This is a genomic window from Amycolatopsis sp. NPDC000009 (genome assembly GCF_055563465.1).
Window position 1 is genome coordinate 1,074,328 of record NZ_JBVHDI010000001.1, and the last position, 55,344, is coordinate 1,129,671.

Here is a 55,344-nt window from a genome sequence, read left to right on the forward strand (position 1 = left end):
AGCACGACCTGGGGGCCGCGGACGGCGAACAGCGCGAGACCGGCGATCAGCACCAGGACCCCGACGAGCTCGGCCCCGACCCCGATGTCGTTGATCCGCGCCATGAGCCGCACGCCGCCCGCGTTGATCGCGGTGGTGAGGACGATCAGCAGGGTGCCGAGCAGGACCGCGTTGCTGGCGCCGGTCGGGGAGGTGATCGCCGGATCGCCGCCGACGAGCTGGAACCCGCTCCAGACCGACGGGAGGACGACCTGCAGCGCGATCGCGGCGCCGGCGAGGGCCACGACGCAGCCCACCAGCATCATCCAGCCGGCGAGCCACCCCGCGAATCCGGGGGAGAGGTGTTTCGCCCACTGGTAAACCGATCCGGCCAGCGGAAATCGGGCGGCGAGTTCGGCGAAGTTGAGCGCGACGAGCAATTGCCCGGCGATCACCAGCGGCCATGTCCAGAAGAAGAGCGTGTCGCCGAAGGAATAGCCGAAGGCGAACAGCTGGAACACCGTCGTAAGGATGGAAACGAAGGAGAAACCGGCGGCGAAGGCGGAGAAACCGCCCAGTGTACGGCGAAGTTCTTGGCGGTACCCGAAGGCGGAAAGGTCCTCGGAAGGCATTGCGGAGGCTCCTGTCTCAAGGGCCGGATTTCGATCGGCTGACCGAAATTAAGCGCGTGCGGGATCCTTCCGATCTCCGCCGGGTAAGCGCGGTGTTAACAGATACCGGATTCGGTAACCTGGGCCGACCGCCGGACGTAACAAAGATCTTCGCGGAGAAATGGCAGGATCGGATAGATGACGAAAACGACCGGGGTGGGCAGGCCGAGAGCCAGCGGCGCCGCCGCGAGCAAACAGGAGGCACGGTTCGCCGTCTTGGACGCGGCGGGGGAGCTGTTCACCGGCGCCGGGTACGCGGCGACGACCACGCGGGCCATCGCCGAACGCGCCGGACTGCGCCAGGCGTCGCTCTACTACCACTTTCCGTCCAAAGAGGACATTCTCGCGGCGCTGCTGGAGGACACCGTCCGGCCGTCACTGGACGTCGCGGGCGGGCTTTCGGCCCAGCTCGCGCCGGTCGGCACGCGGCTGTGGGCGCTGGCCTACGCGGACATCCACCTGCTCGGCAGCGCGCGGCACAACCTCGGCGCCCTGTACCTGCTTCCGGAGATCTCGTCCCCGCGGCTGGCGCGCTTCCGGGCCGAGCGGGCGGAGCTCAAACACGTCTACGGCTCGCTCGTCGCGGCCGCGGGCGTCCCCGGAGAGTTGCGCGGTATCCGGACCGATCTCGTGTTCGGGCTCGTCGAGAGCATCGCGATCGTCCGGCGCGACCAGCCGGACCTGGACGTCGAGGCGCACGCCGTCGAAGGGGCCGACGGCGTGCTGAGGCTCGCCGGACTCGGGGAACCGGACGCCGAGCTACGCGAGGCGGCGCGAGCGCTGCTGGAGGGCTGAAGCCGGTCAGGCGGCGGTGGCGTGCAGTGCCTTGCTCAGCACCGCCACCGTCAGCTCGACCTGCCACGGCCGCGCGCCCCCGTCACGGAGGACCTGGGCGACCGAGTCCTCGCTCAGGTCCGCGGGCGGCCGCCAGCAGGTGCGGCGCACCAGCTCGGGCAGCAGCAGATTCTCCACCGGGAGCCGCCGGTCCTCCGCGATCGCGGACAGCGCCGCGCGGGCGGCCGAAAGCCGGGCGGCGGCGTCGGGATCCTTGTCCGACCACCGGTTCACCGGCGGCGGTCCGTCGGTCTGCTGCGCGGGGGTCGGCAGTTCGTCGGCGGGAAGCGCGCGAGCGGCCTGCAGATGCCGCAGCCAGCTCGCGGTGTACTTGCGCTGGACCCGGCCGCTGAACACCGGCAGCGCCTGCAACTGTTCGACGGTCTTCGGGTCCGCGGTGACGGCGTTGATGATCGCGCTGTCGGGCAGGATCCGGCTCGGCGCACGGTCGCGTTTGCGGGCGAGCTCGTCGCGCGCCTGCCACAGTTCGCGCACGGCGGCGAGGCCGCGGGCGCTGCGGATCTTGTGCACGCCGGACGTCCGGCGCCACGGCTCGGCCCGGGGGGCGGGCGGCGGCGCGGTGCGGACGGCCTCGAATTCCTGCTGGGCCCATTCGAGCTTGCCCTGGGCGGCCAAGTCCGCTTCGAGCTTCTCACGCAGCTCGACGAGCAGCTCGACGTCGAGGGCGGCGTAGTTCAGCCAGTCGACGGGAAGCGGGCGCTTCGACCAGTCGGCGGCGCTGTGGCCCTTCTCCAGCTGGTAGCCGAGGAGGAGTTCGACGAGGGTGCCGAGGGCGACCCGTTCGTACCCGGCGAGGCGTCCGGCGAGTTCGGTGTCGAAGAGGCTCTTCGGACGCAGGTCGAGTTCGGCGAGGCACGGCAGGTCCTGAGAGGCCGCGTGCAGCACCCACTCGGCGTCGTTGAGCACTTCCGCGAGGGGTTCGAGCTGCCCTTCGAGCGGAATGGGGTCGATGAGGAAGGAGCCGGCACCTTCGCGGCGCAGCTGCACGAGATAGGCCTTCGGCCAGTATCGGTAGCCGGACGCGCGTTCGGTGTCCACGGCGATGGCCCCGCTGCCGCCCGCGATCTTCGCGCAGGCTTCGGCGAGGGCGGTCGCGTCGGCGATCACCGGCGGAGTGCCCTCGGCGGGCTCACGCAGCAGGACCGGTCCACCGGTGTCGTCGGTGCCGGTCTTCGGGTCCGTCTGCGGTTCTCCGGGGCGGTCGCCTTCCATAGGTGAAGACCCTACGGGACGAGCGGGCCGCGCCTGGTCCGCCCGCCCCGCAGGGCTGTTCGCCTTTGTCAGCGGATCACGCCGGCACGCATGGCCAGCGCCACCATCTGAGCCCGGTCACCCGTGCCGAGCTTGCGCCCGATGCGGGAGAGGTGGGACTTCACGGTGAGAGCGGAGAGGCTGAGTTCCTCGCCGATCTCCTTGTTGCTCTGGCCGTCGGCCACGAGCTGCAGGACCTCGACCTCGCGCGCCGAAAGCTCGCGCGGGGTGTTGTCGGTGCCCGCGACCCGGGTGCCGGTGGCCAGGACCGGTGCGACGCTCGGGTCCGCGTAGACGCCGCCCTCGAGCACCCTGCGGACGCCGTCGGTCACTACGACCGGCGATGCCGACTTGAGCAGGTATGCCTGGGCGCCGGCCTGGAACGCCGACCTGACCGCGTACGGGTCGTCCGATGAAGCGAGCACCACTACCCGAGGCCAGCCATGGCTACGGAGTTCCGTAACCAGCTCGATGCCGCTGCCATCCGGCAGTCCGAGATCGAGGATCGCCAGGTCACAAGGCCCGGTGGCCTGTGCTCGCGCCCTCGCCTCGGCCACCGTGGCGGCCTCGTGGACGGTGCCCGCACCCATCTGTGCGAGTCTTGCTGAGATTGCCTCCCTCAACAGCGGGTGGTCATCGACCACCAACACGGAAAAAAGCTCTTCCCGCGGGTGCGGAACCATGCTCGCCGGCAATGAACCGGCTGGCGTGGATCGGACGGCCTGAGAAATGCCGACGGTAGCCACGTCACTACCTCCCTGGAGTCGGTCGTGCCCCCCGACCGGCACCGGGACTTTCGGCCGTTTAGCCGCGCCAGCTTTAGACCGAAAGTGGTGTCGTCGATGGCACTGTAGCCGCCCTGAGGCCTTCGCGGGGGGATCGAATGGGTATCTATCTCAAACCAGTGGTCACTCAGGGAGTTCGTAGTAACACGATCGGGCTAGTACACAGCCGGTGGCTAACACATCGCCGAAAGAACACGATGGACTTGAGTTACCGGGGCGCGACCGACTGTGCAGATGGGCCGTGCACCTGCCGGTGCCTCTGCCCGGGAGCCTCGGCGATCGGTGCGGCGGGAGCCCGAAACCGGCTCCGGCATGGGGCTTGATCAACTTCGCGGAGCGTCATGATCGCTCCGCTCGGTGACGGCGACGGTAACGCTCCGGAAACGTCTTGGCGCGCTCGTGGCCGGGTTCGATCTTGTTGCGGACGGTGACAGCCGGGTTAGCACGAACGGGGTGGTCCAGACCTCCGAGCGACCGGCTCCGCGCAGGTAGGAGCTGGTCTAGTCCAGATGGCCGCGAAGCGACCTTCGGCGGCGTACGGGCGCTCTGAGGGGCTCGCGAATGGCTCAAGCGAAGCCTCCTTCGGCCGCTTCGCGGCTCGCGGCTGTCCGTGAAGGCCTCCTTGCCTACCTTGAGGGTAGTGAAGGAGGCCTTCACGGACTCGCGAGGGGGAGCAAGGGACCTTTGCTACCGCGCTAGTTTTCCTAGCGGCGCTAGATGGCCAGCGTTCGCAATATAACCCGAATGCTATGTCTCGATTGCTGGGATCCGGCGTGTCGGGACCCTGGGGAGAAGTCCGTGAAGGCGTCCTTGAGGGACCCAGAGTCCCTCAAGGAGGCCTTCACGGACTCGACAGATTTCAGCAGCCCCACCTGTCACAGCGCATCCTGTGGGGCCAGAAGCGGCTCAGGAGGACTGGCGCTGCTCGAAGAGGGTCACGCCGACCGGCGGCAGCCCCACGACGCTCGCCATCACCTGGCAGAACGCCTGCCCGTGCGGCCGTAGCGCGGCACTGGTCGGCGTCCAGGAGGCCCGGAGTTCCAGATCGTCGGTGCGCGCGGGCCCGGAGATGTCGCCGAAGCGGGCTGAGGACGTTTCGGTGACCGTGCCGCCCAGCGCCGTCCACTCCGCGCCGGAGCTCTCCAGCGCGTCGGTCAGCCAGGACCAGCCCACGGCGGGCAGGAAGGGATCGGTCGCCAGTTCCCGGTCGAGTTCCGCGCGGACGTACATGACCAGCCGCAGGACCCCGTCCCAGCCTTCCTGGCCCTCCGGATCGTGCAGCAGAACCAGCCGTCCCGACGCCAGCACGTCCGCCGGCCCTTCGACCTCGCAGCTCACCGCGTAGGACCACGGGGCCAGGCGCTGCGGCGGGCGCATCGTCTCCAGCCGCACCTCCGGACGGGGCCGGACCGATTGCAACGCCGCGACGGCTTCACGGAAGAGATCGGGTACTGACGTCATCGCGGTCACCAACCGACTGTAAGACGCGATCGTCCGGTTCGGGGCGCAGGCGCGCCGAGAGTAAGGCCTCCGAGCGCACATGGCACCATGAACCGTGATGTCTCCTTCAGTTGCTTCTCCCGCGCAGACCGTCCCGGCGGCTCGTCGCGCCCTGCCCGGTGCGCCGTTCCTGGCCGCCGCGCGCGGCGAACGCCCGGCTCACACCCCCGTGTGGTTCATGCGCCAGGCGGGCCGGTCGCTGCCCGAGTACCGGGCGCTGCGCGAGGGCACCTCGATGTTCGAGGCCTGCTTCGACCCCGGGATGCTCGCCGAGATCACGCTCCAGCCGATCCGCCGTCACGGCGTCGACGCGGCCATCCTCTTCAGTGACATCGTCGTCCCGCTCAAGGCGGCGGGCCTCGACATCGACATCGTCGCGGGCACCGGACCGGTCGTCGCCGAGCCGATCCGCGACGCCGCGGGCGTGCGCGCCCTGCCGGTGCTGGAGCCGGAGCAGGTGGAGCGGGTCGCCGAGGGGGTCCGGCTGCTGGTCGGCTCGCTGGGCGAGACGCCGCTGATCGGCTTCGCGGGCGCGCCGTTCACCCTGGCCTCGTACCTCATCGAGGGCGGGCCGAGCCGCAACCACGAGCACACCAAGGCGCTCATGCACTCCGAGCCCCAGCTGTGGCACGACCTGGCCGGGCGTCTCGCCGACATGGCGATCACCTTCCTGTCCGCGCAGCTCGACGCCGGGGCCGACGCGATCCAGCTGTTCGACTCGTGGGCGGGTGCGCTCTCGGAGCGGGACTACCGCGAGTTCGTCCTGCCGCATTCGGCGAAGGTGCTGTCCGCGGTCGCGGGCTACGGCGTGCCCCGGATCCACTTCGGCGTCGGCACCGGTGAGCTGCTCGTGGCCATGCGCGACGCGGGCGCCGACGTGGTCGGCGTCGACTGGCGCATCCCGCTCGACGAAGCCGTCCGGCGGCTCGGCGGCGGCGTCGTCCAGGGGAACCTCGACCCGGCGCTGCTGCACGCGTCCTGGCCGGTCATCGAGGCCGAGGTCCGGCGCATCCACGCCGAGGGCCGCGCGGCCGACGGCCACATCTTCAACCTCGGCCACGGCGTGCTGCCCGGCGTCGACCCGGACGTGCTGACGCGCGTGGTCGGGCTGGTGCACGAACTCGCATGAGCACGATCGCCGTCGTCGGTGGCGGTATCTCGGGACTGACCGCGGCGTACCGGCTGCGGACGCTGCTCGGCGAAGACGCCCGGATCGTCGTCTTCGAGGCGACAGGGTCGCTCGGCGGGAAGCTCCGCACGGTGGAACTCGCCGGTGAACGCTACGACGTCGGCGCGGAGGCCTTCCTCGCCCGCCGTCCCGAGGCGCTCGCCCTGGTCCGCGAGGTCGGACTGGGCGAAAGCCTCGTCCACCCCACCAAGGCCCGCGCCAAGATCCACGCCGGCGGCTCCGTGCTCGGCCTGCCGCCGGGCACGGTCATGGGCGTTCCCGCCTCGGCCGACGCGGTCGCGGGGGTGCTGTCGGAGAAGGGCCGCGCGCTGGTCGAGGCCGAGTCGTCGCTGCCTCCGCTGGATCTGCTCGCCGGTGACTTGCCGCTCGGCCCGTTGCTGCGTGAGCGGTTTGGCGACGAACTCGTGGACCGGCTCGTCGATCCACTGCTCGGCGGGGTCTACGCCGGGGGAGCGGACGGGCTCGGACTGCGCGCGACCATGCCCGGTCTCGCGTCCGCGATCGATCGCGGCGCACGCTCGCTCACCGAAGGCGCCGCCTCGCTCATACCCGCCTCGCCGAGTACGGCGCCGGTCTTCGGCACCCTGCTGGGTGGCCTCGGAACACTTATCGCCCGGCTCGCGGAGCTGTCCCGCGCCGAGATCCGGACCGGGACCACGGTGACGACGCTCGAGCGCACCGCCACCGGCTGGAAGGTCGACGACCTCGACGCCGACTCCGTACTTCTCGCCGTCCCGGCTCCTGCGGCACGACGGCTGCTCGACGGTGTCGCGGGCGTGGCCTCGTCGGTGTTCGCCAAGATCGAACTCGCGTCGATGGCGGTGGTCGCGCTCGCGCTTCCGCCGGGGACCGCGTTGCCGGAGTCGTCCGGAGTGCTGATCGGCGCGGGGGAGCGGGACGCGGCCGGGAAGCCGTTCGCCGCCAAGGCGTTCACCTTCTCCTCCCGCAAGTGGGCGCACCACGGCGAAGGCCCGGTGCTGGTGCGTGGCTCGGTCGGCCGCTTCGGCGAACCGGGGGCGCTGCACGCCGACGACGACGGACTCGTGCGCGTGGTCCGCGACGACCTGGCCCGGCTGACCGGGGTCACCGCCGAGCCGATCGACACCCTGGTGACCCGATGGGGCGGTGGGCTCCCGCAGTACGGCATCGGGCACCTCGTCCGCGTCGAGCGGATCGAGCGTGCCGTCGCCGCCGTCCCCGGCCTCGCCGTGGCGGGCGCGACGCTGCACGGCGTCGGGCTCCCGGCCTGTATCGCCACCGCCGACGCGGCCGCCCGCCGCATCGCCGGGATCACACCGACCCACGAGGGCTCCTGAGCACCGGCAGTGCCAAGATGGCGGTATGGCGCGGCTGAACTACAACGAGCTCAATGACACCATCCGCTACACCGCCTGGTCGGTCTTCCGGGCCGAGCAGGGCAAGCTCGGCGAAGACCGCGCGAAGGCGACCGCGGAGACCACCGAGTACCTCGACGCGCTGGAGGCCAAGGGCGTCGTCGTCCGCGGTGTCTACGACCTCTCCGGGCTGCGCGCCGACGCCGACTACATGATCTGGTGGCACGCCGAGGAGATCGAGCAGGTCCAGGCGGCGTACAGCGGCTTCCGGCACACCCCGCTCGGCCGCGCGTCGGCGCCGGTGTGGAGCCAGGTCGCGCTGCACCGCCCGGCGGAGTTCAACAAGAGCCACATCCCGGCGTTCCTCGCCGGGGAAGAGGCCCGCAAGTTCATCTGCGTCTACCCGTTCGTCCGCTCCTACGAGTGGTACCTGCTGCCGGACGACGAGCGCCGCAAGATGCTCGCCGACCACGGCAAGGAAGCCCGCGACTACCCGGACGTCCGCGCCAACACGGTCGCGTCGTTCGCGCTGGGCGACTACGAGTGGATCCTGGCCTTCGAGGCGGACGAACTGCACCGCATCGTCGACCTGATGCGGCATCTGCGCGGCACCGAGGCCCGCCTCCACGTGCGCGAGGAGATCCCGTTCTACACCGGGACCAAGGTGGAACCGGCCGAGCTGATCGCGCTCCTGCCCTAGTGAAGGCCTCCGTGGACGCACGCGTCTGGACCACGCTCACCGGCGACACCCTCGCCGAAGACGCCGTCGAGATCACCGGCCCCGAGTCGGTGCTGCCCGGGACCTTCCGGGTCGAGGAAGCGGCGACGACGAGTATCGCCGCGGCGACGCTGGCCGCCGGGGAACTGTTGCGGCTGCGGGGAATCGAGCCGGGCCAGGTCTCGGTCGACACCCGGCACGCCGCCGCGTCGTTCCACAGCGAGCAGTACGTCCGCGTCGATGGGGAACCGGTGCCGTTCAGCGCGCCGCTGTCCGGCGACTACCGCGCGAACGACGGCTGGGTGCGGCTGCACTGCAACTACCCGCGCCACGTCTCCGCCGTGTGCTGGGGCCTCGGCGTGCCCGCGACCAGGGCGGCGTTCGAGAAGATCGTGGCGGCCAAATCGAAGTACGAGGTCGAGTCGGCGGTCATCGGCGCCGGTGGTGCGGCCGCCGTGATGCGGAGCCGTGACGAGTGGCTGGCGCACAAGCAAGGGCAGGCGTCGTCCGCGTTGCCGGTCGCCGAGATCCGGTCGCTCGGGCCGTCGGAACCCGTGCGGCTGTTCGAGTCGGACCGGCCACTGGGCGGGGTGCGGATCCTGGACCTGACCCACGTCATCGCCGGACCGGTCGCGGGCCGCGTGCTCGCCGCGCACGGGGCGACCGTCATGCACATCGGGTCGGCCCAGCTGCCGACCGTGCCGCCGCTGGCCGTCGACACCGGGATGGGCAAGCTCTCGGCGTACGTCGACCTGGAGACCGAAGCCGGACGCTCGCGGCTGCGCAAGCTGATCGCGCGCGCCGACGTCGTCCTGCAGGGTTTCCGGCCGGGATCGCTGGTGGCCAAGGGTTTCTCGCCGGAAGCGATCGCCGAACTCCGGCCGGGAATCGTCGTAGCGGACCTGTCCGCATACGGCTGGGAAGGGCCGTGGGCGCGCAGGCGGGGATTCGACAGCCTGGTGCAGATGGTGTCGGGGATCGCCGACGAGGGCGGCAGGACGGCCGGGCTCGACGGCCCGGGACCGCTTCCGGTGCAGGCACTCGACCACGCGACCGGCTGGCTCACCGCGGCGGCGATCATGACCGCCGTCCGCCGGGCGGCCACCGAGGGCGGCAGCCAGCATGTCCGTACCTCGCTCGCCGGGACCGGGGAGTGGCTGAACTCCTTGGGGCGCAAGGAAGCCGGGCCCACCGGCTTCGACGGCGGCGAATGGCTCGAAGACGTCGACGGCCAGCTCGGCCGGGTCACCCGGGTCAAGATGGCGGGCACGCTGCCGGGCTCGAATCCACAGTGGACGGAAGCGACACACGTGCCCGGAAGCGACCGCCCGGTCTGGTGACCGACCCGCATTTAGTCCTCTGAATGCGGGAGGGTGCCGAAGCCCGCCCGCATTCAGAGGACTAAATGCGGCGTTGGCGTAGCCAGCGCGCGAATCGGCCCCGGGGCTTCGGGATTTCGCCGCGCTCCACGAGCCACGCGCCGAAAGCGTCCGCGTAGGCCCGCGCGCGGATCGTGTCGGTCTTCGGACGGCTCGTCGCGAACTCGCGGAACAGCGCGGCGAACCGGTCACCGAGGGCCTCGGCGAGATCCGGGCGCAGGTAGGCGACCAGCCTGCTTTGCTTGTTCCGCAGGACGTTCGCCTCGATACGGAGCCTGTCCGCGTCGAAGCCCGCCGGGGCGTCGCCTCCCGCGAGGAGCGCCTTGAGCAGCTCGGCCTGCTGGGCGGCGAGCCGCTCCCGGGACGACGTCACGGCGAGACCGCTTCCCGTAACGCGGCGAGCTCGGCCGCCAGTTCCGTGTCGGACGGGTAGTCGTCGTCGCGTTCCAGCAGGACACCCGGCGGGTCGGTGCGGCGCCGCAGTTCGCGCAGCAGGTCCAGCACCCCCGGGACCACCGGGTGGGCGTGCGTGTCGTGGTAGACGCCGTCGCGTTCGACACCGCCGGCCATATGCGTGTACGCGAGCCGCTCCCACGGGATCTCGTCGAGGAACCGTTCGGGATCGGTGCCGAGGTTGCGGGCGTTGGCGTACAGATTGGCGACGTCGATGATCAGCAGGCAGCCGGTCCGGTCGGTGAGCTCCCGCAGGAACTCCGACTCGGTGAACTCCGCGTCCGGCCAGTCCAGCACCGCCGCGATGTTCTCCAGCGCGAACGGGACGTCCACGATGGACTGCGCCAGCTTGACGTTGTCCACCAGGACGTCGAGCGCTTCCCGGGTGCGGGGGAGCGGCATCAGATGGCCTGAGTCGAGCCCTCCCGCGCGCACGAAGCACACGTGGTCGCTGGCCATCGGCGCGCCGAGCTCGCGGGTGAGGACCGCGAGATGCTCGACGCGCTTGGTGTCCAGCGGCTCCGCCCCGCCCAGCGACAGCGACACCGCGTGCGGCAGGACCGGCATTCCCTTGTCGCGCAACGCGACCAGGGTTTCGGGAAGATGCCCGGCGTGCAGGTTCTCGGCGACGACCTCGACCCAGTCGACGCCGGGCAGCCGCGCGATCGACAGGTCCAGCTCGTGCCGCCAGCCGATGCCGATCCCGAGCGTGCCCGGTCCGTCAGCCGCCACAGCCGCCGCCTCCGCAACCACCGCCGCCGCCGCTGCTGCCGCCGCTGCACGAGCTTCCGCCGCTACTGCACGAGGAGCCGCCACCGGACGAACCGCCACCGAAACCACCGGAGACCGGAGGCGGGATCAGGGCCGCGCTCAGTTCGTCGTCCGGGTAGGAGGCGAGGCCGCCGAACGCGACCGCCGCGGCGGCTCCGCCCAGCAACCCGAGACCGGCCGCGCCGGCGTACCCCGGAGCGTTGGGGATACCGCGTTTGCGCTCCCGTCCGTGGGCGGACCTGGCCCGGTGGAGGATCCGGCCGCCCTCGCTGGTCGGGCGGGGGCCCGGCCGCTTGTTCCTGAGCGCGCGGGCGATCACCGTCGCGAACACGGCCGAGATCAGCAGGGGGACGAGGAAACCGACGGGACGGTCACCGGCGATCCCGGCGATCAGGCGTACGACACCGAGCACGAGCACGGCGAGGTACAGGAAGTACACGAACTGCCGGATCTGGCGCGACCGGTCCGTGGCGACGAGTCCCCGCGTCTCCAGCCCCTTGGCGAGCGCCTGCATCGGGCCCGACATCCGCAACCGGTTGCGGATGTCGCGAGTCGTGGCGTTGTGCCCCGGCCGCGCGGCCTTGGCGACGGCCTTTTCGATGGGGTCGGCGGGCTCGGGGCCGGTGAGCTGGAGTTGTTTCGAGCTGCTGACCCGCAACGTCCCGCGGTCGACCAGCGCCGCGATGGCCGTGTCGACCACCCGGTCCGGGCCGCCGGCGAGATAGGCGAGCTCGTACACCGTCGGCTCCGGCCCGCTCACGGTGGCGCGCGGTGCTTTGGCACTCAGCTTGACCGCGATCGTCCACACGAGACCGACGACCACCGGGAACACGATCAGGGCGCCATAGATCGCCAGGAAAGTGGGTCCGGGGATACCCCAGGTGTCTTTCATCGAACGGGCCTTTCGCGAGCAGGTGCGCTTACCGTAGCCGGACGCCGATCCGCCCGGTCGTGGTTCCGTGATTCGCCGGGCGTCAGACGCCGCCGTCGGCGCTCCAAGAGGAGTCCGAGCTTGTCCCGTCGCCCCAGGCGAAGGTGCGGGTGTCCTTGCCGGGGCGTCCGCCGTAGCGGCTCAGGATGGCGGCGACTTCGCGATCGGGATATGCCGCGAAGCCGCCGATGGCCACCGCGCCCGCCGCACCCGAGACGAGGCTTCGATCCGTCTCCGCCTCGGCCAGCACCGCCCGGCCCGCGGTGGTCGTCCTGCCCGCGTAGTCGGTCCGGCCGAGCCACAGGCTGACGATCAGCAGGGCCAGCGCGACGACGGGAAACACGATCAGGACCACGCCGGCGCCGGTGACGATCCAGCGGACCGTCCCGGCCCCCAGCAGGACGGCATAGACGACGGCGGTGATCCTCCACGTGAGCCGGCGTCGTCCTTCCGCGACGACCAGGCCGCGGCGGCCCAGATCGGCCCACAGCGCCCGCATCGCCGGACCGCGGCTCATCGTCGTCCGCAGTGCGTGGCCGGGGAACGACGACAGCCGGCCGGCGAGCTCCTGCCCCAGCGGGTCGACCGGGACCAGCGGCGTGCGGTAGAGCCTGCCGGAACCACCGAGCCGGGCCTGCTCGCGTTCGAGCATCGAGGCGACCACCGTTTCGGTGACCCGCGCGGTACCGCCCGCCAAGGCCGCCACGTGCCGCACGCTCGGCAACCTGCCGCCATCGTGGAAACCGCGCCGGAGCCAACGGACGTGAAGCGCCGCGACCAGGACGGGGAGCGCGATCGCGGTAAGGGACAGCCAGCCGAAGTCATCCACCGCAACCACCTCCGCCACCGCCACCACAGGAAGAACCCCCGCCGCAGGAGGAGGAAGCCCCACCACCGCACGAGGAACCGACGGCGTACGACGCGCCTCCGCCGCAGGTGCTCGCCGTGCGGGCGAACACGCCGGTCTTGCTCAGCGCGCCCACGACGACCGGATCGGGGAAGGCCCCCAACCCGTGGAGCGCCACCCGCCCTGCGGTCGTGCGCCCCAGGCCGCGGTCCCAGTCGCCGTAGTGGAGTGCCAGGCCGCCCGCGGCCGTCGCCCGGCCCGAGCGCTCCGGCCGTTGCCGCCATACGGCCAGGCCGCTCGCGCCTGCCGCGACGATCAGCAGGACGACGAGGGCGCCGACAGGCCGCTTCAGCGGTACGGCGTTCGCGAGCCTCGCGATCCCCAGGGCGAAGACGGCCACGTACGCAGCGATCGCGTACTGCCAGCCCCTCCGGCGGCGACGCTCGCGCACGAACAGGCCCCGCTGCTCCAGGTCGGCGCGCAGCTCCCGGACGACGTCGTGCCGGGCCGTCTTGGCGCGCAGGTCGCGCAGGCCGATTCCGTTGCCGGGCACCAGCGAGACGACCGCGCGCTCGAACTGGTCGGCGGGGACCGGTCTGATCGGGTGCAGGAGGCCCCGGCCGTCGGGCCGCAGGAGATTCCGTTCGAGCAGACCGGCGACGACGGTGTCGGTGACCCGCTCCACGCCGCCCGCCAGCGCGGCCAGGTGGTGGAGGCCCGGCACCGTCCTGGCCCCGGTGTCACGACGCAGCCACAGTTCGTGCACCACGGCGAGCACGATCGGCGCCACGGCACAGATTCCGTAGAGCCAGGCGAAAGCCGGCCCGGAGATTCCCCAGGGTTCGTTCATGAAAACACCGCCCTCCCCGACGCTGTCCTGTGCACCGTGAACGCGTCGAGGAGGGCGGTGGTTCGCTTCGTTCGGTTACGACTCGGGAACGAGCTTCAGCGAGATCGAGTTGATGCAGTACCGCTGATCCGTCGGCGTGGCGTAGCCCTCGCCTTCGAAGACGTGCCCGAGGTGGCTGTGGCACGACTTGCACAGCACCTCGATCCGGCGCATCCCCATGGTGGTGTCCTCGCGGAGGAGGACGGCGTCGGTGTCGGCCGGGTCGTAGAACGACGGCCAGCCGCAATGGCTCTCGAATTTCGTGTCGCTGCGGAACAACTCGGCGCCACAGGCTCGGCACTGGTAGACACCGGTGGTCTTCTCATCGGTGTACTCACCGGTGAAGGGGCGCTCGGTGCCCGCCTGGCGAAGGACGGCGTACTCGTCGGGGCTGAGCTGCTCCCGCCATTCCTGCTCGGACTTGACCACGCGCGGCGTGGCTCCGACAACGGGTTTCATGCCTTTCACCGGTTCCACGTTACCCCGCGAGCCAGGCGATGGCCCGGCCGATGATGTCCCATGCGGTGACCATCACGCCGAGCACGATGAGGACCACGACCAGTGCCGAAACCCACCAGCGCAGACCGCCGAGGCGGTTGCTGGAGTCGGCGAAATCGGAGACACCGTCGAGGCAGGCCTCCACGGTGAAGTTCGGGCCGCAGCGTTCGATGCGGTCCAGATGCTCGGCGAAGGCCCGGGCTTCGGGATCGTACGGGTCGAGGCCTACCAGGTCCTCCTGGAAGCGAGGATTCTGGCCAGGTCCGAAAGGTCCGCTATCGGCCATACCGGCAACAGTAAGCCAAGAGCGGCGATTGGCCTACCACCAGCGAGGCGGGTCTCACCACCGCCACGCTGCGTCAGTTGCCGAGTACTCGCGTGTCGGCGTCGATGTAGTACTGCCCGCCGACCTGGACCACGCGCAGCGCCGGCCGCGGTCCCTTGTTGAGCGTGATGTTCATGTCGATCGAGCCGTCGGGGTTTCCGCCGCCGCTGTCCGCCCGCGCGGTGTCGGCACCGGTGACCTTGTGAGTGCTCCAGTACTCGGCGAAAGCCTGCTCCGAGCCGTAGACCTCTTTCGCGGCGTCCGTGAGCTTGTTCCAGCTCGCGGAGGTCCCGATCTTGTCGGTGTCGAAGAAGTCCAGCAGGAACTGCCCCACGCTGGAGTAGCTCGTGACCTTCTCGCTCGGGGTCTTTCCCAGGCCCGCGGGCGCGGGACGCGACGAAGACGAGCCGCTCTTCGGCGGCGCCGAGGTGCCGGGCTGAGGGTTCGCCCCGGCGTTGTTGCCGCCCTGGGTGTTGCCGCCGTTGCTCGAATTCAGCACCAGGAACACGATCACGGCGATCACCACGACCGCGGCACCGGCGCCCGCGAACAGGACGGCCTTGCGTTTGGCATCGGCGGGCTTGGCCGGGGACGGCCGCATCGGGGCGGCCGCGGACGGCGGCGGGCTCATCGCGGCGACCGGGCGTGGCGGCGTGTTCGGCGCGGCGGACGGCGAGCGCATCGGGATGAAGGCGGCCGTCGGCGGGTGGGTCTTGGCGGGCTGCGGCGGAGCCGCCGCGGCGGGCTGGGCCGGCTTGTCGGTCCGCTGCCACGGTGGCCGGTCTCCGCCGGGAAGGCCGTGTCCCGGGGTGTCGGGCACGGCCGGTTGTCTGCCGCCGCCCGCCCCGAAGAGCCGGGGCGACGCCGCCGTGCCCGCGGCGGATTCGTTCGCCGCCAGCGCGGCGAGGCGTTCCCTGGCCTCGGACATGCTGGGGCGCTCGGTCGGCTCGGTGCGCAGGAGGCTCATCAGCAGCGCGGTCGCGGGGCCCGCCTGCTGCGGCGGGTTGATCTGGCCGTTCGCGGCGGCGTACAGCAGCGCCAGCTGGTTCGAGCTGTTCCCGTACGGGGTCTGGCCCTCGATCGCTTGGTAGAGCGTCGCGCCGAGCGCGAAGACGTCGGAGCTGGGCACCGGGTCCGAGCCGCGCGCCAGCTCGGGCGCGAGGTACGCCGGGGTGCCGCCGATCAGGCCGGTCTGGGTGAGCGTCATGTCGCCGGCGGCGCGGGAAATACCGAAGTCGGTGATCTTCGCGGTGCCGGCTTCGTCGATCAGGATGTTGCCCGGCTTGACGTCGCGGTGCACGATCCCGGCGCGGTGCGCGGCGACCAGCGCCGACGCGACCTGCTCGCCGATCTTCGCGACGCGCCCGAGCGGCAGCGTGCCTTCCTCGGAGATGATCGCCGAGAGGCTCGGGCCGTTCAGGTATTCCATCACCAGGCAGGGGTCACCACCGTGTTCGGCGATGTCGAACACCACGATCGCGTTCGGATGCTGGAACCGGGCCGCGTTCTTCGCCTCGCGCATGGCGCGCTGGCGCATGTTGTCGCGTTCGGCTTCGGAGACACCTGGCTGCGGGAGGATCTGCTTGACCGCCACCGAGCGCTCGAGGCGGACATCGATGGCACGCCAGACCACCCCCATGGCACCGCTACCAATTTGCTCGACCAGGCGATAGTGCCCAGCGATCAGCTGACCGGTGTCGATGGCGACTGCTCCTGACACGTTCTCCGGGTGATGGTGGCGCTACGCGGCCTGACAGGTCCCGCGCACCCGATCGAGTGTAGCGGGCGGCGGTTTCGGCTCCCCGTCAGCTCGCCGGTGCGGAGGCGGGCAATTGTTCTTCCTCGCTCGAATCGGGCACCGGCCGGGCCTTGCGCCGGAAGACCTTGACCAGCCCGATGGCCCCCGCCGCGGCGAACACGGCGTAACAGATCAGCAGGGCGGGCGGTGTTTCCCCGGTCAGCGCGTCGCCGAGGACGACGACCGCGACCGTCCCCGGAAGGCTGCCGAGCGCGGTCCCGATCAGATACGGGGCGAAACGGACCGATGACACTCCGCACAGGTAACTGAACGGAGCGAACGGAACCATCGGGATCAGCCGTAAGGACGTGATCGCCAGGACCCCGCCGTCCGAAAGCCGCTCGTTGACCGCGCGGACCTTCGCCCGGTGCAGGTGCCGGGTGACCAGGTCGCGGCCGAGCGCCCTCGAAAGAGCGAACGAGAGCCCGGACGCGACCGTGGTCGCCAGGATGCCGACGACGATGCCCGTCGTGGCGCCGAGCAGCAGCCCGCCGGCCAGGTTGAACACGGTGCGGGGGATCGGCGCCACGGTGAGCACCGAATAGGCCAGGAAAAAGACCAAGGGAGTGGCCGGGCCGGTCTCGGCCGCCCAGGCCCGCAGCCCGGCCGGACTCGGGATCGGCAGCAGGACCGCGGCCGCCACGAAGAGGGCGAGCACGGTGAGCGCGAGGATTAATTTGGTACGGCCGGACACCGCGTCAACCGTACCGTGTCCGCTGTGATCGACACCGAGGCGCTGCGGACGCAGCCCGAACTCACCGGCGGCCACGTCGTGCTCACGCAGCTCGACGAAACCTACTTCGAAACCGCGTGGGAGGCCCTGCAGGAGCCCGAAACCATCCGGCTGACCGGTACGCACACCCGATTCACCCCCGAGCAGATCCGGACCTGGCTCGCCGGGCGGACCGGCCTCGACGACCGGGCGGACTACGCGATCGTGCGCAAGGAGGATCGCGCGCACGTCGGCGATCTAGCGCTCACCGACGTCGACAAGGACAACCGCTCCGCGTCGTTCCGGATCGCGCTGAACGGGCCGGAGTTCTTCGGCAAGGGCTATGGCACCGAGGCGACAAGGCTGCTGCTGGACTACGCGTTCGGTGCCGTCGGCCTGCATCGCGTCTCGCTGGAGGTCTTCGACTACAACCCGCGGGCCCAGCGCGCGTACGAGAAGGCCGGGTTCGTCCGCGAGGGGCTTCAGCGACAGGCGCTGTGGTGGGACGGCGAGTGGCATGACGTCGTCACGATGGCAATCCTGAAGACCGATCCCCGGCCCTGATCGGCGATACGGTGGGCGCATGCCCAAGAACGGTGAGCCGATCGAGGTCGAGGTAGGCGAGCGGAAGGTCCGCGTGTCCAGCCCGGACAAGGTGTACTTCCCGGCAAGGGGAATCACGAAGCGCCAGGTCGTGGAGCACTACGTCGCGGTCGGCGAGCCGTTGCTGCGTGCGATCGGGGAGCGGCCGACGACGCTGAAGCGGTATGTCGACGGCGTCGAGGGCGAGTGGTTTTACGCCAAGCGCGTGCCGAAGGGCGCCCCGGAGTGGGTGGAGACCGCGAAGATCACCTTCCCGTCCGGCCGGACGGCCGAGGAGGTCTGCCCGACCGAACCCGCCGTGTTCGCCTGGGCGGCGAACCTGGGCACCTTCGACTTCCACCCGTGGCCGGTGCGGCGGCCCGACGTCGACCACCCCGACGAACTCCGCATCGACGTGGACCCGCCGGACGAGGCGGGTTTCGCCGACGCGGTCGAGGTCGCGGGCGTGGTGCGCGAGGTGCTCGACTCGGCGGGGCTGACCGGCTTCCCGAAGACCTCGGGCGGCCGCGGCGTGCACGTCCTGGTGCGGATCCGGCCGGAGTGGGACTTCATCGACGTCCGGCACGCGGTGATCGCGCTGGGCCGCGAGGTCGAGCGCCGGATCCCGGACAAGGCGACCATCGCGTGGTGGAAGGAAGAGCGCGGCGGCCGGGTCTTCATCGACTACAACCAGGCCGCCCGCGACCGCACGGTGGCGTCGTCCTGGTCGGTCCGCGGTACATCGCGGGCGACGGTGTCGACGCCGCTGACCTGGGATCTGCTGACCGAGGTGGACCCGGACGACTTCGACGTCCTCACCGTCGGCGCCTTCTACAACGAGCGTGGCGACCTCCACGCGGCGATGGACGAGCAGGCGTTCGGCATCGAGACACTGCTGGAGTGGTACGCGCGGGACGAGCGTGACCACGGCCTCGGGGAGATGCCGTATCCGCCGGACTACCCGAAGATGCCCGGCGAGCCGAAGCGCGTCCAGCCGAGCAAGGCGCGGGACGACACCGCCTGACAGCTTGCCGGTGGGAACGCATTTCGTGACGACGTGTGCGTTTTCAGTGACCAATTCGTCGTTGTTCTTCGTTTTGCTCCCGGAGTGATTGCGCTTTCGTGTCGATCCAGAAACCAGTCACCGTCGCGCGGTGGATCGATACGAGACTGTGTGACGCGCGGGACCCGGCCGTAACGCCGGGCCTCCTGCCAGCGACATTTCCCTCCGAACACTAGGCTGGGGGAGGACGAAGGAGTACCCGTGGACGACCTGATCGCCTTTCTCGCCGCGCGTGTGGGGCAACGCCAGGCGTTGATCATGCAGGCGGTCAAGAAAACCGAGATCAACGAATCGCTCACCCGCGGTGAGACCAAGGTCGTCATCGAAAAGAAGATCCGTTCGCTCAACGATCTCGAACTCGACACGGTCAATCAGATGATCAACGAGATCGAGGCCACCCGGCGGCTCCTGCAGGCCCACCGCACCACGGTCTCGGAGAAGGTGCCCGGATTCCCCTTGTACGGCAACGAGTACTGGTGCGAGACCTGCCATGTGCCCGCCGACGAGGCCGGGACGAACTGGTGCCTGACCCTGCGGCTGCTGGCCTTGCCGCACGCCGACCACCCGGATTACAGCGAGCGCTGGCGCCCCTGAGCGGGGAATGCCCGCCGGGTCCGGACGCGTTGAGCCGAGGGTGATCACGCTTTCGGTACTGGACCGGTCCCCGACCCGCCGCGGCGGCGACGCGCCCCGCGCCCTGCGGGACACGGTCGCCTTCGCGCGGGACATAGAAGCGCTCGGCTATCACCGGTTCTGGGTGTCGGAGCATCACAGCGTGCCCGGCGTCGCCGGTTCGGCGCCGACGGTGCTGGCGGCCGCCGTCGCCTCGGCGACCGAGCGGATCCGGGTCGGCACGGGCGGCGTGATGCTGCCGAACCACCGGCCGCTCGTGGTCGCGGAACAGTTCGGCGTGCTCGAGTCGCTCTTCCCCGGCCGGATCGACATGGGGCTGGGCCGGTCGGTCGGGTTCACCGGCGGAGTCCGGCAGGCCCTCGGGCACGAGAAGGACGACGCCGATCGCTTCGGCGACCAGGTCCGCGAACTGCTGGGCTTCCTCGCGGGCGACCAGACGACCTATCCGGGTGTGCACGCCATTCCCGCGGAAGGCCTGCGCGTGCCCGCGTTCCTGCTGGCCACCGGTGCCGGGGCGCGCCTGGCCGCGGAACTGGGGCTGCCGCTGGTGATCGCGCCGATCCGCGGTGAGGGACCGCTGCTTGAGGCCATCGAGGGATATCGCTCCGGATTCCGCCCTTCCCCGCAGGCGTCGCGGCCGTATGTTGTGGTGTCGACGGCGATCGCGGTCGCCGAGACGGCCGAACGGGCCCGACGGCTGCTCATCCCCGAAGCGTGGTCGACCGTCTATTCGCGGACGCACGGTGTCTTCCCGCCGTTGTCGCCGGTCGAGGAAATCCTCACGAGGTCACTGTCCGAACGGGACCAGGAGAAACTGGACCGGGCGCTCGACGGTCAGCTCGCCGGCACCCCGGACGAGGTGGGCGAGCGGCTGGCCGATCTCGTCGCCAAGACCGGGGCCGACGAGATCCTGGTGACCACCAGTACTTTCGACCAGGCGGAGCGGCTGGATTCCTATCGCGCGCTGGCCGAGGTCGCCGGCCTTCGCAGCCTGACCCCGGCCTGACTTGCCGCATTTAGTCCTCTGGATGCGGTCCTTGCACACGCAACGACCGCATCCAGAGGACTAAATGCGCAGCAGGAGCTGGGTCAGGATGCGTTGTGCGGGGTCGTCCAGGTCGATCCCGGACACCTCGCCCGCGCGGCGCACCCGGTAGCGCACCGTGTTGGGGTGGATGTTCAGCTCGCGCGCGGCTTTCCGGACGTCACCGAAAGCTTCGAGGTACGCGAGCACGGCGGGCACCAGGATTCCGCCGTGTTCGGCGTCGTGGGCGACCAGCTCGGTCAGCCGCGGATCGCGGATCCTCGGCTGCTCGCTCAGGAAAGCGAGCACCTCCGAGAGCAGGACCTCGGCACGGACGTCGGCCAGCGAGGCGACGTCCGCGGTCCCGTGCCCGCGCGCCATCGTCGCCAGCACGCGGTCCGCGTCGCCGCGCGAGGCCGCCGCGTCGGAGAGCCGGGGGACGACACCGCCCAGCGCCGCGCGCACCCGGACGTCAAGATGCCGTTGCGCCGTGCCGACGATTTCCTTGGCCAGCGTCAGGATCCGTGGTTCGGCGTGCTCGGGCAGATCGGGCAGCAGCGCGTAGACCCGGCCACCGATCACGCTCACCAGCGCGCTCCGCCGGTACGCGGCGGTGTGCACGGTGATCAGGTGCACCAGCTCCGCGCGCCGGAGCTGCCGGTCGGTCGCGGCGCGGTCGCGGGGGAGCGAGAACGCCAGCACCATGGCCGGTTTCCCGGGATCCGCGCCGATGTCGTCGGCGACGGACTCGGCGTCGAGGCGGCCGTCGAGCAGCCCCGCCAGCAGATCCTCCCGCAGCCGGAGCTCCGGGCTGGGCAGCGTCCGGTGCCGGATCAGCTGCGGTGCGAGCGCGCGACTGGCACCGAGCAAGGCGACCTCCGCGCTTTCGGTGAGCGGCTGCGCGCCCTCCTGGACCCAGATCGTGCCCAGCGGCTGCGAGCCGGCGTGGATCCCGGCCGCGATCCGCCGCCGGATACCGAGATCGGGCCGCTCGTCGATGCGGACGATGCCCTCACCGGCGCGAAGGCGCTGGTAGACGCCCCATTCGCGCAGCATCGCGAGGTAGCGTTCCGGGCCTTCGCGGCCGAGGATCGAGAGCCTGCGCAGCTCGTCCACCTCGTCGCCCGCCCGCGAATAGGCCAGCACGCGGCTCGCGGTGTCCTCGATGCTGACCAGGCCGCCGGTCAGCGTCGCGATGGTCTGCGCGAGGGAGAACAGGTCGCCGAGCACCTCGCCGTGGTCCGCCTCGCCACCCGCGCGGGCCGCGTCGACGACGCCCCTGGCCAGCGCTTCGACCTGCTCCCAGCGCGCCTCGTGGCCGACCTCGATCAGCGCGACCCCCGCGTCGGTCGCGACGTTGACGACGGCCATGCCGTTCTTGACCGCGACGGCGGCCGCGCCGGACCGCCCCGCCGCCCGGATCGCGCCGGCCGCCGACCGCCCGCGGGCGCCGATCACCAGGACGAGGTCACCCGGATGTGCGTCGGGCGGATCCTCCGGATCGTGGATGACGACGTCCTCCACGCCGACGCCGAGCCCGCCAGGGGCCGCGAGCACCCTGACCAGCGGTTCACCGAGCGTGGCGAGGACATGCCGCAGGGAAGCGCCGGGGGTCGTCTGGGTAGTCGTCTTGATCACCGATTAAGCCGATCGGACAAGATGGTCACCCTGATTCTAGCCAGTCGGACAAGCCTTCAGTGCGGCGTCAGGTCTACCGTTCGGGGTGAGACCTCTACCCGGCGAAGTGCAGTCAGGAGCAGTCAGTGGACGCCGTGACCCAGACCCCCGCCCCGAAGAACGAGCCGGTGCTGAATTACGCACCGGGCAGCGCTGAGCGTGCTGAACTCGAGGGCGCGCTCAAGTTGCTGGGCAACGCCGACCCGATCGACATCACCGCGACCATCGGTGGTGAGCAGCGCAAGGGCGGCGGCGAGAAGATCGAGGTCGTCCAGCCGCACAACCACAAGGCCGTGCTGGGCGTGATCCACAGCGCGACCGCGCAGGACACCCACGACGCGATCGCCGCCGCCAAGGCCGCCGCTCCCGGCTGGCGCGCGCTGTCCTTCGACGACCGCGCCGCGATCATCCTGCGCGCCGCGGACCTGCTCGCCGGCCCGTGGCGCGCCAAGCTGAACGCCGCCACCATGCTCGGCCAGTCGAAGACCGCCTTCCAGGCCGAGATCGACTCAGCCTGCGAGCTGATCGACTTCTGGCGGTTCAACGTCGCCTTCGGCCGTCAGATCCTCGCCGAGCAGCCGGTCAGCTCGCCCGGGATCTGGAACCGGATGGAGCACCGCCCGCTCGAGGGCTTCGTGTACGCCATCACCCCGTTCAACTTCACCGCGATCTCCGGCAACCTGCCGACCGCGCCCGCGCTGATGGGCAACGTCGTGCTGTGGAAGCCGTCGCCGACGCAGAGCTACGCCGCGCACATGCTGATGCGCCTGCTCGAAGAGGCCGGCATGCCGCCGGGTGTCATCAACCTGCTTCCGGGCGATGGCAAGGCCGTCTCCGAGGTCGCCCTGACCCACCGCGACCTGGCCGGGATCCACTTCACCGGTTCCACCGCGACCTTCCAGCACCTGTGGGCCACCGTCGGCGCCAACATCTCCGGCTACCGCACGTACCCGCGCCTGGTCGGCGAGACCGGCGGCAAGGACTTCGTGCTCGCGCACGCCTCCGCCGACGTCGACATCCTGCGCACCGCGCTGATCCGCGGCGCCTTCGAGTACCAGGGCCAGAAGTGCTCGGCCGCGTCCCGCGCCTACGTCCCGCGTTCGCTCTGGGCGAGCCTGAAGGACGAGCTGGTCTCCGAGACCGAGGCCATCACCTACGGCGACGTCACCGACCTGGACAACTTCGGTGGCGCCGTGATCGACCGCCGCGCCTTCGACAAGCACGCCGCCGTACTGAAGAGCGCCGCCGAGGACGCCGAGATCGAGGTCATCGCCGGTGGTACCGCCGACGACAGCGTCGGCTACTTCGTGCGCCCGACGATCCTGGTCTCGGACAACCCGGACCACGAGATCTTCCGCACCGAGTACTTCGGCCCGATCCTCGCGCTGCACGTCTACGACGACGACACCGACGAGGGCTTCGACAACGTCTTGAAGCTGGTCGACGAGACCGCCGACTACGCGCTCACCGGCGCGGTCATCGCGAACGACCGCACGGCCGTCGCGAAGGCGTCCGAGGCGCTGCGCTTCGCCGCCGGCAACTTCTACGTCAACGACAAGCCGACCGGCGCGGTCGTCGGCCAGCAGCCGTTCGGCGGTGCCCGCGCGTCCGGCACCAACGACAAGGCCGGTTCGGTGTTCAACCTGCTCCGCTGGACGAGCCCGCGCTCGGTCAAGGAGACCTTCGTTCCGCCCACCAGCGTCCGTTACCCCCACCAGGGCTGAGATCTCCAGGAGTCCGTGATGTTGCGTGCCCCGTTGCTCGCCGCCGCTCGATCCCAGCGGATGCGCAAGCTGGTCGAGGTCGTCCCCGCCACCCGATCGGTGGTCAGCCGGTTCGTCGCCGGTGCGAAGACGCCCGACGCCGCCCGGGTGGTCCGCGAACTGGCCGACCAGGGCCTCCGCGTGACCCTCGACCACCTCGGCGAGGACACCACCGACGCCGAGCAGGCCGCGACCACGGTCCGCGCCTACGAGGAACTGCTGACCGCGCTGGCGGCCGACGGCCTCGCGTTCGGCGCGGACGTCTCGGTGAAGCTGTCCGCCGTCGGGCAGTTCCTCCCCGTCGACGGCGAGAAGGTCGCGCTGGAGAACGCGCGCAAGATCTGCGCGGCGGCCGAAGCGGTCGGTGCCACGGTGACCCTCGACATGGAGGACCACACCACCACCGACTCGACGCTGGGCATCCTCAGGGAGCTGCGCACCGAGTACCCGTGGGTCGGCGCGGTGCTGCAGGCCTACCTGCGGCGCACCGAGCAGGATTGCCGAGACCTCGCGACCGAGGGTTCCCGCGTCCGGCTGTGCAAGGGCGCGTACGCCGAACCCGCGGAGGTCGCGTTCCAGGACAAGTCCGAAGTGGACAGGTCCTACGTGCGCTGCCTGAAGATCCTCATGCAGGGCAAGGGTTATCCGATGGTCGCTTCGCACGACCCGCGGATGATCGCGATCGCCGAGAAGCTCGCGGCCGACGCGGGCCGCAAGGCGGACGACCACGAATTCCAGATGCTGTACGGGATCCGTCCCGAAGAGCAGCGCCGGATCGCGGGCGACGGCAAGACGATGCGCGTCTACGTCCCCTACGGCGACGAATGGTACGGCTATTTCATGCGCAGGCTGGCGGAACGCCCGGCGAACCTGGCGTTCTTCCTGCGCGGACTCGCCACCCGGGGCTGACCCGCTCCCCGGTGGCGTCGTTCCGCTGAAAGACAAAGGGGTCCTCCCCGGCGAAACCCGCCGGGGAGGACCCCTTCTCCATGCTCGTCAGGCCTCCTGGGCCTCTTCCTTGAGCTTGTCCATGTCGATGTCGCGCGCCTGCTGGATGAGGTCTTCCAGCGTCTTCTCCGGGAGTGCGCCCGGCTGCGCGTAGATGACCGTCTTGTCGCGGATCACCGCGAGCGTGGGGATCGACCGCACGTCGAAGGCCGCGGCCAGCTGCTGCTCGGCCTCGGTGTCGACGCTCGCGAAGACGATGTCGTCGTGGTTGCCCGACACCTTCTCGTAGGTCGGTGCGAACTGGCGGCACGGCATGCACCAGCCCGCCCAGAAGTCGATGATCACGAAGTCGTTCTCCGACACGACCTGATCGAAGTTGGCGGCGGTCAGCTCCACAGTGCTCATGTCCGGCGTAACGAATCGGGCGGGACGCGCATTCCCGCGAGTGCGCGTAGCGTCTCGGATGGAGCAACCCACGTTTCGCAGGAGGCGCAGATGGCCGACGGGGACATCCTCAGCCGGATCGACGAGCTGGTCAGCGAGGAGCACGAGCTCCGGTCGCGGGCGATCGGCACCGGGCTGAGCTCGGACGACCGGTCCCGGCTCGCGAGTGTGGAACAGCAGCTGGACCAGTGCTGGGACCTGCTGCGGCAGCGGCGGGCGCGTGTGGAGTTCGACGAGGATCCGGACCAGGCCACGGCGCGGCCGATCTCCGAGGTCGAGTCCTACCGGCAGTAGCGGTTTTCGGGGCCGGGGACGGCGGTGTGGGGTTGCGAAAGCCACTTTCGCAACCTTGAACGTTGCGAAAGTGGCTTTCGCAACGCGCCGCGGCGCCGGAGCGGCTGGGTGCCGTGAGCGCCGGACCCGGAGCATGATCAGGCCGGGCAGAGGGTCCCGTCGACGGGCACCTTCCCGTCGATCAGGAAGGCCCGCGTCGCGTCCGCGACACACGGCGAGAGGGTCAGCGCGCCGTGCCCGGCCCCCTGCCAGGTGATCGTCACCGCGCTCGGCATCTGGTCGGCCGCCCGGCCGGTGCCCTGCTCCGGCGTGACCGGGTCGGTCGCGGTGCCCGCGACGAGCATCGGCGGGGCGCCCGGCGCTCCCGCTGGCGGAAGCGGTTCGCGGCGCACGGGCCACGGGCTGCACCAGGCCAGTTGCTGCGCGGCGAAGACGCCGAACTGCGGGTACTTGTCGCGCAGGGCCGTGGTCGCGCGGGTCAGTTCCTCGGCCGAGAGCCGGGTCGCGCTGTCGTTGCATTTGGTCGCGAGCGTGCCGTCCAGCCGTGACGGCCGCGCTTTGGTGTCCTTCAGCACCGGCTCGGCGAACGCGGCCAGCGGCGTGACGTCGCCGGTCTGCGCGCTCTTGAGCGCCTCGGCGAGTTCCACCCAGCGTGAGCGCTGCGCGAGCCCGGAGTAGATGGCGTACAGCGCGACCCCCGGGGTGATCTCCTCGCCGTCGGTGGTCGTCGCGGACGCCGACCGGAGCCGGTCCGCGACGGCGGTCACGGCCGAGCGGGCGTCGCCGATCGGGCAGCCCCTCGCGATGCAGTCGGCGCCGAACGCGTCGAGGGTCGCCTGCGCGCTCGCGGCGATGGCTTCCTGCGTGGCGGCCGCGTCCGGGGCGGGATCGGGCAGCCCGTCGAGCATGACCCGGCCGACCTGGGCCGGGAACCGCACGGCGTATTCGGCGAGGACCTTCGAACCGTCGCCGCGGCCCAGCGCGTGCAGCTTGTCCAGCCCCAGTTGCTCGCGGAGTTCTTCGAGGTCGCCCGCCGCCCGCCAGCTGTCCATCGCGACCTGCGAGTCGTCCAGTTCGATGGCGCACTGCTGTCCCGCCCGGCGTGCCGCGTCGACGACACCTTCGAGGTCGGTGGCGGCCGGATCGGCGCCGAGCAGGTCGGTGCGGATCTCCGCCGGGATGCACTGCACCGGCATGGACGTCCCCGTCCCGCGCCGGTCCACGCCGATCAGCGAGAACTTCCGCAGGAACTCGGGCGGCAGCGTCGCGGCCAGCCGCGCGGCGTACAGCGACCCAGGTTCCCCATCGACGTCGTTGACCACGACGAGCGGGATCGGCCCGCCCTCGGTCTTGACCACCGAAAGCCGCGAGAGCCCGCGACCGGGCAGATCCGGCGCGTCGAGCGTGGTGGGCACCCTGGCGCAGGAGAACTTCAGCGTGTCCGGCACGGACGGCTGACCGAGCCGTTGCCGGGTCGCTTCGTCGCAGTCCTCCCATTTGATCGACGGCGACCGAGGTTCGGTGAGCGGCGGCAGCGGGACCTGCTGAGCCGTCGTCTGGCCGCCGGGATCCGGTTTGCCGTCGTTGTCGATCACCGCCGGCCGCACCGACGGCCCGGCCGTGCAGCCCGCGAGCACGGCCGCCACCACGGTGGTCGTCAGGAACAGCCGTGGCGTGCGGCGGGCGGTGCTCACGGGCTGGTCCTCACTTCCAAGGCATGACTAAGCTCGGAACGCCAGCTTCGCAGGTCGGATGTCAGGACACGGTTAGCGGGTGCGTTTCACCTCGCCGCGGAACACCGCGTCCAGGTCATAGCGGGCGATCTCCTCCAGCTGGGCATAGGTGCAGGATGACGGCTCGCGGTCGGGGCGCCAGCGTTTGAACTGCGCGGTGTGCCGGAACCGCGACGGATATCCGGCCTCCGTGTGCTCGTAGCCGACCTCGACCACCTTCTCCAGCTTCAGCGGCACCCACGGGGCTTCCTTGGACTTCCACCGGGTGATGCCGCCCGGGATCCGCTGGTTCTCCCGCACGTTGTCACCCAGCCAGGGGTGATCGGCGCCGTCGGTGATCAGCGGTGCCAGTTCCTCGGCCAGCTCACGCCGACGGGTGACCGGGAACGATCCGACGACGCCGGGGTGGTGCAGCACGCCGTCCTCGTCGTAGAGCCCGAGCAGGAACGAGCCGACCATCTCGCCCGGTTCGCCGTCGACGTGCCAGCGCAGCCCGGCGAGCACGCAGTCGGCGGTGCGGGAGTGCTTGTACTTCAGCAGCACCCGTTTGCCGGGCGTGTACGGCTCGTCGAGCGGTTTGCCGATGACGCCGTCGAGCCCCGCACCCTCGAACAGTTCGAACCAGCGCCGCGCGACACCCGGATCCGCGGTGGCCGGGGTCAGGTGGACGCCGTCGGAGGCCAGTTTCTCCAGCCGCTCCCGCCGCTTCGACGTGGGTTCGTCCAGAAAGGACTCGTCGCCCAGCGCCAGCAGGTCGAAGGCGACGAACTCCGCCGGCGTCTGTTCCGCCAGCAGCTTGATGCGGCTTTCGGCGGGGTGGACCCGGTCGGTGAGCGCGTCGAAGTCCAGCTTCCCGCCGCGGGCGACCACCAGTTCGCCGTCGAGGACGATCCGTTCGGGCAACGCCGCCTTCAGCCGTTCGACGACCTCGGGGAAGTACCGGTTGAGCGGCTTCTCCGACCGCGACTGCAAGGTCAGCTCGTCGCCGTCGCGGAACACCAGGCAGCGGTACCCGTCCCATTTCGGCTCGAACAGCAACCCGCCGGAATCGGGGATCGCCTTCGCCGGTTTGGCGAGCATCGGTTTGATCGGCGGCGTCAAGGGAAGCGACATGACGGCCATTCTCGCCGCACCGGCGCGGTCAGCGCACCCGTTGCGGTGCTGTCGTGTCGAGTTCGATCCGGACGGCCGTCGGCAGCACGTCCACCCCGAGCGATTCCCGCGCGCGGGCCAGCACGGTGTGGTCGAGCTGCTCCCAGACCCGTTTCAGGTCGGTGCCCTCGACGAGCCAGAGCGTGATCCGCAGCGCCGGGTGCTCCTTGTCGCCGACCGCGCGGACCCGGGCGCGCCCGACCCCGTCGACCGTCTCCGCGTCGGCGCGGACGGCGTCGGAGATGGCCGAGGAGGTCACCACCAGGTCGTCGTCGAGTTCGAGGTCCGGGCGGCCCTCCGGGCGCAGCGACCGGAAGAACCACCACAGCCCCAGCCACAGCAGCAGAACGCCGAGCACGATCGCGCCGATCCGGGAAACGAGCGCGTGCCGCGACAGCCAGTCGAGGGCGATCGGGTCCACGAGCGGGCGGGCGGCGCGGTGCGTGCCGAGCCAGCCCGCGCCGACCACGAGCACCGCCGCCCCGGCGAGCAGTGCGAGAAGTCCGATGAGGACGGTCAAGGTCCGTTCCGTGCCGGTGGACCGGCCGAGCGCCTTGGCGGAGACCGAACGGGTCATCGGCGGTCCTTCGGGGAGTCGACGACGACCGACACCTTCGGCCGCCGCACCAACGGGACGTCGTCGAGCAGGCCGGAGACCGTCTCCAGCAGCCGCGGCCGCAGCTCGCCTTCGGTTTCGAGCCTGCTCGTCGCGCGGACACGGATCTTCTTGGCGGTGGCCGTGACCTTCGCGCCCGCGACGTTGTCCTGCGCGCGCACGGTGACCCCGACGAGCCTCGCCAGGGAACGCGGCGACGTCGTCACGCTGACCTCGTTCGCCGGATCGGTCAGCCGGATGGCGCGTCGCCCGGCCGAGGCCGCCGCGATGATCAGCAGCAGCCCCACGACCGCCACGGCGATCGCGAGATACCGGACGGTGGAAGCGTTCCAGGACTCCTCCGCGAGCCTGTCGCGCCAGTCGTCCCATGGCAGGAACAGCGGGCCCCGGCCCGGCCGCCACCAGCCCCAGCCGACCTCCAGCGCCAGCAGGACCCCGGCGGCGGCCAGCGCCAGCCCGATCAGGGCCGACAGCAGGCGGACGATCAAACGCATAACCGTTCGCTCCTTCTAGCGGACGCGGGGCGCGATGTCGGGCAGGAGCGCGGAAACCTTCACCGAGATGTCCCGCACCTGGTACGAGGTGATCCGCTCGACCTCCTCGGTGACCCTGGCGCGCAGGTCGCCGACGATCCGCCGCACCGGCGCCGGATAGTGCAGCGCCACGTCGAGCACGAGGTCGACGTCGTTGCCCTCACCACCGACCTTCGCGCTCGCGCCGTGCGTCCCGAGGCCGAGCCCGGCGATCCGCCGCTCGGCGCGCGTGGTCCCGTCGACCTGGTCCGCGGCGTGCTGCGCGATCTTGCGGACCACGGACGGCGCGATGGTGAGGGTGCCGCGGTCCTCCGGTTCGGACGGGACGGTCATTTGTCGCGGCCCCGGCCGAACAGGTCGCCGAGGTCGAGTTCGCCGTCGAGCACGCGGCCGAGGACGAGGCCGATGACGCCGACGGCCAGCGTCACCAGGAACGCGGTGAAGCCCTGGGTCGCGGCGAGGCCGAGGATGAGGCCGGCGAGCAGGCCGGTCTGGGTCCCGTTCATCATTCGACCCGCGAGCTCTCGGGCTCGCCGCCGTCCTCGTCGGGCAGGTGGATGTCGTTGACCGCGATGTTGACCTCGATCACCTCGAGGCCGGTGATCTGCTCGACCTGGCCGATCACGTTGCGGCGCACCGCCCGCGCGACGTCGACGATGCGGGCGCCGTACTCGACGACCACGTCGAGGTCGATGGCCGCCTGCTTCTCGCCGACCTCGACCGAGACGCCGGACGTGGTGACCGTGCCGGAACCGGGGATGCGCTCGCGGATCGCGCCGAAGGCACGGGACACCCCGCCGCCCAGCGCGTGGATCCCGGTGACCTCACGGGTGGCGAGCCCCGCCACCTTCTGCACCACCACCGACGAGATCGTGGTCTTGCCGGCGGCTCCTTCCTCGTTGAGGGACGACCCCGTCACCGGGGTGTCGGGCTTGCTCGCGCTCGGCTGCGCCATGAAGTTCGCTCCTTCTCGCACCGGTGCCGCGCGACCTGCGCGCGCGGCGGTCCCTACGCTCTCACCGACCAGGACACGCGCGCACGCCGAGCCGTCACGCGATGTCCCCCGGATGGGGTAATCAGTGCTGTGATCGAACGCGTAACTCGCGTGCTCAGGGACGGATCTCGCGTGCTTGAAGGCGTAACTCGCGTGATCAGAGGCCGCACACGCGAGTTACGCCTCCAAGCACGCGAGTTACGCCTTCGCGCAGGGTTCAGTCCGGGTGCACGTCGACGACGTGGACGTTGATCGCGGGCGGGGCGGACCCGAGCTGACCGGTCAGGGCCGCACTGACCCGATGGCGCAACAGGTCCGCGACCGCCGCCTCGACGCCGAACCGGATCGTCACCAGGACCTGGAGCACGTCCTCTTCCAGCGCGACGGCGGCGACGTGCACTCCGCCGAGCTCGCGGCCGATCTCGGCGGCGAGGCTTCTGGTCATCAGCACCAGCGCCCGTTCCGACACCTGGGTCTTGCCGCCCGACGAGGGCAGGTCGAGCGGTGCGGTGGTGTGCCTGCCGCGGGCGCCGCCGACCGAGCGGAGCACCCGCTCGACCAGTCCCGGCGGCGTCGGTACCGGACGGCTCGCGGCGGCGCGCACCTGCTGCCACCGGGGGTCGTCGCGCGGATCCTCGCTCATCACCGTTCCCCGGGTCGGAAGTTGTCGCCGAGTTTCGCCAGCAGCGCCACCCTCGCGCGGTGCAGGCGGGCACGCAGAGCGGGCACGCTGACTTCGAGCACCTCGGCCACCTCGTCGTAGGTCAACCCCTCGAATTCTCGCAGAATCAGCGGGATCCGCTGGCCGACGTCCAGTTCGGCGATCGCGCGCAGCACCGTGCCGACCCGCTCGGCGCTCACCACGTGACCCTCCGGACCAGGCACGACACCCGCGTCGCCCTCGTCGAGGGGCACGGTCGGTTTCCGGCGCCGGACCGCGCCGAGCGCGCCGTTCGTCGTCACCCGGTAGAGCCAGGTCGACACCGCGGCTTCGAACCGGAAGCCGGGGAGTGCCCGCCACGCGGAGAGCCAGGCCTCCTGGACGACGTCCTCGGCCTCGGACGAGCTGCCGGTGATCCGCAGCGCCACCCGGTACATCCGGGGCGTGTGCCGCCGGACCAGGGTGTCGAACGCACCGTGGTCCCCGGCGGCGGCCCTGGTCACCAGCTCCTCGTCCGGAACCGGCGCGGCCTCGCTCACCCGCCCTCCCGGCGGTAACGCAGCATGGTGAAACCGTCTTCGACGAGTACGGACGCGAGTTCCAGCCGCCGCGGTTCCGGGGACGGGTGGCCGCGGGCGATCCGGCTCTCGCCCGCTCCCGCCAGCAGCGGGGCGACGGTGAGGCACAGCTGGTCGACGAGGTCGGCGGCGATCAGGTCGGCGAACAGCGCCGGCCCGCCTTCGCAGTCGACCCGGCGCAGGCCGCGCTCACTCAGCAGGGTGAGCGCCCGGTGGAGGTCGACGTCGTCGGTCCCCGCCACGAGCACTTCGGCACCCGCGCGCTCCAGCTCGGCGCGGGGCGCCTTCTCGGTGGTGATGACGATCGGCGGGACCTTGGTGTCGGTGAACAACGGGCCCGAGGGGTCGAGTTCACCGGAACGGGTCACCACCGCGATCGGCGGGACCTCGGAAAGGCCGAGCGCGACCCGGCGGGCGGCGCGTTCGGGAGTGACGCGCGCGCCGCGGTAGCCCTCGGCGCGCGCCGTGCCCGCGCCGACCAGGATCACGTCGGAGAGCAGCCGCCCCATCAGGAAGATCCGCTTGTCGGCGGGATGGGAAAGTCCCTCGGACAGCTCGTCGACCGCCGCCGCGCCGTCGGCGGAGCTGACGAAGTTGACCTGGACCCAGGGACGGGTCAGGTCTTCCGGATATCCGTAGAGCCGTTCGAGATCGGCATCGGAGACGGCATCGCCCGGTGTCGTTGGCCACAAAAGCTGCACACCGACATCCCAGCACGCGCCCGACGGCACCGCTGAGCGGGGGATACGCCCGGTCAGGGAGGGTGAACCCGCCACGCCGGTGCCGTTACGCTCGGCGAATGCCCGCCCGCCTGATCGATCGCCGTCCGGAGCTGTCCGCCGACGAGCTGATCACCGCGCTCGTCCCGCCGCCGAGGTTCGACGCGGTCCGGTTCTCCACGTACGTGCCCAACCCGGACGAGCCGAGCCAGGCCGAGGCCGTCGTCACCTGTGGCGCGTTCGCGAAGCGCGTGGCGGAAGCGTCGAACCGGAAGCCGAAGTCGAAGCTGCGCGCGTTCTTCGGCGGCGGGGACGACGCGCCGTCCGGGCCGAGGGGGCTCTATCTCGACGGCGGGTTCGGCGTCGGCAAGACACACCTTCTCGCCTCGGCGTGGCACGAGACGCCGTCGCCCAAGGCGTACGGGACGTTCGTGGAGCTGACGCACCTCGTCGGCGCGCTGGGGTTCGCCGAGGCGGTGCGGCGGTTGTCCGAACACCGGTTCCTGGCGATCGACGAGTTCGAACTCGACGACCCGGGTGACACCATGCTCGTCACGCGGCTGCTGCAGGAACTGATCTCGGCGGGGGTGTTCGTGGCGGCGACGTCCAACACGCTGCCGGACAAACTCGGCGAGGGCCGGTTCGCCGCCGCGGACTTCCTGCGGGAGATCCAGTCGCTGTCCGCCCGGTTCGGCGTCTGCCGCGTCGACGGCCCGGACTACCGCCACCGCGGCCTGCCGGACGCGCCGCCGCCCGCGAGCCCCGAGGCGCTGGAAGCCTCCGCCGCCGCGCATCCCGAGTCCACAGTGGACGATTTCGACGCGTTGTGCGAACACCTGGGCGGTCTGCACCCTTCGCGCTACGGCAGGCTTCTCGACGGCGTGACCCGGGTGCATCTGCGCGACATCCACCCGGTGCCGGACCAGAACGTCGGACTGCGGCTGGTCGCCTTCGCCGACCGGCTCTACGACCGCGCGATCCCGCTGGTGGTCTCGGGCGAGCCGGTGCCGGAGCTGTTCACCGAGGAGATGGTGAACGGCGGCTACCGCAAGAAGTACCTGCGCGCCGTCAGCCGTCTGACGGCACTGGCGCGCGACGCCGTGCAGCCCAGCTGAGCAGCATCCACGTCGCGCACACGGTCGCGACGGCGAACAGCGTCCCGCCCACGACGTCGGTCAGGTAGTGGTAGCCGAGGCCGAGCATGCCGATCGTGACCCCGCAGAGCACCACGGCGCCCACCGCCGAGATGACCGCCGTCGCGACGCCGGGGCGGGCGAGCAGGACGAGCACCGTCAGCACCGCGACCAGCGCGACGGTGTGCCCGCTCGGGTAGGCGAGATAGGTGTACTTCCAGCGGCCGAAGAGCGGTTTGAGCACCCAGGTGTTCGCGAGGATCGCGATGAGCGGGGCCAGGATGGTCAGCGCAGCTTCGGGCCTGCGCCGTCCGACCAGGCAGAGCACGGCGGCGAGGACCGCAACCGGGATCAGGACGTACGCCTCGGTCGGCAGCACCAGGAGCCGCAGGAGGGCGGTGTCCGGGCCGAAGGAGCGCTCCACCCACCGGGTGGCGAGCTCGTCGGGGACGGACGGGCCTTCGCCGGAGACCAGCAGGCCGAGCACCACCATGATCACGGCGCAGGCCACCGCGACCGGCCCGTACGGCCCTCGTCCGCTCATCCGGCGAGATTACGTGACGGGTGATCAGTCACCATGCAGGGACGGCTCGCGAGGACGAAGGGGGCTTTCGATGCGGATCAGTGTGGTCGGCGGCGGCGTGATCGGGCTCAGCTGCGCGCACCGGCTAGCCGCGGCCGGGCACGACGTCACGGTGGTCACCGACGCGGCCCCTGGGGAGACGACGTCGGCGGTCGCCGGTGGCGTGCTCTTCCCGCCGCTGTCGGCGAACTCCGACCGGGTCGACCGCTGGACCGCGACGAGCGTCGAGGAGTACCGCGCCCTGGGCGCGCCGGGGGTCCGCATGGCCCGGGGGACCTACCTCGTCCCGCGCGAGGCGCCGCTGCCGTCGTGGGCGTTGTCGATGCCCGGCCTCGACCACGAACCCGGACGCCTCACCTTCACGACCGCGCTGGTCGACACCCCGGTGTACCTCGCCTGGCTCGCCGGACAGGTCGCCGCGCTGGGCGCGCGCACCGAACACCGCACCGTCTCAAGGCTCGACGACCTCGACGCGGACCTCGTCGTGAACGCCGCCGGGCTCGGTGGCGGGCGGCTCGCGGGGGACGGCACCGTGGTGCCGGTCGGCGGGCAGGTCGTCCACCTCGCCGACCCGGGACTCACCGAATGGATCGTCGACGGGGCCACCCCGGTGCTGCGGCACGTGATCCCGCACGGACGGCACGTCGTCTGCGGCGGCACGCAGGAGCCGGGGCGTGACTCCGTCGAACCGGATCCCGGGGTGACCGCCGACATCGTGCGGCGGTGCCGGGAACTCGTGCCCGCGCTGGCCGACGCGCCCGTGCTGGGCGCGAAGGTGGGCCTGCGGCCGTTCCGGCCCGAGGTGCGGCTGGAGCGGGACGACCGGGTCGTGCACTGCTACGGGCACGGTGGCGCGGGGATCACGGTGGCGTGGGGCTGCGCGGACGACGTCCTGGCCCTGGTTTGAGCCCCCCGCATTCAGAGGACTAAATGCGGGGGCGAAGTGGCGTCTTGCCGTGCCGGGGACCGGCCGGCCGGGCTGATCGTGACCGCACCGTCCACAAGGGACACCAAGACTCACCCGTGTGCCCGATTTGAGCGCCTTGCGCGGGGGTCGTGAGTGGTAATGATCGTTCTAACCGTCCTTACCACTCACGATCCCCGCGAGAACCGGACATCATGACGCCAATCGGGCGCAAGACGGCCTGCCCCTCGACAAATGCGTGGGGCTGGTGTTCCAGGGCGCATTTAGAGGACTAAATGCGTAAGGGGGTCAGAGGGCGGCGAAGGCGGCGAAGTCGGCTTCGGTCTGATCCGCGTATCGCAAGGCGTAGGCACCGATGGCCTCGTCGAGGTCTTCGTCGTCCTCGAAGTAGCCCGCCAGCATCCGCGGATGCAGTGACCGCGCGTGCGCCCGTGCGAGCAACGCGCCGGCCAGACGGCCGTAGTCGTCGAGGTGATCCCTCTTCAGCTCCGCCGGGTCGATGTCGCCCTTGAGGTTCCGGAACTGCCGCACGATGTACGGCACGCCGTCGATGGTCGTCCAGCCGAGCAGGATGTCCGTCTCGGCCTGCACGAGCCGCGCTCCCTCGACGATCCGCCGCCCCTCGTGCTCCGGGGCGGGCAGGCCGAGGAACGGCGCGAGCGCCGACGGGATGGCCTGTTTCACTTGCAGGACAAGGTCTTCGCCGGAGTTCCCGTGCAGCAGCGCCACGTAGCTGCGCAGCCCGACGCTGCCGGTGCCGACCACGCGGAAGGCCACATCGGACACCCGGTACCGCGCGATCAGCGTCCGCCGTGACTCGCGGAGCGTGTCCACATAGGACACCAGTCCGCCGACGATCGCTTCGGCGGTCGCGTCGTCGACGTGCGTGAGCACCGGCGGGTCCTCGACGAAGCGGTGCCGTTCGAGACCGGTCTCGTGGTCGTCGATCCGCCGGGTCCATTTCGCGGTGACCTTGGCGCTGGTGTTCTTCCGCGCCTTCTCGGCCGCTTCCTCGAAGTCGTCGATCAGGTCGTGCGCCTTGACCTTGCTCAGCACCGACGCGTCCGGCAGCGCGTTCCACGACCGCAGGAACGGCAGGTCCGCCAGCCCCCGGATGGTGCGCCGGTACGACTTCACCGCGTCCTCGGCGGCTTCACGGCAGCCCGATTCGCCGATACCGCCCTCGCGTCCGGCCAGGACGAGACTCGCGGCGAGCCGTTTGAGATCCCATTCCCACGGGCCCGGCACGGATTCGTCGAAGTCGTTGATGTCCATGACGATCTGGCCTTCGGGCGTGCCGTACAGCCCGAAGTTCGCGGCGTGCGCGTCCCCGCACAGCTGCGCCGTCAGCCCGGACGACGGCGAACCCGCCAGATCCGCGGCCATCAGCCCGGCGGCGCCGCGGTAGAAGGTGAACGGCGACGCGAGCATGCGCTCGCGCCGCAGTTCCACCAGTTCCGGCAGGCGGCCTTCGTTGCTCCGCGCGAAGAACTCCGCCACACTCGGCCGTCCTTCGCCCGCGGCCGCGTGATCGTGCGCGGACGTCGGCGCCTCGGCCCGCAGCGCCTTACCCCTGGCGGACCAGTCTTCCGGCGACACCGACTCGGTGCCGACCAGCGGCCGCTCCACCCACTCCCGCTCTTCTCCCATGGACAGGCAACGTACAACCCGTCCGAAAGGTTCACCGCGTCTTGACGACCTCCGTGATGGCGTCGATACCGCGGTCGAGTTCCTCGCGGCCGATCACCAGCGGCGGCGCGATCCGCAGCGTGTGGTCGTGCGTCTCCTTGCACAGGACGCCACGTTCGGCCAGCGCCGTGGACGCCTCCCGGCCGGTCGGCCCGCCGGGGGCGATGTCGATCCCGGCCCAGAGCCCGCGCCCGCGGACCTCGGCGAGCCCGTTGCCGACCAGTTCGCCGAGCCGCGAGTGCAGATGGGCGCCCAGTTCCCGCGAGCGCTCCTGGAACTCGCCGGTCTTCAGCAGACCGACCACGGCCCGGCCGATCGCGCACGCGACCGGGTTCCCGCCGAAGGTGGAGCCGTGTTCGCCCGGCCGCAGCACACCGAGCACGTCCTTGCTCCCGACGACGGCCGAGACCGGCATGATGCCGCCGCCGAGCGCCTTGCCCAGCGTGTAGACGTCGGCACGGACACCCTCGTGGTCGAGCGCGAGGACGGTGCCGGTGCGGGCGAGTCCGGACTGGATCTCGTCGGCGATCAGCAGGACGCCGTGCTCGTCGCACAGCCGCCGGGCCTCGGCGAAGTAGCCGGCGGGCGGCACGATCACGCCCGCCTCGCCCTGCACCGGCTCCAGCAGGACCGCGGCGGTGCGCTCGGTGATGGCGTCGCGCAGCGCCTCGGCGTCGCCGTACTTGACGGTGACGAAGCCCGGGGTGAAGGGGCCGAAGTCGGCGCGCGCGGTCTCGTCGGTGGAGAAGGACACGATGGTCGTCGTGCGGCCGTGGAAGTTGGAGCCCGCGACGATGATCTCCGCGGTCCCGTCGGGGACGCCCTTGACCCGGTACGCCCACTTCCTGGCGATCTTCACCGCCGACTCGACGGCTTCCGCGCCGGAGTTCATCGGCAGGGTCATCTCGGTGCCGGTCAGCTCGGCGAGCTCCTTGCAGAACAGCCCGAGCTGGTCGTGGTGGAAGGCGCGCGAGGTCAGCGTCACCCGGCCGAACTGCTCGATCGCGGCGGCGATGAGCCCGGGGTGGCGGTGCCCGAAGTTCAGCGCGGAGTAGCCGGAGAGGAAGTCGAGGTAGGTCTTGCCCTCGACGTCGGTGACCGAGGCGCCCTCGGCGGTGGCGATCACCACCGGAAGCGGGTGGTAGTTGTGCGTGCTCCACTGCTCGTCGAGCGCGATGAAGTCGGCGGTCGTCATGCGTTCAGGTTAGATGTCCATCCGGCTGCTTTCATCCGGGAAACGTTGCTTTGACCCGTTGTTCATTGCGTATCGACTCCTTCGGGTGGCGAAATCGTGCATCGGCGTACTCGATCACCACAGGCGCGGTGCCCGGAGCGCGGTTATCGTCGCCGGATGGCGAAAAAGGACACCGTCTCCGTCCGGGACACGCTGAGGATCGGCAAGGGCGCCGAGCGGCACCATCCCGGCTCGTTCCCGATCGGGCCGACCAAGAAGCCCAAGGGGCTCAAAGACCTCGCCGACGCCGGAGGCAGGCTCGCCGAACTGCAGGAGGCCCTGTACGCGGAGGGCGTCGGCGGGGGAAACCGCAGTGTCCTGCTGGTCCTGCAGGGGATGGACACCTCCGGCAAGGGCGGCACCGTCGGCCACGTCCTCGGCCTGGTCAACCCGATGGGTGTGCGGTACGCCGGGTTCAAGAAGCCGACCGCGACGGAGCGGCGTCACCACTACCTGTGGCGGATCCGCAAACAGCTCCCGGGGCCGGGGCAGATCGGTGTCTTCGACCGCTCCCACTACGAGGACATCCTGGTCCCGCGCGTCCAGAAGCTGGTGCCCGCGGCGGAATGGCGCAAACGCTACGCCGAGATCAACGCGTTCGAGAAGGAGCTGACCGACGCCGGCACGACGATCGTGAAGGTCTTCCTCGACATCTCGCCGGAGGAGCAGCTTAAGCGACTCAAGGCGAGGCTCGAGAACCCGGCGAAGTGGTGGAAGTACAACCCCGCCGACCTCGACGCGCGTGCCCAGTGGAACGACTACCAGAAGGCCTACGCCGACATCTTCGCCAAGACCTCCACGGCGGCCGCGCCCTGGTACGCCGTCCCGGCCGATCGGAAGTGGTACCGCAACTGGCTGGTCGCGCGGCTCCTGATCGAGACGATCGAGGAGATGGACCCGAAGTTCCCGCCCGCCGACTTCGACCCCGAGACGGAGATCGAGAAGCTGGAAGTACTTGGCGTACCGCGTTGACCGTCTGGCTGTGTTTTCTGAAAGAGTGCGGAGGTGACCGACATCAGCCTCGAAGATCTCCCGTTCCTCCGCCGTCAGGCCCGGACCCAGCGCTTCACCCTCGGCGCGCCGAAAGAGTTCAAGGTCGCCCCGGACGGTTCCCGCATCCTGTTCCTGCGGTCCGAGTCCGGCACCGACCCCCGGCACAGCCTGTGGTCGTTCGACGTCGCGTCGGGCGAGGAGACGAAGCTGGTCGACGCCGCCGAGCTGCTGCCCGGTGAGGAGGATCTGCCGCCGGAGGAGCGCGCCCGCCGCGAGCGCAGCCGGGAGACCGGTGGCGGCGTGGTCGGCTACGCGGTGGACGACGCCTTCACCGTCGCCGCGTTCTCGCTCTCGGGCAAGCTCCACACCCTCGACCTGGTCACCGGTGAGGTGACGGTGCTGGTCGACGGTTCGGTCGTCGACCCGCGGCCCAGCCCGGACGGCACGCACGTCGCCTACGTCCGGGACCGGCGCCTGCGGGTGATCGACCGGGCCACCGGCGAGGACCGGCTGCTCGGCGGCGAAGCGGGTGACGACAGTGAAGACGTAGCCTGGGGGCTCGCGGAGTTCATCGCGGCCGAGGAGATGGGCCGCACCCGCGGCTACTGGTGGTCGCCGGACGGGAAGAGCCTGCTGGCCGAGCGGTCCGACCGGGCCGCCGTACCGCGCTGGACGATCGCCGATCCGGCGAACCCGCAGTCGGCGGCGAACGTCGTCGCGTATCCGGCGGCGGGCACCACGAACGCGGACGTGACGCTGGCGGTCCTCGGCCTCGACGGCTCCCGCGTCGACGTAGAGAAGACCGATTGGGAGTACCTGGCCGCGGTGCACTGGTCCGCCGCGGGCAAGCCGCTGCTGTCCGTGCAGTCGCGTGACCAGCGGAAGCTGGAGATCCAGGCCGTCGATCCGGCGTCGGGTTCGGTGGAGGTGCTGCACACCGAGACCGACGAGCACTGGGTCGAACTCGCCGCGGGCGTCCCGGCGTGGACGGCCGACGGCCGCCTGGTCCGCGAGAGCGCCGCCGACGGCGACCACCGGCTGGTCGTCGACGGGGTCGCGGTCACCCCGCCGGGGCTGCAGGTGCGGTCGATCCTGCACGTCGGCGACGAGGTGCTGTTCAGCGCGTCGGAGGCCGATCCGACGCAGATCCACGTCTTCCGTACGGAGGGCGGCGAGCTGCGCCGTCTGTCCACTGAGGACGGTGTGCACGTCGGTTCCGGGAATGCTTCGCTGACCGTGCTCTCGTCGTGGACCCTGGAACGCAGCGGCCCGGTGGTGACCGTCGTGTCCGGTGAGAAGACGGTGGCGCGCATCGGTTCCTACACCGTCGACCCCGACGTCGTGCCGAACCTGACCTGGCTGACGCTGGGGGAGCGGGGCCTGCGCGCCGCGCTGGTGCTGCCGACCGGGTACGAGGAGAGCGAAGGCAAGCTCCCGGTGCTGCTCGACCCGTACGGCGGCCCGCACGCTCAGCGCGTCCTGCAGACCCGCAACGCCTTCCTGACCCCGCAGTGGCTCGCGGACCAGGGCTTCGCGGTGCTGGTCGCCGACGGGCGCGGGACCCCCGGCCGGGGTGCGGCCTGGGAAAAGGAGATCGCGGGCAAACTCGCCGACGTCACCCTCGCCGACCAGGTCGACGCCCTGCACGCGGCGGCCGCGCTCCATCCGGAACTGGATCTGGAACGGGTCGCGATCCGCGGCTGGTCCTATGGCGGTTATCTGTCCGCGCTGGCCGTGCTCCGCCGTCCGGACGTCTTCCACGCCGGGGTCGCGGGCGCCCCGGTGACCGACTGGTCGTTGTACGACACGCACTACACCGAGCGTTACCTCGGGCTCCCGCAGGAGGAAACGGCTTCGTACGAGCACAACTCGCTGATCGCCGGCGCCGGTGACCTCTCCCGGGCACTGCTGATCGTGCACGGACTGGCCGACGACAACGTTTTCGTCGCCCACTCGTTGCGCCTGTCGTCGGCCTTGCTGGCCAAGGGACGCGCGCACGTGTTCCTGCCGCTGGCCGGCGCGACGCATATGACGCCGCAAGCCGAAGAGGTCGCGGAGAACCTGATGCGCACGCAGGTGGACTGGATCGTGCGTGAGCTGTCCGGTGACGCGGTCAAGAGCGAGGAGAACGCATGAAACGGTGGGGCATCACCATTCCGCTGACCGGGGTGCCGCTCGCGGCGCACGAGGAGATGGTGCGGGAACTGCCGGATCTCGGCTACACCGACGCGTGGTCGGCCGAGACGGCCGGCCACGACGCCTTCACGCCGCTGGTGCTGGCCTCGCAGTGGGCGCCGCAGCTGCGGCTGGGCACCGCGATCGTGCCCGTGTACACGCGCGGACCCGGGCTGCTGGCGATGAGCGCGGCGACCGTCGCGGAACTGGCGCCCGGCCGGTTCGTGCTCGGCATCGGCGCGTCGTCGCCGGTGATCGTGAAGAACTGGAACGCCGCCGAGTTCGAAGCGCCGTTCGCGCGGTCGCGGGACACCCTGCGTTTCCTGCGGTCGGCGCTGGCAGGGGAGAAGGTCACCGAGGAGTACGAGTCGTTCTCGGTCAGCAAGTTCCGGCTGGAGCGGCCCGCCGACCCGCCGCCGTCGATCATGCTCGCCGCGCTGCGGCCGGGGATGCTGCGGCTGGCCGCGAAGGAGGCCGACGGCGCCATCACCAACTGGCTCGCCGCCTCCGACGTGCCGAAGGTACGCGCGGAGATCGGTCCGGACACCGAACTGGCCGCGCGGATCTTCGTCTGCCCCACCGAGGACAAGGCCGCCGCGCGCGGGCTCGGCCGGATGCTCATTTCGAGCTACCTCACCGTCCCGGTGTACGCGGCGTTCCACGAATGGCTCGGCCGCGGCGAGGCGCTCGCGCCGATGCACGAGGCGTGGGCCGCGGGCGACCGGCAGAAGGCGAACCAGGTCATCCCGGACGAGGTCGTCGACGACCTGATCGTCCACGGCAGCCTCGAATCCTGCCGCGAGCAGGTGCAGTCCTATGTGGACAACGGGCTGACGACGCCGATCATCGCGCTGCTGCCGACGGGGGAGGACCCCTTCGCGCACGTGCGAGGTCTCGCTCCGCGTTAGAGACTCGCTGAACGGTAAGGACGGTTAGAACCAAAGGCGTCTTAGGTACCTACTGGTTCCCGGCCGCCGTTGACCCCGGGGTCCGGTCCGTGACGGCCTGGGGGTCTGGAGCCGGTGTCGCGAAAGCCACTTTCGGGACATCAGAGGTCTCGAAAGTGGCTTTCGCAACCCGGCCAAGCCCAGCACCCAGCAGAACCCCCGGGCCGCCTGACCTCGTGAGTGGTAAGGACGGTTAGAACCGTCCTTACCGCTCACGAGGGCTACGCCTTCCCGAACAGCTCCTCGTAGCGGGACACCATCATGTGCGACCCCTTGATCTCCGCGGTGGTCGCCGCGTCCAGGATGCCGACCTCCTCGGCGTAGGTCGCGCCCCCGGAAGGCCCCAGCGGCAACGAGATCATCGGCCCGCCTGGCGTGTGCGCGCGCAGCTCGCCGCCTTCGATCAGCGCCCGGATGTTGGCCACGACGACCTCCGCGTGGTCGCCGGCCACCTTCGCCAGCTTTCCCTCCGGCAACGCGGTGATGTCGCCGAGCGCGAAAACGCCGGGCTGTCCCGGAAGACGCAGTTCGGGAGTCACCGTCACCTGGCCGTTCGCCTGCCGCGCCGCGGCCAGCTCGCCGTCGAGGTACGCGGTGTGCGGCGCGCCGCCGAAGCACTGGAACCACAGGTCGGCGGTCACCTCGCCGCCGTCGGTGAGCCCCGAGGTGAACGTCTTGGCCTGCCCCGGTTCCGAGACCGGTGGCTCGGTCAGTGAAGTGCCGAGCAGCAGCTCGACGCCCAGTCCGTCGAGCTGGCGGCGGATCTCCGCGCGGAAGTCCTCCGGGAAACCGGGCAGGATCTCCTGCGCCGGGTCGACGATGGTCACGGACTTCTCCGGCCACACCGCCTTGATCTCGCCGGCCAGTTCGAGGCCCACCGGGCCCGCGCCGAGCAGCAGCACCTTCTCCGCGCCCGCGAGTTCCTCCCGGGTGGCACGGATCTTCGCCTTCGCCGAAGCGCTGTCGTGGAAATCGATCTTCGCCGGGAACGGGTACGCCGAACCGGTCGCCAGCACGACGTAGTCCGGCGTGAGCCGTTCACCCGACGCCAGCGTGACACCGTCTTGGTCCACGCTGACCGCGCGGTCGCGGAGCACCCGTCCGCGCTGGAGGAGCCGCGCGTACGGATAGAAGAGCCGATCCGTCCAGCCGGGATCGACGAGCCCGCGCAGGGCGGCGACGTGGTGGACGAAGTCCTCGCGCGGCTCGACGAGCACGACGTCGGTGAACGAGTCCAGCTCCTTGGCGACGGTCGTGCCGCCGTATCCCCCGCCGATGACGGCCACGCTCCTGGTCATGAGATCCCCTAGTTCGTAATACGGAATGTTGGTACTACGAACTACAGTAGTTCGTACTCCGAACGATCGTCAAGTAGACTGCGCTCATGACCACGGCCGAAGACCTCGGATTCGCGACGGCGCTGGTGCGGCTCTCCCACCTGGTGCAGCGGGCTTTCATCGACGTCGGCCGGTCTCACGACCTCACGCCGCAGCAGGCTCAGCTGCTCTGCGTGCTGGCACAGGGGGAGACGGGCGTCGGGATGACGGACCTCGGCAAGATGCTGAACCTGGAGAAGTCCAGCGTCACCGGCCTGGTGGACCGAGTGCAGCGGCGCGCGCTCGTCGAGCGGGTCGCGGATTCCTGCGATCGCCGCGCGCTGAAGATCACGCTGACGAAAGAGGGGCTCCGGCTCGCGAACGCCGCCCACGAGGGCGTCGTCGAGAAGCTGGAGGAGATGGCGGCGGACCTCCCGGCCGGGCAGCGCGAGGCGATCGCGGCCGCGGCGTGGCGGATGGCGCCCGAAGACTGAGTCAGTGCCAGACGGCGGCGGCGAGCAGCAGGCCCGCGGCGGCCGCGGTCAACCCGGCGAAGACCGTCACGCAGACGTTGACGACGGCGTAGAGCCGCGCCTTCTCGGTGAACAGGCGCAGGGTTTCGTACCCGAACGTGGAGAACGTCGTGAGCCCGCCGCAGAAACCGACGGCCAGCAGTGCGCGGACCGCGTCCGGCTGCCCGCCGTGCAGCGCCCAGCCGGTCAGCACGCCGAGGATCGCCGAGCCGACGACGTTCACCGTGAGCGTGCCCCAGGGGAACGCGGAATTCCGCCACGCCTGGACACGCCTGTCGGTCAGGTAGCGCAGGATCGCGCCGAGGCCACCGCCGAGCGCGACGAACAGGACGGTCACCGCGCCGTCCGGCCCGCGTAGTGGACGACCTCGACCTCGTCGAGGGTCACCAGGCCCTCGCCGATCAGCTCCTCGAGCTGGGGCAGGAACGCCCGGATCCGCTCCGCCTCGTCGACGATCACGATCACCACCCTTCGATCCCGCGGAAGACCGATGCCCCGGCGAGCCCGGCTTCGTGCGCCCGCCGCACGATCTCGTGGTACAGCGGCTTGTGGTGCCAGACGTCGTCCTCGCCCACGTGGACCGACAGCCGTAGCGCGCGCCCGGAGAGCCTCATGGCTTCGCTCCCGTCCGATTCAGCCAGGCCCGGGTCGCTTCCCCGCCGATCAGGACCGCGACCAGGGCGGCGATCACGCTACCCGCCGCGTACGACAATCCGGTGAACGGATGCCCGGTGGTCACAAGATCGAGTGTCTCGGTCGTATAGGTCGAAAACGTGGTGTAACCGCCCAGGACCCCCACTCCGAGGAAGGGGCGCAGCAGCCGATGCGGACTCGTGGCGCCGGTGACGACCGCCATCAGGACGCCGATCAGCAGGCAGCCGGAAACGTTGGTGGCAAAGGTGGAAAGCGGGAATTCACCACGGGAACGGGGGATCGCGGCCGAGAGACCGTAGCGGGCGAGGCTGCCCAGCGCGCCACCCGCGCCGATGACCGCCAGGACGTCCCAGCGCGTCGCCGCACGACGCTTCGGGACGGATGCCGGATCAGCCATGAATGCCAGCTTAGAACCGCTGTCCGGGTGAACCGGCGCCACGGTGTCGAAGATCGCTCACAAGGCCGTTTTTGCCTGCTGGACAGTGAATTTTCGCGAAACGTGTCGTAGGCTGGGCGGCGCTCCAGACCGATTTTCGGTCCGTCCGCTCGTCTGAGAAAAAGGTGGCAGGATGGCACAGGAACAGTCAGGTACGCAGGCTCCCGACAGCGGTTTGCTGCTGGAGGTCGAAATGATCCCGGCCGCGGTCGACCGCGGGAAGGCCAACGGCGCGGCCGCCGACAACGACGGCAACGACGGCTGAGTGCCCGAAACGCCGACGCTGGCTGACCTCGTGGCTCCGCTCGGGGTCAGCCAGTTCTTCCAAGACGTCCAGGGCGAGACGTACCGCCGTTTCGAAGGTCCCGCGGGCCGGTTCGCCGGCCTGCTCCCGTGGCCCGCGCTGAACGCGATCCTCCGGCAGCACCGCCTGGAGTTCCCGCGCCTGCGGCTCGCGCTCGATGGCACCCCGGTGCCCATGGAGAGCTACACCGATCTCGTCCCCACCCGCCGCAGTGGCACCGTTCCCCGTCTGCAAGCCGCTCCGTTCACCGAGCACCTCCGCGGCGGCGCGACGATGGTGCTCGACGCCATCCAGGAACTCAGCGACCCGATCGGAGATCTCGCCCGGAGTCTCGAACACGACCTCCGCGAGAGCGTCCAGGTCAACCTGTACGCGGGCTGGGGCGTGACCCACGGCTTCGACGTGCACTGGGACGACCACGACGCGTTCGTCATCCAGGTCGCCGGCCGCAAACGCTGGCGGATGCACGGCCCGACCAGGCCCGCTCCGCTGCATCGCGACGTCGAGCAGCCCGAGCGGCCGGGTGAGCCGATCGACGACTTCATCCTCGAAGACGGCGACGTCCTCTACGTCCCGCGCGGGCACTGGCACGACGTCACCGCGGTGGGGGAGATGTCGCTGCACCTCACGCTCGGGTTCAGCCCGGCCACCGGGATCGACCTGGTGACCTGGCTCGCCGACAAGCTCCGGGCGAGCACCGTGTTCCGCCAGGACCTCCCGAGGTTCGGGACCGACGAGGAGCGGGAGGCCCGTGCCGACGCGCTGCGGGCCGAGCTGGAAGCCACGCTGACCGGCGACGTCGTCGGCAGGTTCCTCGCCGAACGCGACTCGGCGGCCCCGGCACATCCGCGGGTCGGGCTGCCCTGGGCGGCGACCCCCGGGCTGCTGCCGGACGGCGACGAGGCCGAGGTCCGGTTCCTCGTCCCGAGGGCGGTGCTCGAAGAAGGGGACGGCCGGGTGACCCTGCTCGCGGACGGCAAACGGTTCGTCTTCGCGGGCGCCGCGGCTCCGCTGCTGAAGGCGCTGCTCGACGGAACGCCGCAGGCGGTCAAGCGACTCGCCGAGCTGTCCGAACTCGATCGGGGGACGGTGCGGGCGTTCCTCGGGGAGCTCACCACGCAGGGGCTGCTCTCGATCGGCTGAAAGTCACAGGGGACGAGAAGTGTGAAGGGAGGCCCGGCGGGGTAAGCTAAGGCATGCCTAAGGTGAAGTCCGGAGCGGTCGGCCGATGACCGCTCAGCTCTCGGACACCTCAGCGCCGCCCGCCGCGTTGCCGGGCTGCGCCACCGTCGCGCGCATGCTGGGCGCGAGCCCCGCCGGCACCGCCGCGGACATGCGCTGCTGGCTGCTCATCGAGCAGCCGGGCCCTTGGCCCGCGGACGCACTGGAAAACGTCCTCGACGAGGCCTTTCCCGCCGAGCGCCGTGAGCTGCTCGAGAACTTGAGACGGTCGCACGGGCTCCGCCCGCTGCTGATCCGGCGCCCCGGCAAACATCGTCGTGACCCGGATCGTCCCCGCTCCGTCTACGTCGGCGGAGGAGAGCCGGGGAACCGCTGGCTGGAGCGCCTGGAGATCCGCGACCTGAGCGAACTGGCCGAACTGGACCTCGAAGCGGTCGCGGACGGCGCCGGTGGGCTCGGTGCGCGAGTGGACGGGCCGCTGTTCCTGGTCTGCACGCACGGCACCAAGGACATGTGCTGCGCGGTGCTCGGCCGCCCGCTGGCGTCGACGCTCAACACCAACCACCCCGGCCGGGCCTGGGAGGTCAGCCACGTCGGCGGCGACCGCTGGGCGGGCAATCTCCTGGTGGTCCCCGACGGTTTCCTGCACGGCCAGCTCAACCCGGCCGAAGCGGCGCTGGTCGCCAAGTCCGCCCTGCGCGGCCAGGTCGAGCCGGAGCAGCTTCGCGGCCGGACGTCCGCCCGGACGGCGTGGGCGCAGTTCGCGGAGATCGCGCTCCGGCGGCGGCTGGACCTGCCCGGTCTCGACGACGTGCTCGCCGTCCAGGAGGAGCCGTTGCTCGAATCGGACGCCCGGGTCGTCACCGTGCGCGGTGGCGAGGACTTCTACGCGGTGACGGTGCGCCGCCGGTCGGCGACGCCGCGCGGGGAGAGCCGGTGCGCGGGGCTGATCCAGCCTGCCGGGTATGTGGCCGAGGAGATCACGAAGCTCTAGCTCGCGTTTAGTCCTCTGGATGCGGTACTTGCGCGCGCAACTACCGCATCCAGAGGACTAAACGCTGCGAAGATCACCCGTGTTCGAACATACGTTTGACACCCGTCTAGAACGTGTGTTCGACTGGCCGAGTGCGATGGGATCGACAGCGGGCGGACGGCGGCGAGCCGGTCCTGCCTGGATTGGACGGGTTGCTGCGTTCGGTGCGCACGCCCGAGTTCGACGGCGTCACCTTTCACGAGGTGCACGCCAAATCCGTGCTGAACAAGGTGCCCGACGGGTCGGGTGTCCCGTTCGGATGGACGGTGAATCCGTATCGCGGTTGCTCTCACGCGTGCACGTACTGTCTCGAAGGCGCGACGCCGGTCCTGATGGCCGACGGCCGGACGAAGGCGCTGGCGGAGCTCGCGCCCGGTGATGCGATCTACGGGACGCGCGGGCGTGGCGCGGGTCGCCGCCTGGTGCCGACGAAGGTGCTCGCGCACTGGTCGACGCTGAAGCCGGCGTATCGCCTGACCCTCGACGACGGAACGTCCATCGTGGCCAGTGGCGACCACCGGTTCCTGACCGGGCGTGGGTGGAAGCACGTCACCGGCACCCGGTTCGGTGCCGCGCAGCGGCCGCACCTGGTCGGCGGCACCGAACTCGTCGGCGTCGGGAAGCTCGCCCGCACCCCGGACGACACCCTCGGCTATCGCGCCGGATACCTGTGCGGGATGTTGCGCTCCGGCGGGTTCTCGACCGAGAAGGACGCGGCGGACCGCGCGCTCCGGTACCTGCCCGATTTCGGCGCGTCGGTCGGTTTCGTGCAGGTGCCGCCCTCGCCCGATTCCCATTGGCAGCGCGGATTCCTCGCCGGGTTGTTCGATCTCGCCGGTAGCTACCGGCATGGTGCGCTGCGCGTCACACACGACGAGCAGGACATCGTCTCGACCTTCTGTGCCGCGTTGCACAATTTCGGCTTCCGTTACGTGAGAACGGAAAATGTCAAGTTCCGTCCGTTGTGGACGGTGCAGCTCCTCGGCGGGCCGTCGGAGGAGGTGCGGTTCTTCCACCTCGCCGATCCCGCCGTCGGCTGGAAACGGTCGCTCGACGGCCTCGCGATCGGCCGGACCAGGCGGAAGGTGGCGGCCATCGAACCGCTGGGCATCGAGCTGCCGTTGTTCGACATCACCACCGGCACCGGCGACTTCATCGCCGACGGCATGGTCACGCACAACTGCTTCGCCCGGAACACCCACACGTACCTGGACTTCGACGCCGGACGCGACTTCGACACGCAGGTGATCGTGAAGGTCAACGCGCCCGAGGTGCTGGCCGCGCAACTGCGGCGGCCGAGCTGGACCCGCGAGCACGTCGCGATGGGCACGAACACCGATCCCTACCAGCGCGCCGAAGGTCGGTACAAGCTGATGCCGCGCATCATCACCGCGCTGGCCGATTCGGGCACGCCGCTGTCGATCCTCACCAAGGGAACCGTGCTGGCGAGGGATCTCCCGTTGCTGGAGTCGGTGTCTAAGGACGTGCCCGCCGGGCTGGCGATCTCGCTCGCGCTGCTGGACGAGGAGCTGCAACGCCGTCTCGAGCCGGGGACGCCGGGCCCGCGGGCGAGGCTCGACCTGATCCGCAAGGCGCGCGACGCCGGGCTGCCGTGTTCGGTGCTGGTCGCGCCGGTGCTGCCGTACCTGACCGACTCGGTGGCCGCGCTCGACGCCCTGTTCTCGCGGCTGGCCGAGGCGGGCGCCACGCGGGTCACCGTCCTCCCCCTGCATCTGCGGCCCGGCGCGCGGGAATGGTTCGCCCGCTGGCTCGGCCGGGAGCATCCGGAGCTCGTGCCGAAATACCGCGAGCTGTACTCGCGGGGCGCCTATCTTCCGAAGTCGTACCGGGAGCGGCTGGGTGCCCGCGTCGGCCCGTTGCTGCGCCGGCACGGCTTCGGTTCCCGTGCGGACGACGGGGAGCGAATGCAGGTGACGATGCCCGTGCAGCGTTCGGAGGAGGCGGTGATTCCGGCGGCGGAACAACTGAAACTGCTGTGAAACGGCCCTGCGCCCTGGGGGGTTCTCTCGCGGTCCGCTGAGGTGTCCTCACCTGCGCCGATGGCTTTCGCGACCTCGCCGGAAGCTCACGTCCGGCCCTTGTCGGCATGGGCCACTTTCGCCTTGTGCGGCCGAAAGTGCGCACCATTCTTCCCCTTATTCGCTGCGCACTGTGAATTTTCTTACCGCACAACGCATTCGGCCGTTCGGCGCAGTGACTTGGCGGAAAACCTTTTCGTGCTTAATCTCAACGGGACGAAGGCGAGGAGGTGCCTGTTGACCACCCGTACGGATCGCACCGCCGCTGTCCGCATCGCCTGGGCCGCGACCAAGCTGACCAGAGCGGGCAGACACCCCATCGCCATCGGAAGACTCGCCGCCACCGTCGGCATGGACCCCGCCGAAGCCCACCGCCTGATGGACCTGATGGGTTTCGCCATCCGCGACGGCCTGGTCGTGATGGACCGCGGAGCCCGCCCGGCCGACCGGGCGGGCCCCGACCGGTACCACGTCGACCTGTTCCTCCTGGCCGTCGCCACCGGCGAACCCGTGCACGCGGACGCGGTCTGCCCGGCGACCGGGGCACACGTCCGCGTCCACTTCACTCGCGAGCGGGTCTTGAGCGTCGACCCGCCGCAGGCCGTGGTCGCGGCGTCGCGGTTGTCCGGGATCGACCTCGCCCTCGGCCAGGACTACGTCGAGGCGCTGGTCTGCACGCAGTTCTTCGCGTCGAAGGAGGCGGCATCGGGCTGGCTGCTGGAGAACATCGACGGCCGGGTCCTGTCCGTCCCGGACTACCTGGCGCACACCCGGCGGATGGTCGCGGCGCTGGAGGCCTGGCCGACGATCTGAGAACACCTGGTCGCGAGGCATCCAGGGCGATTCGTTAGCCTTTGACGTCGGCGAAAAACCGTCGAATCGCAGAATCGTGATGCCGAAGGAGAGCACCCGCAGTGCTTCGCACCCACAAAGCCGGCACCTTGCGTGCCGAGCACGCCGGTCAGACGGTCACCCTCACCGGATGGGTGGCCCGGCGGCGCGATCACGGCGGCGTCATCTTCATCGATCTGCGTGACGCCAGTGGCGTGAGCCAGGTCGTCTTCCGCGAGGGCGAGATGGCCGAGCGCGCCCACCACCTGCGCTCCGAGTACTGCGTCCGCATCGTCGGCGAGGTCTCGAAGCGGCCCGAGGGCAACGCCAACACCGAGATCCCCACCGGCGAGATCGAGGTGCTGGCCACCGAGCTCGAGGTGCTGTCCGAGGCCGCCGTGCTGCCGTTCCCGATCGACGACCGGGTCGACGTCGGCGAGGAGGTGCGGCTCAAGCACCGCTACCTCGACCTGCGCCGCAGCGGCCCCGCGGCCGCGATGCGCCTGCGCAGCGAGGTGAACCGTGCCGCCCGCGAGGTGCTGCACGCGCAGGAGTTCGTCGAGGTCGAGACCCCGACCATGACCCGCTCCACCCCCGAGGGCGCCCGCGACTTCGTGGTCCCGGCCCGGCTCAAGCCCGGCTCCTGGTACGCCCTCCCGCAGTCGCCGCAGCTGTTCAAGCAGCTGCTCATGGTCGGCGGCCTGGAGCGGTACTACCAGATCGCGCGCTGCTACCGGGACGAGGACTTCCGCGCCGACCGGCAGCCGGAGTTCACCCAGCTCGACATCGAGATGAGCTTCGTCGAGCAGGACGACGTCATCGCCCTCGGCGAGGACATCGTGACGGCGCTGTGGAAGCTGATCGGCGCCGAGATCCCCCGGCCGTTCCGGCGCATCACCTACGCCGAGGCGATGGAGAAGTACGGTTCCGACAAGCCGGATCTGCGCTTCGACCTCGAACTGACCGACATGACGGCGTTCTTCGCCGACACCCCGTTCCGCGTGTTCCAGGCCCCGTACGTCGGTGCCGTCGTGATGGCGGGCGGGGCCGACCAGCCGCGCCGCACCCTCGACGCCTGGCAGGACTTCGCCAAGCAGCGCGGCCACCGCGGCCTCGCGTACATCCTCGTCAACGAGGACGGCACGCTCGGCGGCCCGGTCGCGAAGAACCTGTCGGAGAAGGAGCGCGAGACGGTCGCCGAAGCCGTCGGCGCCAAGCCCGGCGACTGTGTCTTCTTCGCCGCCGGCAAGGCCGCCGACGCGCGTGCGCTGCTGGGCGCCACCCGGCTCGAGATCGGCAGCCGTCTCGGCCTGATCGACGAGAACGCCTGGTCGTTCGTCTGGGTCGTCGACTTCCCGATGTTCATCTCGGCCGAGGAGTCCGACGACGTCGCGGTCGGCGGCGGCAAGTGGAAGGCCCTGCACCACGCCTTCACCTCGCCGACCCCGGAGTGGATCGGCAAACTCGCCGACGACCCCGGCAACGCGCTGGCCTACGCCTACGACATCGTCTGCAACGGCAACGAGATCGGCGGCGGCTCGATCCGTATCCACCAGCAGGAGCTGCAGAAGCAGGTCTTCGAGCTGATGGGCCTGTCCGAGGAGGAGGCGCAGGAGAAGTTCGGCTTCCTGCTCGACGCCTTCGCCTTCGGCCCGCCGCCGCACGGCGGGATCGCGTTCGGCTGGGACCGCATCGTCATGCTGCTGGCCAAGGCCGAGTCGCTGCGTGACGTCATCGCGTTCCCGAAGACCGGCGGCGGGTTCGACCCGCTGACCGCGGCTCCCGCGCCGATCACCGCGGAGCAGCGCAAGGAGGCGGGCATCGACGCCAAGCCCGCGCCGCCCGTCAAGAACTGATGCTCCATCTCAGGGCCGTGTGCCCGCCGGACCGGACCGAAGAAGCGATCCGGATCCTGCGGGCACACGCCGGGACGGCGCACCTCGTGGTGCACCGCGGGGTGGCGGTCGCGCCCGGAGGCGACCTGCTCGAGGCGGACGTCGCGCGCGAGGCGACCGACGACATCGTCGAGTCGCTGTGCGGTCTGGACCTCGACCACACCGGCGGGATCACGCTGGAAGCGCTGGACACCGCGGTGTCCGACGCCGCCGACAAGGCGGAGGAGGCGGCGCCGGGCGAGGCCGCGGACGCGGTGGTGTGGCAGGAACTCGTCGGCCGCACCGGCGAGGAGTCCCGCCTCACTTGGACTTTTCAGGCGTTTCTGACCATCGCGTGCCTGCTGGCGGCGGTCGGCGTCGTCACGAACTCGGCGGTCACCATCGTCGGCGCCATGGTCGTCGGGCCGGAATTCGGCCCGCTGGCGGCGATCGCGGTCGGTCTGGTGCTGCGCCGCAAAGATCTCGTGAAGCAGGGCTCCGTCGCCCTGCTCGGCGGCTTCCCGATCGCCATGGTCGTCACGCTCGGCGTGGTCCTGGCGGGTAGTGCCACCGGCGTGCTCGAAGTGAGCAAGCTCGCCGAGAACCACGAGGTGGATTTCGTCTACAAGGTCGGGGTCGCGTCACTGATCGTCGCGCTGCTCGCCGGCGCGGCCGGGATGCTTTCCATGACTTCGGCCAAATCCGCCGCGCTCGTCGGCGTGTTCATCTCGGTGACGACGGTCCCCGCGGCGGGTTACGCGGTCGTCGCGGCGGTTGCCGGTCAGTGGGAACGGTGCCTTTATTCGGCCGGTCAGCTGCTGGTCAATCTCATCGGAATCGTTGCAGCTGCGGCCATTGTGCTGACATTGCGCCGTCGTGGGCAACGATCGAGGGTGACGGAACGTCCGCTTTCACGCGGATGAGTCCCAGATCGCGCCAGTGCGCGCGATTGCCCGGATCTCAGTGGTCATGGTTGCTCAGTCACGAGTAGGGTCGGTGGCAATGACAGTCGATACCTCCTCTGCCGACGATTCGACCGTCGGAGCTGGAGCCGAAACCCTCGCCATCGCGGCCGCGGTCGCCGCCGGCGAGTCGGTCCTTTCGCGCCGATTCGGCAGCGCGATCACCCTCGTCGCCCCCGAAGACCTCGCCGGCAGTGGCCCGGCGACGGTCGTGCGGGCGCGGGTGGCGTCGTCGCCGTTCGCGCTGCCGCGCACCCTGGTCATCAAGCACTACCCCGACCAACCCGAACCGGGACGGCCCGATCCGTTCGCGCAGGAGGCGGTCAGCTACCAGCTGTTCACCGCGCTCGCGCCGGAGGACCGCATGTGCCCGGAGCTGCTGGCCCACGACGGCCGGGACCGTGTCCTGGTGATCGAGGACCTCGGCGGTGTCCCGACGCTGCACGACAAGCTCCACGCGCGGGACGCGCGCGGCGCCGAACGCGCGTTGCTGTCCTGGGCCCGGTCGCTGGGCAGGCTGCACGCGAGCACGGCGAGCCGCGAGCCCGATTTCAACGCGCTGCTGCGCCGTTTGGGCGGCCCGGTCAAGAACGAGGACGCGCCACTGCCCGCGGTCTGCGCGCAACTGCCCGGTCTGCTGGAGGAACTGCTCGACGTCGAGACGCCGGAGCCGGTGCAGCGGCGGGTCATGGAGGTCGCCGAGCGGGCGGGTTCGCCGTCGTACCGCGCGTTCAGCCCCGTCGATCTCAGCCCGGACAACAACCTCGTGACCAGCGGGGGAGTGCGGTTCCTCGACTTCGAACGCGGCCGGGTGCGCAGCACCCTGATGGACGCGGCGTACCTGCGGCTCCCGTTCGCGTCGAGCGAGGACGCGCTGGCGCTGCCACCGGGGATGAGCGAGGCGATGATCGCGGCCTGGCGGGCCGAGGTCGTCTCGGTCTGGCCGGGGCTCGCGGACGAGGACGCGCTGGCCGAGCACCTGATGGACGGTCAGCTGCTCCTGCTGTGGGTCATCACCTGGGAGATACTCCCGGAGCTGGATCTCGACCGGCACGCCACGCCGATCAGCCGGGAGGCCGCGCTGGTGACCTGGTGGCGGGAACTGGCCAAACATTCGCTGCGCGCCCGCCTGACCCACATCTCCGAGCACGCGACCAGGGTCGCCGCGGCGCTCGGCGCGAGGCTGGGGCCGCACGCGGATCTCGCCTTCTATCCGGCGTTCCGGTAGCCGCGCACGGACTTTTCGCTCGACCGTCCTCGCCGCGTTACCCAGGCATCACCACGGGTGAGCCTGCGTGGCCGATGGTGGCTACCGTGACCGTGATCAGTGTCGAAGTCACCCCGAGTCCCGAACCTCTCCTTCCTCCCGCGCCCGCCGTCCCGCGGTCGGCGCGCAGACTGGTCGTGCTCGGCGATTCCACGGCCGTGGGCCTTGGCGACCCGCTGCCGGACCGAGGCGGCTGGCGCGGGGTCGGCCCGCTCGTCGCCGAGGCGCTGGGTGTCGAGCAGGACGGCTACCTGAACCCGTCGTTCACCGGCGCGCGCATGGGCTGTGTGCTGACGAAGCAGCTTCCCGCGGCCGTGGCGCACCGGCCGGACGTCGCACTGGTGGTGGCGGGCATGAACGACACGCTGCGCCCCGATTTCAGCGCCGAGCAGATCGCCGCGGACCTCACCGAGGTGATCCGAGCGCTGGCCGCCGTCGGCACCACCGTGGTCCCGGTGCGCTACCACGACCACGGCAAGGTGTTCCGCCTTCCGCAGTCGCTGCGGCGGGCGCTGAGCCAGCGGGTGGCCGAACTGAACGCCGCCATCGGCGGGGTCGTCGAACGCGAGGGCGTGCCGTGTCTCGACCTCGAACTGCTGCCCGGCGCCTACGACCTCACCGCGTGGAGCGTCGACCGGCTGCACCCGTCGGAGCTCGGGCATCGGATGCTGGCGACCGGGTTCACCGAACGGCTCGTCGAGGCCGGGTTCGCGGTGCCGCGGCCGGTCAGCCTGACCTGCTCGGGAGGCGTGGAGCCGAGTACCGCCGGGCACGTCGGCTGGCTGGTCCTCAAGGGCATCCCGTGGGTGTGGCGGCGCGGCCGCGAGTTCGTGCCGTACGCGGCCGTGATCATGTGGCACGCGTTCCGGGAGCGGCTGCGCTGACCTGTGGCCGGAACCGTCGGTGGGGGCGGCTACCGTCGACACCGTGGCACA

General features: G+C 70.6%; 59 protein-coding genes and 1 pseudogene (2 of these 60 cut by a window edge). 28 read left to right on the forward strand and 32 right to left on the reverse strand.

The genetic code is table 11. The features are described from left to right. Positions 1-611: the 5' end (the start) of an amino acid permease gene (locus ACZ3HL_RS05355; protein WP_465528931.1), read on the reverse strand. The gene continues 856 nt to the left of window position 1, outside the view; 611 of the gene's 1,467 nt are visible here — the first part of the coding sequence; it begins with the start codon at positions 609-611; its stop codon lies off the left edge, out of view. A gap of 177 nt (positions 612-788) precedes the next feature. Between ACZ3HL_RS05355 and ACZ3HL_RS05360 the strand changes: the two genes are divergently transcribed. Beyond that, positions 789-1,445 (forward strand): TetR/AcrR family transcriptional regulator, encoded by a 657-nt coding sequence (locus ACZ3HL_RS05360; protein ID WP_465412227.1) that lies wholly within the window; start codon positions 789-791, stop codon positions 1,443-1,445. 6 nt (positions 1,446-1,451) lie between these two features. Here the strand turns inward: ACZ3HL_RS05360 and ACZ3HL_RS05365 are convergent, their stop codons facing one another. From ACZ3HL_RS05365 to ACZ3HL_RS05375, 3 genes are all read right to left on the reverse strand, one after another. Beyond that, on the reverse strand, positions 1,452-2,717 hold the full coding sequence (locus tag ACZ3HL_RS05365) for an HRDC domain-containing protein (protein WP_465412228.1): 1,266 nt from the start codon (positions 2,715-2,717) through the stop codon (positions 1,452-1,454). A gap of 68 nt (positions 2,718-2,785) precedes the next feature. Further along, positions 2,786-3,502: a response regulator transcription factor gene (locus ACZ3HL_RS05370; RefSeq protein WP_034318331.1), complete on the reverse strand. Its 717-nt coding sequence runs from the start codon at positions 3,500-3,502 to the stop codon at positions 2,786-2,788. A 945-nt stretch (positions 3,503-4,447) separates the two neighbouring features. Continuing rightward, positions 4,448-5,011 (reverse strand): DUF3000 domain-containing protein, encoded by a 564-nt coding sequence (locus tag ACZ3HL_RS05375; protein WP_465412229.1) that lies wholly within the window; start codon positions 5,009-5,011, stop codon positions 4,448-4,450. Between the two features lie 88 nt (positions 5,012-5,099). Here ACZ3HL_RS05375 and hemE point away from each other — a divergent pair, with 88 nt between their 5' ends. Genes hemE through ACZ3HL_RS05395 form a run of 4 tightly spaced genes read left to right on the forward strand, consistent with a single transcriptional unit; the run spans position 5,100 to position 9,622 of the window. Beyond that, entirely contained in the window at positions 5,100-6,170 is a 1,071-nt protein-coding gene (hemE, locus tag ACZ3HL_RS05380; protein WP_465412230.1) for a uroporphyrinogen decarboxylase, read from the forward strand. Further along, positions 6,167-7,546, forward strand: coding sequence for a protoporphyrinogen oxidase (hemG, locus tag ACZ3HL_RS05385; RefSeq protein ID WP_465528933.1), 1,380 nt, complete (start codon positions 6,167-6,169; stop codon positions 7,544-7,546). The genes hemE and hemG overlap by 4 nt, the downstream gene beginning before the upstream one ends. Positions 7,547-7,571: 25 nt before the next feature. Then, a complete protein-coding gene (gene hemQ, locus ACZ3HL_RS05390; protein WP_126731581.1) occupies positions 7,572-8,264 on the forward strand; it encodes a hydrogen peroxide-dependent heme synthase in 693 nt (230 codons plus the stop codon). 11 nt (positions 8,265-8,275) lie between these two features. Then, positions 8,276-9,622 carry a CoA transferase gene (locus ACZ3HL_RS05395; protein WP_465528936.1) on the forward strand — a complete coding sequence of 449 codons (1,347 nt, stop codon included), beginning with the start codon at positions 8,276-8,278 and terminating at the stop codon, positions 9,620-9,622. Between the two features lie 61 nt (positions 9,623-9,683). On the opposite strand, the gene ACZ3HL_RS05400 is transcribed toward ACZ3HL_RS05395, so the two are convergent. The 9 genes from ACZ3HL_RS05400 to ACZ3HL_RS05440 form a co-directional block, all read right to left on the reverse strand. Next, positions 9,684-10,034 (reverse strand): SCO6045 C-terminal-like domain-containing protein, encoded by a 351-nt coding sequence (locus tag ACZ3HL_RS05400; protein ID WP_465528938.1) that lies wholly within the window; start codon positions 10,032-10,034, stop codon positions 9,684-9,686. Further along, on the reverse strand, positions 10,031-10,846 hold the full coding sequence (locus ACZ3HL_RS05405; RefSeq protein WP_465528940.1) for an MbnB/TglH/ChrH family RiPP precursor modification enzyme: 816 nt from the start codon (positions 10,844-10,846) through the stop codon (positions 10,031-10,033). The genes ACZ3HL_RS05400 and ACZ3HL_RS05405 overlap by 4 nt, the downstream gene beginning before the upstream one ends. Then, on the reverse strand, positions 10,836-11,777 hold the full coding sequence (locus tag ACZ3HL_RS05410) for a TIGR04222 domain-containing membrane protein (RefSeq protein WP_465528942.1): 942 nt from the start codon (positions 11,775-11,777) through the stop codon (positions 10,836-10,838). Before ACZ3HL_RS05410 ends, ACZ3HL_RS05405 begins: the two co-directional genes overlap by 11 nt. 82 nt (positions 11,778-11,859) lie before the next feature. Further along, a complete protein-coding gene (locus tag ACZ3HL_RS05415) occupies positions 11,860-12,645 on the reverse strand; it encodes a TIGR04222 domain-containing membrane protein (RefSeq protein WP_465528944.1) in 786 nt (261 codons plus the stop codon). Further along, positions 12,638-13,513 (reverse strand): TIGR04222 domain-containing membrane protein, encoded by an 876-nt coding sequence (locus ACZ3HL_RS05420; protein WP_465528946.1) that lies wholly within the window; start codon positions 13,511-13,513, stop codon positions 12,638-12,640. The genes ACZ3HL_RS05415 and ACZ3HL_RS05420 overlap by 8 nt, the downstream gene beginning before the upstream one ends. A gap of 75 nt (positions 13,514-13,588) precedes the next feature. Next, entirely contained in the window at positions 13,589-14,011 is a 423-nt protein-coding gene (gene msrB, locus ACZ3HL_RS05425; protein ID WP_034318341.1) for a peptide-methionine (R)-S-oxide reductase MsrB, read from the reverse strand. A gap of 19 nt (positions 14,012-14,030) precedes the next feature. Continuing rightward, complete coding sequence (locus ACZ3HL_RS05430; RefSeq protein WP_016333002.1) at positions 14,031-14,336, reverse strand: hypothetical protein; 306 nt, start codon at positions 14,334-14,336, stop codon at positions 14,031-14,033. Positions 14,337-14,409: 73 nt separating this feature from the next. Further along, on the reverse strand, positions 14,410-16,014 hold the full coding sequence (locus ACZ3HL_RS05435; protein WP_465529125.1) for a serine/threonine-protein kinase: 1,605 nt from the start codon (positions 16,012-16,014) through the stop codon (positions 14,410-14,412). A 166-nt stretch (positions 16,015-16,180) separates the two neighbouring features. After that, entirely contained in the window at positions 16,181-16,867 is a 687-nt protein-coding gene (locus ACZ3HL_RS05440) for a TVP38/TMEM64 family protein (RefSeq protein WP_465528948.1), read from the reverse strand. A gap of 24 nt (positions 16,868-16,891) precedes the next feature. On the opposite strand from ACZ3HL_RS05440, the gene ACZ3HL_RS05445 reads away from it, so the two are divergent. The 4 genes from ACZ3HL_RS05445 to ACZ3HL_RS05460 all read left to right on the forward strand — a co-directional run bounded on the left by ACZ3HL_RS05445 (position 16,892) and on the right by ACZ3HL_RS05460 (position 20,169). Next, a complete protein-coding gene (locus tag ACZ3HL_RS05445; protein ID WP_465528950.1) occupies positions 16,892-17,449 on the forward strand; it encodes a GNAT family N-acetyltransferase in 558 nt (185 codons plus the stop codon). Positions 17,450-17,468: 19 nt separating this feature from the next. After that, a complete protein-coding gene (locus tag ACZ3HL_RS05450; protein ID WP_465528952.1) occupies positions 17,469-18,491 on the forward strand; it encodes a DNA polymerase domain-containing protein in 1,023 nt (340 codons plus the stop codon). 240 nt (positions 18,492-18,731) lie between these two features. Then, the gene (locus ACZ3HL_RS05455; RefSeq protein WP_034318123.1) at positions 18,732-19,124 is read left to right on the forward strand and encodes a DUF6221 family protein; all 393 of its coding nucleotides are present in this window, start codon (positions 18,732-18,734) and stop codon (positions 19,122-19,124) included. Positions 19,125-19,131: 7 nt separating this feature from the next. Then, on the forward strand, positions 19,132-20,169 hold the full coding sequence (locus ACZ3HL_RS05460; protein ID WP_465412242.1) for an LLM class flavin-dependent oxidoreductase: 1,038 nt from the start codon (positions 19,132-19,134) through the stop codon (positions 20,167-20,169). Positions 20,170-20,229: 60 nt separating this feature from the next. On the opposite strand, the gene ACZ3HL_RS05465 is transcribed toward ACZ3HL_RS05460, so the two are convergent. Then, complete coding sequence (locus tag ACZ3HL_RS05465) at positions 20,230-21,822, reverse strand: PucR family transcriptional regulator (protein WP_465529127.1); 1,593 nt, start codon at positions 21,820-21,822, stop codon at positions 20,230-20,232. Between the two features lie 128 nt (positions 21,823-21,950). On the opposite strand from ACZ3HL_RS05465, the gene pruA reads away from it, so the two are divergent. Next, on the forward strand, positions 21,951-23,588 hold the full coding sequence (gene pruA / locus ACZ3HL_RS05470; RefSeq protein WP_465412243.1) for an L-glutamate gamma-semialdehyde dehydrogenase: 1,638 nt from the start codon (positions 21,951-21,953) through the stop codon (positions 23,586-23,588). 18 nt (positions 23,589-23,606) lie between these two features. Next, positions 23,607-24,536: a proline dehydrogenase family protein gene (locus ACZ3HL_RS05475; RefSeq protein WP_465528954.1), complete on the forward strand. Its 930-nt coding sequence runs from the start codon at positions 23,607-23,609 to the stop codon at positions 24,534-24,536. Positions 24,537-24,623: 87 nt separating this feature from the next. Here the strand turns inward: ACZ3HL_RS05475 and ACZ3HL_RS05480 are convergent, their stop codons facing one another. Continuing rightward, positions 24,624-24,980, reverse strand: a complete 357-nt coding sequence (locus ACZ3HL_RS05480) for a thioredoxin family protein (RefSeq protein WP_020637318.1) — start codon at positions 24,978-24,980, stop codon at positions 24,624-24,626. Positions 24,981-25,070: 90 nt separating this feature from the next. Between ACZ3HL_RS05480 and ACZ3HL_RS05485 the strand changes: the two genes are divergently transcribed. Then, complete coding sequence (locus tag ACZ3HL_RS05485) at positions 25,071-25,313, forward strand: DUF2630 family protein (protein WP_465412245.1); 243 nt, start codon at positions 25,071-25,073, stop codon at positions 25,311-25,313. 137 nt (positions 25,314-25,450) lie between these two features. Here ACZ3HL_RS05485 and ACZ3HL_RS05490 read toward each other — a convergent pair whose 3' ends face one another. The 10 genes from ACZ3HL_RS05490 to ACZ3HL_RS05535 form a co-directional block, all read right to left on the reverse strand. Continuing rightward, the gene (locus tag ACZ3HL_RS05490) at positions 25,451-27,007 is read right to left on the reverse strand and encodes an alpha/beta hydrolase (protein WP_465412246.1); all 1,557 of its coding nucleotides are present in this window, start codon (positions 27,005-27,007) and stop codon (positions 25,451-25,453) included. 72 nt (positions 27,008-27,079) lie between these two features. Further along, complete coding sequence (locus ACZ3HL_RS05495; protein ID WP_465528955.1) at positions 27,080-28,159, reverse strand: ATP-dependent DNA ligase; 1,080 nt, start codon at positions 28,157-28,159, stop codon at positions 27,080-27,082. A 28-nt stretch (positions 28,160-28,187) separates the two neighbouring features. Next, a complete protein-coding gene (gene amaP, locus ACZ3HL_RS05500) occupies positions 28,188-28,775 on the reverse strand; it encodes an alkaline shock response membrane anchor protein AmaP (protein WP_465412248.1) in 588 nt (195 codons plus the stop codon). Further along, the gene (locus ACZ3HL_RS05505; protein WP_465412249.1) at positions 28,772-29,308 is read right to left on the reverse strand and encodes a DUF6286 domain-containing protein; all 537 of its coding nucleotides are present in this window, start codon (positions 29,306-29,308) and stop codon (positions 28,772-28,774) included. Before ACZ3HL_RS05505 ends, amaP begins: the two co-directional genes overlap by 4 nt. Before the next feature lie 15 nt (positions 29,309-29,323). After that, positions 29,324-29,680, reverse strand: a complete 357-nt coding sequence (locus tag ACZ3HL_RS05510; protein ID WP_465412250.1) for an Asp23/Gls24 family envelope stress response protein — start codon at positions 29,678-29,680, stop codon at positions 29,324-29,326. Further along, positions 29,677-29,853 (reverse strand): hypothetical protein, encoded by a 177-nt coding sequence (locus ACZ3HL_RS05515; RefSeq protein ID WP_005157087.1) that lies wholly within the window; start codon positions 29,851-29,853, stop codon positions 29,677-29,679. Before ACZ3HL_RS05515 ends, ACZ3HL_RS05510 begins: the two co-directional genes overlap by 4 nt. Then, positions 29,853-30,302: an Asp23/Gls24 family envelope stress response protein gene (locus ACZ3HL_RS05520; RefSeq protein WP_465412251.1), complete on the reverse strand. Its 450-nt coding sequence runs from the start codon at positions 30,300-30,302 to the stop codon at positions 29,853-29,855. Before ACZ3HL_RS05520 ends, ACZ3HL_RS05515 begins: the two co-directional genes overlap by 1 nt. Positions 30,303-30,558: 256 nt before the next feature. Continuing rightward, positions 30,559-30,984 (reverse strand): hypothetical protein, encoded by a 426-nt coding sequence (locus ACZ3HL_RS05525; protein WP_126731621.1) that lies wholly within the window; start codon positions 30,982-30,984, stop codon positions 30,559-30,561. Beyond that, on the reverse strand, positions 30,984-31,541 hold the full coding sequence (locus ACZ3HL_RS05530) for an RNA polymerase sigma factor (protein WP_465412252.1): 558 nt from the start codon (positions 31,539-31,541) through the stop codon (positions 30,984-30,986). The genes ACZ3HL_RS05525 and ACZ3HL_RS05530 overlap by 1 nt, the downstream gene beginning before the upstream one ends. After that, positions 31,538-32,281, reverse strand: coding sequence for a pyrimidine reductase family protein (locus tag ACZ3HL_RS05535; protein ID WP_465528957.1), 744 nt, complete (start codon positions 32,279-32,281; stop codon positions 31,538-31,540). The genes ACZ3HL_RS05530 and ACZ3HL_RS05535 overlap by 4 nt, the downstream gene beginning before the upstream one ends. Positions 32,282-32,379: 98 nt before the next feature. Between ACZ3HL_RS05535 and zapE the strand changes: the two genes are divergently transcribed. Continuing rightward, positions 32,380-33,414 (forward strand): cell division protein ZapE, encoded by a 1,035-nt coding sequence (gene zapE, locus ACZ3HL_RS05540; protein WP_465528959.1) that lies wholly within the window; start codon positions 32,380-32,382, stop codon positions 33,412-33,414. Here zapE and ACZ3HL_RS05545 read toward each other — a convergent pair. Beyond that, complete coding sequence (locus ACZ3HL_RS05545) at positions 33,368-33,976, reverse strand: phosphatase PAP2 family protein (protein ID WP_465528961.1); 609 nt, start codon at positions 33,974-33,976, stop codon at positions 33,368-33,370. The genes zapE and ACZ3HL_RS05545 overlap by 47 nt on opposite strands. A 70-nt stretch (positions 33,977-34,046) precedes the next feature. On the opposite strand from ACZ3HL_RS05545, the gene ACZ3HL_RS05550 reads away from it, so the two are divergent. After that, entirely contained in the window at positions 34,047-34,922 is an 876-nt protein-coding gene (locus ACZ3HL_RS05550; protein ID WP_465528963.1) for an FAD-dependent oxidoreductase, read from the forward strand. Between the two features lie 306 nt (positions 34,923-35,228). On the opposite strand, the gene ACZ3HL_RS05555 is transcribed toward ACZ3HL_RS05550, so the two are convergent. Both ACZ3HL_RS05555 and rocD read right to left on the reverse strand, forming a co-directional pair. Then, positions 35,229-36,590, reverse strand: a complete 1,362-nt coding sequence (locus ACZ3HL_RS05555; RefSeq protein ID WP_465528965.1) for a DUF2252 domain-containing protein — start codon at positions 36,588-36,590, stop codon at positions 35,229-35,231. A gap of 31 nt (positions 36,591-36,621) precedes the next feature. Continuing rightward, complete coding sequence (rocD, locus tag ACZ3HL_RS05560) at positions 36,622-37,824, reverse strand: ornithine--oxo-acid transaminase (protein ID WP_465412258.1); 1,203 nt, start codon at positions 37,822-37,824, stop codon at positions 36,622-36,624. 156 nt (positions 37,825-37,980) lie between these two features. Here rocD and ACZ3HL_RS05565 point away from each other — a divergent pair, with 156 nt between their 5' ends. From ACZ3HL_RS05565 to ACZ3HL_RS05575, 3 genes are read left to right on the forward strand one after another with little or no spacing between them, the layout of a single operon-like run. Then, positions 37,981-38,835 (forward strand): PPK2 family polyphosphate kinase, encoded by an 855-nt coding sequence (locus ACZ3HL_RS05565; protein ID WP_465528967.1) that lies wholly within the window; start codon positions 37,981-37,983, stop codon positions 38,833-38,835. A gap of 33 nt (positions 38,836-38,868) precedes the next feature. Next, complete coding sequence (locus tag ACZ3HL_RS05570; RefSeq protein ID WP_465528969.1) at positions 38,869-40,992, forward strand: S9 family peptidase; 2,124 nt, start codon at positions 38,869-38,871, stop codon at positions 40,990-40,992. Beyond that, positions 40,989-41,939, forward strand: coding sequence for an LLM class F420-dependent oxidoreductase (locus ACZ3HL_RS05575; RefSeq protein ID WP_465528971.1), 951 nt, complete (start codon positions 40,989-40,991; stop codon positions 41,937-41,939). The genes ACZ3HL_RS05570 and ACZ3HL_RS05575 overlap by 4 nt, the downstream gene beginning before the upstream one ends. A 260-nt stretch (positions 41,940-42,199) precedes the next feature. Here the strand turns inward: ACZ3HL_RS05575 and ACZ3HL_RS05580 are convergent, their stop codons facing one another. Further along, the gene (locus ACZ3HL_RS05580) at positions 42,200-43,276 is read right to left on the reverse strand and encodes an NAD(P)/FAD-dependent oxidoreductase (RefSeq protein WP_465528973.1); all 1,077 of its coding nucleotides are present in this window, start codon (positions 43,274-43,276) and stop codon (positions 42,200-42,202) included. An 86-nt stretch (positions 43,277-43,362) separates the two neighbouring features. Between ACZ3HL_RS05580 and ACZ3HL_RS05585 the strand changes: the two genes are divergently transcribed. Beyond that, positions 43,363-43,788, forward strand: coding sequence for a MarR family winged helix-turn-helix transcriptional regulator (locus ACZ3HL_RS05585; RefSeq protein WP_465528976.1), 426 nt, complete (start codon positions 43,363-43,365; stop codon positions 43,786-43,788). 1 nt (position 43,789) lies between these two features. Here ACZ3HL_RS05585 and crcB (ACZ3HL_RS05590) read toward each other — a convergent pair whose 3' ends face one another. From crcB (ACZ3HL_RS05590) to crcB (ACZ3HL_RS05600), 3 genes and pseudogenes are all read right to left on the reverse strand, one after another. After that, positions 43,790-44,164 carry a fluoride efflux transporter CrcB gene (gene crcB / locus ACZ3HL_RS05590; RefSeq protein WP_465412264.1) on the reverse strand — a complete coding sequence of 125 codons (375 nt, stop codon included), beginning with the start codon at positions 44,162-44,164 and terminating at the stop codon, positions 43,790-43,792. Then, positions 44,161-44,441 (reverse strand): annotated as a pseudogene (locus ACZ3HL_RS05595) (DUF190 domain-containing protein). The gene crcB (ACZ3HL_RS05590) and the pseudogene ACZ3HL_RS05595 overlap by 4 nt, the downstream one beginning before the upstream one ends. Then, a complete protein-coding gene (gene crcB / locus ACZ3HL_RS05600; protein ID WP_465528978.1) occupies positions 44,438-44,878 on the reverse strand; it encodes a fluoride efflux transporter CrcB in 441 nt (146 codons plus the stop codon). The pseudogene ACZ3HL_RS05595 and the gene crcB (ACZ3HL_RS05600) overlap by 4 nt, the downstream one beginning before the upstream one ends. A 172-nt stretch (positions 44,879-45,050) precedes the next feature. Between crcB (ACZ3HL_RS05600) and ACZ3HL_RS05605 the strand changes: the two genes are divergently transcribed. The 10 genes from ACZ3HL_RS05605 to ACZ3HL_RS05650 all read left to right on the forward strand — a co-directional run. Then, on the forward strand, positions 45,051-45,182 hold the full coding sequence (locus tag ACZ3HL_RS05605) for a hypothetical protein (RefSeq protein ID WP_255632708.1): 132 nt from the start codon (positions 45,051-45,053) through the stop codon (positions 45,180-45,182). Beyond that, positions 45,183-46,364: a cupin domain-containing protein gene (locus ACZ3HL_RS05610; protein WP_465528980.1), complete on the forward strand. Its 1,182-nt coding sequence runs from the start codon at positions 45,183-45,185 to the stop codon at positions 46,362-46,364. Between the two features lie 85 nt (positions 46,365-46,449). After that, positions 46,450-47,397, forward strand: a complete 948-nt coding sequence (locus ACZ3HL_RS05615) for a sucrase ferredoxin (RefSeq protein ID WP_465528982.1) — start codon at positions 46,450-46,452, stop codon at positions 47,395-47,397. Between the two features lie 131 nt (positions 47,398-47,528). Next, positions 47,529-49,436: an intein-containing Rv2578c family radical SAM protein gene (locus tag ACZ3HL_RS05620; RefSeq protein ID WP_465528984.1), complete on the forward strand. Its 1,908-nt coding sequence runs from the start codon at positions 47,529-47,531 to the stop codon at positions 49,434-49,436. Positions 49,437-49,712: 276 nt separating this feature from the next. Then, on the forward strand, positions 49,713-50,288 hold the full coding sequence (gene merB, locus ACZ3HL_RS05625; protein WP_465412270.1) for an organomercurial lyase: 576 nt from the start codon (positions 49,713-49,715) through the stop codon (positions 50,286-50,288). A 101-nt stretch (positions 50,289-50,389) separates the two neighbouring features. After that, positions 50,390-52,162, forward strand: a complete 1,773-nt coding sequence (gene aspS, locus ACZ3HL_RS05630) for an aspartate--tRNA ligase (protein ID WP_465528986.1) — start codon at positions 50,390-50,392, stop codon at positions 52,160-52,162. Then, on the forward strand, positions 52,162-53,103 hold the full coding sequence (locus ACZ3HL_RS05635) for a DUF389 domain-containing protein (protein ID WP_465412272.1): 942 nt from the start codon (positions 52,162-52,164) through the stop codon (positions 53,101-53,103). Before aspS ends, ACZ3HL_RS05635 begins: the two co-directional genes overlap by 1 nt. A 79-nt stretch (positions 53,104-53,182) precedes the next feature. Continuing rightward, positions 53,183-54,370, forward strand: a complete 1,188-nt coding sequence (locus ACZ3HL_RS05640; RefSeq protein ID WP_457955972.1) for a phosphotransferase — start codon at positions 53,183-53,185, stop codon at positions 54,368-54,370. Positions 54,371-54,444: 74 nt separating this feature from the next. Then, positions 54,445-55,293, forward strand: coding sequence for an SGNH/GDSL hydrolase family protein (locus ACZ3HL_RS05645; protein ID WP_465528988.1), 849 nt, complete (start codon positions 54,445-54,447; stop codon positions 55,291-55,293). 43 nt (positions 55,294-55,336) lie between these two features. Next, on the forward strand, positions 55,337-55,344 hold the 5' portion of the coding sequence (locus ACZ3HL_RS05650) for a replication-associated recombination protein A (RefSeq protein ID WP_465528990.1). It continues 1,360 nt past the right edge of the window; 8 of the gene's 1,368 nt are visible here — the first part of the coding sequence; the start codon lies at positions 55,337-55,339; its stop codon lies off the right edge, out of view.

Bases quoted from the DNA above. Each gene is read 5' to 3' on its own strand.
- ACZ3HL_RS05580 (WP_465528973.1), bottom strand. From the start codon at position 43,276: ATGACCAGGAGCGTGGCCGTCATCGGCGGGGGATACGGCGGCACGACC.
- ACZ3HL_RS05525 (WP_126731621.1), bottom strand. From the start codon at position 30,984: ATGAGCGAGGATCCGCGCGACGACCCCCGGTGGCAGCAGGTGCGCGCC.
- ACZ3HL_RS05515 (WP_005157087.1), bottom strand. From the start codon at position 29,853: ATGAACGGGACCCAGACCGGCCTGCTCGCCGGCCTCATCCTCGGCCTC.
- hemG (WP_465528933.1), top strand. From the start codon at position 6,167: ATGAGCACGATCGCCGTCGTCGGTGGCGGTATCTCGGGACTGACCGCG.
- ACZ3HL_RS05475 (WP_465528954.1), top strand. From the start codon at position 23,607: ATGTTGCGTGCCCCGTTGCTCGCCGCCGCTCGATCCCAGCGGATGCGC.
- hemQ (WP_126731581.1), top strand. From the start codon at position 7,572: ATGGCGCGGCTGAACTACAACGAGCTCAATGACACCATCCGCTACACC.
- ACZ3HL_RS05575 (WP_465528971.1), top strand. From the start codon at position 40,989: ATGAAACGGTGGGGCATCACCATTCCGCTGACCGGGGTGCCGCTCGCG.
- ACZ3HL_RS05545 (WP_465528961.1), bottom strand. From the start codon at position 33,976: ATGAGCGGACGAGGGCCGTACGGGCCGGTCGCGGTGGCCTGCGCCGTG.
- ACZ3HL_RS05435 (WP_465529125.1), bottom strand. From the start codon at position 16,014: ATGGGGGTGGTCTGGCGTGCCATCGATGTCCGCCTCGAGCGCTCGGTG.
- ACZ3HL_RS05640 (WP_457955972.1), top strand. From the start codon at position 53,183: ATGACAGTCGATACCTCCTCTGCCGACGATTCGACCGTCGGAGCTGGA.
- ACZ3HL_RS05360 (WP_465412227.1), top strand. From the start codon at position 789: ATGACGAAAACGACCGGGGTGGGCAGGCCGAGAGCCAGCGGCGCCGCC.
- rocD (WP_465412258.1), bottom strand. From the start codon at position 37,824: ATGACGACCGCCGACTTCATCGCGCTCGACGAGCAGTGGAGCACGCAC.
- crcB (WP_465528978.1), bottom strand. From the start codon at position 44,878: ATGGCTGATCCGGCATCCGTCCCGAAGCGTCGTGCGGCGACGCGCTGG.
- ACZ3HL_RS05495 (WP_465528955.1), bottom strand. From the start codon at position 28,159: ATGTCGCTTCCCTTGACGCCGCCGATCAAACCGATGCTCGCCAAACCG.
- ACZ3HL_RS05605 (WP_255632708.1), top strand. From the start codon at position 45,051: ATGGCACAGGAACAGTCAGGTACGCAGGCTCCCGACAGCGGTTTGCTG.
- ACZ3HL_RS05520 (WP_465412251.1), bottom strand. From the start codon at position 30,302: ATGGCGCAGCCGAGCGCGAGCAAGCCCGACACCCCGGTGACGGGGTCG.
- ACZ3HL_RS05420 (WP_465528946.1), bottom strand. From the start codon at position 13,513: ATGAACGAACCCTGGGGAATCTCCGGGCCGGCTTTCGCCTGGCTCTAC.
- ACZ3HL_RS05365 (WP_465412228.1), bottom strand. From the start codon at position 2,717: ATGGAAGGCGACCGCCCCGGAGAACCGCAGACGGACCCGAAGACCGGC.
- ACZ3HL_RS05505 (WP_465412249.1), bottom strand. From the start codon at position 29,308: ATGCGTTTGATCGTCCGCCTGCTGTCGGCCCTGATCGGGCTGGCGCTG.
- ACZ3HL_RS05585 (WP_465528976.1), top strand. From the start codon at position 43,363: ATGACCACGGCCGAAGACCTCGGATTCGCGACGGCGCTGGTGCGGCTC.
- ACZ3HL_RS05430 (WP_016333002.1), bottom strand. From the start codon at position 14,336: ATGGCCGATAGCGGACCTTTCGGACCTGGCCAGAATCCTCGCTTCCAG.
- msrB (WP_034318341.1), bottom strand. From the start codon at position 14,011: ATGAAACCCGTTGTCGGAGCCACGCCGCGCGTGGTCAAGTCCGAGCAG.
- ACZ3HL_RS05410 (WP_465528942.1), bottom strand. From the start codon at position 11,777: ATGAAAGACACCTGGGGTATCCCCGGACCCACTTTCCTGGCGATCTAT.
- hemE (WP_465412230.1), top strand. From the start codon at position 5,100: ATGTCTCCTTCAGTTGCTTCTCCCGCGCAGACCGTCCCGGCGGCTCGT.
- ACZ3HL_RS05555 (WP_465528965.1), bottom strand. From the start codon at position 36,590: ATGGGAGAAGAGCGGGAGTGGGTGGAGCGGCCGCTGGTCGGCACCGAG.
- ACZ3HL_RS05450 (WP_465528952.1), top strand. From the start codon at position 17,469: ATGCCCAAGAACGGTGAGCCGATCGAGGTCGAGGTAGGCGAGCGGAAG.
- ACZ3HL_RS05635 (WP_465412272.1), top strand. From the start codon at position 52,162: ATGCTCCATCTCAGGGCCGTGTGCCCGCCGGACCGGACCGAAGAAGCG.
- ACZ3HL_RS05645 (WP_465528988.1), top strand. From the start codon at position 54,445: ATGGTGGCTACCGTGACCGTGATCAGTGTCGAAGTCACCCCGAGTCCC.
- ACZ3HL_RS05565 (WP_465528967.1), top strand. From the start codon at position 37,981: ATGGCGAAAAAGGACACCGTCTCCGTCCGGGACACGCTGAGGATCGGC.
- ACZ3HL_RS05615 (WP_465528982.1), top strand. From the start codon at position 46,450: ATGACCGCTCAGCTCTCGGACACCTCAGCGCCGCCCGCCGCGTTGCCG.
- ACZ3HL_RS05485 (WP_465412245.1), top strand. From the start codon at position 25,071: ATGGCCGACGGGGACATCCTCAGCCGGATCGACGAGCTGGTCAGCGAG.
- zapE (WP_465528959.1), top strand. From the start codon at position 32,380: ATGCCCGCCCGCCTGATCGATCGCCGTCCGGAGCTGTCCGCCGACGAG.
- ACZ3HL_RS05460 (WP_465412242.1), top strand. From the start codon at position 19,132: ATGCCCGCCGGGTCCGGACGCGTTGAGCCGAGGGTGATCACGCTTTCG.
- amaP (WP_465412248.1), bottom strand. From the start codon at position 28,775: ATGACCCGTTCGGTCTCCGCCAAGGCGCTCGGCCGGTCCACCGGCACG.
- ACZ3HL_RS05480 (WP_020637318.1), bottom strand. From the start codon at position 24,980: ATGAGCACTGTGGAGCTGACCGCCGCCAACTTCGATCAGGTCGTGTCG.
- ACZ3HL_RS05510 (WP_465412250.1), bottom strand. From the start codon at position 29,680: ATGACCGTCCCGTCCGAACCGGAGGACCGCGGCACCCTCACCATCGCG.
- ACZ3HL_RS05550 (WP_465528963.1), top strand. From the start codon at position 34,047: ATGCGGATCAGTGTGGTCGGCGGCGGCGTGATCGGGCTCAGCTGCGCG.